Source organism: Marinomonas rhizomae (assembly GCF_024397855.1).
GTDB classification, from domain to species: domain Bacteria; phylum Pseudomonadota; class Gammaproteobacteria; order Pseudomonadales; family Marinomonadaceae; genus Marinomonas; species Marinomonas rhizomae_A.
This window is the reverse complement of the sequence record NZ_CP073343.1, coordinates 3,343,672-3,401,342: the sequence shown is the minus strand read 5'-3', so window position 1 is coordinate 3,401,342 and position 57,671 is coordinate 3,343,672. Positions and strand designations below refer to the sequence as shown.

Annotated in this window: 55 protein-coding genes and 1 CRISPR repeat array (1 of these 56 running past the window's edge); of the genes, 35 read left to right on the top strand and 20 right to left on the bottom strand. The window is 42.5% G+C overall.

Annotated features, from left to right (window positions below; genetic code table 11):
* Positions 1-62 precede the first annotated feature (62 nt).
* A CRISPR array of direct repeats spans positions 63-691; the repeat unit is 28 nt.
* 34 nt (positions 692-725) lie between these two features.
* The 5 genes from KDW99_RS16055 (at position 726) to KDW99_RS16035 (ending at position 3,426) form a co-directional block, all read left to right on the top strand.
* Complete coding sequence (locus KDW99_RS16055) at positions 726-1,343, top strand: HEPN domain-containing protein (protein ID WP_255826113.1); 618 nt, start codon at positions 726-728, stop codon at positions 1,341-1,343.
* A 130-nt stretch (positions 1,344-1,473) separates the two neighbouring features.
* Positions 1,474-1,938 (top strand): DUF2778 domain-containing protein, encoded by a 465-nt coding sequence (locus KDW99_RS16050; protein ID WP_255826112.1) that lies wholly within the window; start codon positions 1,474-1,476, stop codon positions 1,936-1,938.
* Positions 1,935-2,216: a hypothetical protein gene (locus tag KDW99_RS16045; protein ID WP_255826111.1), complete on the top strand. Its 282-nt coding sequence runs from the start codon at positions 1,935-1,937 to the stop codon at positions 2,214-2,216. Before KDW99_RS16050 ends, KDW99_RS16045 begins: the two co-directional genes overlap by 4 nt.
* Before the next feature lie 638 nt (positions 2,217-2,854).
* Entirely contained in the window at positions 2,855-3,115 is a 261-nt protein-coding gene (locus KDW99_RS16040; protein ID WP_255826110.1) for a type II toxin-antitoxin system Phd/YefM family antitoxin, read from the top strand.
* Positions 3,115-3,426 (top strand): type II toxin-antitoxin system RelE/ParE family toxin, encoded by a 312-nt coding sequence (locus KDW99_RS16035; protein ID WP_255826109.1) that lies wholly within the window; start codon positions 3,115-3,117, stop codon positions 3,424-3,426. Before KDW99_RS16040 ends, KDW99_RS16035 begins: the two co-directional genes overlap by 1 nt.
* A 139-nt stretch (positions 3,427-3,565) precedes the next feature.
* Here KDW99_RS16035 and KDW99_RS16030 read toward each other — a convergent pair whose 3' ends face one another.
* Positions 3,566-4,264, bottom strand: coding sequence for a pirin family protein (locus KDW99_RS16030; RefSeq protein WP_255826108.1), 699 nt, complete (start codon positions 4,262-4,264; stop codon positions 3,566-3,568).
* 126 nt (positions 4,265-4,390) lie between these two features.
* On the opposite strand from KDW99_RS16030, the gene KDW99_RS16025 reads away from it, so the two are divergent.
* The 6 genes from KDW99_RS16025 (at position 4,391) to yjfF (ending at position 11,173) form a co-directional block, all read left to right on the top strand.
* On the top strand, positions 4,391-5,293 hold the full coding sequence (locus tag KDW99_RS16025; protein WP_255826107.1) for a LysR substrate-binding domain-containing protein: 903 nt from the start codon (positions 4,391-4,393) through the stop codon (positions 5,291-5,293).
* 55 nt (positions 5,294-5,348) lie between these two features.
* Positions 5,349-6,296, top strand: coding sequence for an AEC family transporter (locus KDW99_RS16020; protein WP_255826106.1), 948 nt, complete (start codon positions 5,349-5,351; stop codon positions 6,294-6,296).
* Between the two features lie 219 nt (positions 6,297-6,515).
* Positions 6,516-7,502 (top strand): ABC transporter substrate-binding protein, encoded by a 987-nt coding sequence (locus KDW99_RS16015; protein ID WP_304941365.1) that lies wholly within the window; start codon positions 6,516-6,518, stop codon positions 7,500-7,502.
* Positions 7,503-7,578: 76 nt separating this feature from the next.
* The gene (locus KDW99_RS16010) at positions 7,579-9,132 is read left to right on the top strand and encodes a sugar ABC transporter ATP-binding protein (protein WP_255826105.1); all 1,554 of its coding nucleotides are present in this window, start codon (positions 7,579-7,581) and stop codon (positions 9,130-9,132) included.
* 32 nt (positions 9,133-9,164) lie between these two features.
* Positions 9,165-10,208, top strand: a complete 1,044-nt coding sequence (locus KDW99_RS16005; RefSeq protein ID WP_255826104.1) for an ABC transporter permease — start codon at positions 9,165-9,167, stop codon at positions 10,206-10,208.
* Entirely contained in the window at positions 10,205-11,173 is a 969-nt protein-coding gene (yjfF, locus tag KDW99_RS16000) for a galactofuranose ABC transporter, permease protein YjfF (protein ID WP_255826103.1), read from the top strand. Before KDW99_RS16005 ends, yjfF begins: the two co-directional genes overlap by 4 nt.
* 109 nt (positions 11,174-11,282) lie before the next feature.
* On the opposite strand, the gene galU is transcribed toward yjfF, so the two are convergent.
* Positions 11,283-12,119 (bottom strand): UTP--glucose-1-phosphate uridylyltransferase GalU, encoded by an 837-nt coding sequence (galU, locus tag KDW99_RS15995; protein WP_110575377.1) that lies wholly within the window; start codon positions 12,117-12,119, stop codon positions 11,283-11,285.
* Between the two features lie 90 nt (positions 12,120-12,209).
* Positions 12,210-13,091 carry an ArgP/LysG family DNA-binding transcriptional regulator gene (locus KDW99_RS15990; RefSeq protein WP_255826100.1) on the bottom strand — a complete coding sequence of 294 codons (882 nt, stop codon included), beginning with the start codon at positions 13,089-13,091 and terminating at the stop codon, positions 12,210-12,212.
* 101 nt (positions 13,092-13,192) lie between these two features.
* Between KDW99_RS15990 and KDW99_RS15985 the strand changes: the two genes are divergently transcribed.
* Entirely contained in the window at positions 13,193-13,801 is a 609-nt protein-coding gene (locus tag KDW99_RS15985) for a LysE/ArgO family amino acid transporter (protein WP_255826099.1), read from the top strand.
* A 32-nt stretch (positions 13,802-13,833) separates the two neighbouring features.
* Here KDW99_RS15985 and KDW99_RS15980 read toward each other — a convergent pair whose 3' ends face one another.
* Positions 13,834-15,117, bottom strand: coding sequence for an MFS transporter (locus KDW99_RS15980; RefSeq protein WP_255826098.1), 1,284 nt, complete (start codon positions 15,115-15,117; stop codon positions 13,834-13,836).
* A gap of 491 nt (positions 15,118-15,608) precedes the next feature.
* Here KDW99_RS15980 and KDW99_RS15975 point away from each other — a divergent pair, with 491 nt between their 5' ends.
* Positions 15,609-16,946: a glutamine synthetase family protein gene (locus tag KDW99_RS15975; RefSeq protein WP_255826097.1), complete on the top strand. Its 1,338-nt coding sequence runs from the start codon at positions 15,609-15,611 to the stop codon at positions 16,944-16,946.
* Between the two features lie 102 nt (positions 16,947-17,048).
* Here the strand turns inward: KDW99_RS15975 and choV are convergent, their stop codons facing one another.
* From choV to betI, 4 genes are all read right to left on the bottom strand, one after another.
* Complete coding sequence (gene choV, locus KDW99_RS15970) at positions 17,049-18,239, bottom strand: choline ABC transporter ATP-binding protein (RefSeq protein WP_255826096.1); 1,191 nt, start codon at positions 18,237-18,239, stop codon at positions 17,049-17,051.
* 3 nt (positions 18,240-18,242) lie between these two features.
* Positions 18,243-19,088, bottom strand: a complete 846-nt coding sequence (gene choW, locus KDW99_RS15965; protein ID WP_255826095.1) for a choline ABC transporter permease subunit — start codon at positions 19,086-19,088, stop codon at positions 18,243-18,245.
* A 77-nt stretch (positions 19,089-19,165) separates the two neighbouring features.
* Positions 19,166-20,101: a choline ABC transporter substrate-binding protein gene (locus tag KDW99_RS15960; RefSeq protein ID WP_255826093.1), complete on the bottom strand. Its 936-nt coding sequence runs from the start codon at positions 20,099-20,101 to the stop codon at positions 19,166-19,168.
* Positions 20,102-20,252: 151 nt separating this feature from the next.
* A complete protein-coding gene (gene betI / locus KDW99_RS15955) occupies positions 20,253-20,840 on the bottom strand; it encodes a transcriptional regulator BetI (RefSeq protein WP_255826092.1) in 588 nt (195 codons plus the stop codon).
* Positions 20,841-21,176: 336 nt separating this feature from the next.
* Here betI and KDW99_RS15950 point away from each other — a divergent pair, with 336 nt between their 5' ends.
* The 5 genes from KDW99_RS15950 to KDW99_RS15930 all read left to right on the top strand — a co-directional run bounded on the left by KDW99_RS15950 (position 21,177) and on the right by KDW99_RS15930 (position 25,516).
* Positions 21,177-22,331, top strand: coding sequence for a MalY/PatB family protein (locus tag KDW99_RS15950; RefSeq protein WP_255826090.1), 1,155 nt, complete (start codon positions 21,177-21,179; stop codon positions 22,329-22,331).
* Between the two features lie 72 nt (positions 22,332-22,403).
* On the top strand, positions 22,404-22,793 hold the full coding sequence (locus KDW99_RS15945; RefSeq protein WP_255826089.1) for a DUF1801 domain-containing protein: 390 nt from the start codon (positions 22,404-22,406) through the stop codon (positions 22,791-22,793).
* Between the two features lie 59 nt (positions 22,794-22,852).
* Positions 22,853-23,665 carry a sterol desaturase family protein gene (locus KDW99_RS15940; protein WP_255826088.1) on the top strand — a complete coding sequence of 271 codons (813 nt, stop codon included), beginning with the start codon at positions 22,853-22,855 and terminating at the stop codon, positions 23,663-23,665.
* 8 nt (positions 23,666-23,673) lie between these two features.
* Positions 23,674-24,345 carry a YceH family protein gene (locus KDW99_RS15935; RefSeq protein ID WP_255826087.1) on the top strand — a complete coding sequence of 224 codons (672 nt, stop codon included), beginning with the start codon at positions 23,674-23,676 and terminating at the stop codon, positions 24,343-24,345.
* 115 nt (positions 24,346-24,460) lie between these two features.
* Positions 24,461-25,516: a Gfo/Idh/MocA family protein gene (locus tag KDW99_RS15930; protein ID WP_255826086.1), complete on the top strand. Its 1,056-nt coding sequence runs from the start codon at positions 24,461-24,463 to the stop codon at positions 25,514-25,516.
* A gap of 95 nt (positions 25,517-25,611) precedes the next feature.
* Here KDW99_RS15930 and KDW99_RS15925 read toward each other — a convergent pair whose 3' ends face one another.
* Positions 25,612-26,400 (bottom strand): inositol monophosphatase family protein, encoded by a 789-nt coding sequence (locus KDW99_RS15925; RefSeq protein WP_255826085.1) that lies wholly within the window; start codon positions 26,398-26,400, stop codon positions 25,612-25,614.
* A 258-nt stretch (positions 26,401-26,658) separates the two neighbouring features.
* On the opposite strand from KDW99_RS15925, the gene KDW99_RS15920 reads away from it, so the two are divergent.
* On the top strand, positions 26,659-27,381 hold the full coding sequence (locus KDW99_RS15920; RefSeq protein WP_255826084.1) for an RNA methyltransferase: 723 nt from the start codon (positions 26,659-26,661) through the stop codon (positions 27,379-27,381).
* A 139-nt stretch (positions 27,382-27,520) separates the two neighbouring features.
* Here the strand turns inward: KDW99_RS15920 and gndA are convergent, their stop codons facing one another.
* Entirely contained in the window at positions 27,521-29,044 is a 1,524-nt protein-coding gene (gndA, locus tag KDW99_RS15915) for an NADP-dependent phosphogluconate dehydrogenase (RefSeq protein WP_255826083.1), read from the bottom strand.
* Between the two features lie 546 nt (positions 29,045-29,590).
* Here gndA and KDW99_RS15910 point away from each other — a divergent pair.
* From KDW99_RS15910 to KDW99_RS15895, 4 genes are all read left to right on the top strand, one after another.
* Positions 29,591-31,147, top strand: coding sequence for a phosphoenolpyruvate carboxykinase (locus tag KDW99_RS15910; RefSeq protein ID WP_255826081.1), 1,557 nt, complete (start codon positions 29,591-29,593; stop codon positions 31,145-31,147).
* A 108-nt stretch (positions 31,148-31,255) separates the two neighbouring features.
* Positions 31,256-32,035 carry a TatD family hydrolase gene (locus KDW99_RS15905; RefSeq protein ID WP_255826080.1) on the top strand — a complete coding sequence of 260 codons (780 nt, stop codon included), beginning with the start codon at positions 31,256-31,258 and terminating at the stop codon, positions 32,033-32,035.
* Positions 32,032-32,910 carry an SDR family oxidoreductase gene (locus KDW99_RS15900; RefSeq protein ID WP_255826078.1) on the top strand — a complete coding sequence of 293 codons (879 nt, stop codon included), beginning with the start codon at positions 32,032-32,034 and terminating at the stop codon, positions 32,908-32,910. Before KDW99_RS15905 ends, KDW99_RS15900 begins: the two co-directional genes overlap by 4 nt.
* A gap of 36 nt (positions 32,911-32,946) precedes the next feature.
* Positions 32,947-33,363: a hypothetical protein gene (locus tag KDW99_RS15895; RefSeq protein ID WP_255826077.1), complete on the top strand. Its 417-nt coding sequence runs from the start codon at positions 32,947-32,949 to the stop codon at positions 33,361-33,363.
* Positions 33,364-33,374: 11 nt separating this feature from the next.
* On the opposite strand, the gene KDW99_RS15890 is transcribed toward KDW99_RS15895, so the two are convergent.
* Both KDW99_RS15890 and KDW99_RS15885 read right to left on the bottom strand, forming a co-directional pair.
* A complete protein-coding gene (locus KDW99_RS15890) occupies positions 33,375-34,253 on the bottom strand; it encodes a hypothetical protein (protein ID WP_255826076.1) in 879 nt (292 codons plus the stop codon).
* Between the two features lie 33 nt (positions 34,254-34,286).
* A complete protein-coding gene (locus KDW99_RS15885) occupies positions 34,287-34,826 on the bottom strand; it encodes a YceI family protein (RefSeq protein WP_255826075.1) in 540 nt (179 codons plus the stop codon).
* A 137-nt stretch (positions 34,827-34,963) separates the two neighbouring features.
* Here KDW99_RS15885 and KDW99_RS15880 point away from each other — a divergent pair, with 137 nt between their 5' ends.
* Positions 34,964-35,860 (top strand): LysR family transcriptional regulator, encoded by an 897-nt coding sequence (locus KDW99_RS15880; RefSeq protein ID WP_255826074.1) that lies wholly within the window; start codon positions 34,964-34,966, stop codon positions 35,858-35,860.
* 38 nt (positions 35,861-35,898) lie between these two features.
* Here KDW99_RS15880 and KDW99_RS15875 read toward each other — a convergent pair whose 3' ends face one another.
* The 3 genes from KDW99_RS15875 to KDW99_RS15865 all read right to left on the bottom strand — a co-directional run bounded on the left by KDW99_RS15875 (position 35,899) and on the right by KDW99_RS15865 (position 39,985).
* A complete protein-coding gene (locus KDW99_RS15875) occupies positions 35,899-37,815 on the bottom strand; it encodes a beta-ketoacyl synthase (RefSeq protein WP_255826072.1) in 1,917 nt (638 codons plus the stop codon).
* 150 nt (positions 37,816-37,965) lie between these two features.
* A complete protein-coding gene (locus tag KDW99_RS15870) occupies positions 37,966-38,835 on the bottom strand; it encodes a glucosaminidase domain-containing protein (RefSeq protein ID WP_255826071.1) in 870 nt (289 codons plus the stop codon).
* Between the two features lie 178 nt (positions 38,836-39,013).
* On the bottom strand, positions 39,014-39,985 hold the full coding sequence (locus KDW99_RS15865) for a glutathione S-transferase family protein (protein WP_255826070.1): 972 nt from the start codon (positions 39,983-39,985) through the stop codon (positions 39,014-39,016).
* A gap of 110 nt (positions 39,986-40,095) precedes the next feature.
* Here KDW99_RS15865 and KDW99_RS15860 point away from each other — a divergent pair, with 110 nt between their 5' ends.
* From KDW99_RS15860 to KDW99_RS15850, 3 genes are all read left to right on the top strand, one after another.
* On the top strand, positions 40,096-41,250 hold the full coding sequence (locus KDW99_RS15860; RefSeq protein ID WP_255826069.1) for a GGDEF domain-containing protein: 1,155 nt from the start codon (positions 40,096-40,098) through the stop codon (positions 41,248-41,250).
* A 458-nt stretch (positions 41,251-41,708) separates the two neighbouring features.
* Positions 41,709-42,350, top strand: a complete 642-nt coding sequence (locus KDW99_RS15855; protein WP_255826068.1) for a TetR/AcrR family transcriptional regulator — start codon at positions 41,709-41,711, stop codon at positions 42,348-42,350.
* Between the two features lie 27 nt (positions 42,351-42,377).
* On the top strand, positions 42,378-42,998 hold the full coding sequence (locus KDW99_RS15850; protein WP_255826067.1) for a LysE family translocator: 621 nt from the start codon (positions 42,378-42,380) through the stop codon (positions 42,996-42,998).
* Positions 42,999-43,087: 89 nt separating this feature from the next.
* Here the strand turns inward: KDW99_RS15850 and upp are convergent, their stop codons facing one another.
* Complete coding sequence (gene upp, locus KDW99_RS15845) at positions 43,088-43,744, bottom strand: uracil phosphoribosyltransferase (protein WP_255826066.1); 657 nt, start codon at positions 43,742-43,744, stop codon at positions 43,088-43,090.
* A gap of 291 nt (positions 43,745-44,035) precedes the next feature.
* Between upp and lon the strand changes: the two genes are divergently transcribed.
* Together lon and KDW99_RS15835 are read left to right on the top strand one after the other, a co-directional pair.
* Positions 44,036-46,471 (top strand): endopeptidase La, encoded by a 2,436-nt coding sequence (gene lon, locus KDW99_RS15840; protein WP_255826065.1) that lies wholly within the window; start codon positions 44,036-44,038, stop codon positions 46,469-46,471.
* Positions 46,472-46,620: 149 nt separating this feature from the next.
* Positions 46,621-48,000, top strand: coding sequence for an MATE family efflux transporter (locus tag KDW99_RS15835; protein ID WP_255826064.1), 1,380 nt, complete (start codon positions 46,621-46,623; stop codon positions 47,998-48,000).
* Positions 48,001-48,013: 13 nt separating this feature from the next.
* Here the strand turns inward: KDW99_RS15835 and KDW99_RS15830 are convergent, their stop codons facing one another.
* Positions 48,014-48,778: a TlyA family RNA methyltransferase gene (locus tag KDW99_RS15830; protein ID WP_255826063.1), complete on the bottom strand. Its 765-nt coding sequence runs from the start codon at positions 48,776-48,778 to the stop codon at positions 48,014-48,016.
* A 120-nt stretch (positions 48,779-48,898) separates the two neighbouring features.
* Here KDW99_RS15830 and KDW99_RS15825 point away from each other — a divergent pair, with 120 nt between their 5' ends.
* On the top strand, positions 48,899-49,735 hold the full coding sequence (locus KDW99_RS15825) for a sulfurtransferase (protein WP_255826062.1): 837 nt from the start codon (positions 48,899-48,901) through the stop codon (positions 49,733-49,735).
* Between the two features lie 73 nt (positions 49,736-49,808).
* Here the strand turns inward: KDW99_RS15825 and KDW99_RS15820 are convergent, their stop codons facing one another.
* The gene (locus tag KDW99_RS15820) at positions 49,809-50,126 is read right to left on the bottom strand and encodes a hypothetical protein (RefSeq protein WP_114410435.1); all 318 of its coding nucleotides are present in this window, start codon (positions 50,124-50,126) and stop codon (positions 49,809-49,811) included.
* 168 nt (positions 50,127-50,294) lie between these two features.
* Here KDW99_RS15820 and KDW99_RS15815 point away from each other — a divergent pair, with 168 nt between their 5' ends.
* From KDW99_RS15815 to KDW99_RS15800, 4 genes are read left to right on the top strand one after another with little or no spacing between them, the layout of a single operon-like run.
* Entirely contained in the window at positions 50,295-51,464 is a 1,170-nt protein-coding gene (locus tag KDW99_RS15815) for a nucleotide sugar dehydrogenase (RefSeq protein ID WP_255826061.1), read from the top strand.
* 24 nt (positions 51,465-51,488) lie between these two features.
* Entirely contained in the window at positions 51,489-53,330 is a 1,842-nt protein-coding gene (locus tag KDW99_RS15810; RefSeq protein ID WP_255826060.1) for a DUF3413 domain-containing protein, read from the top strand.
* A gap of 24 nt (positions 53,331-53,354) precedes the next feature.
* Positions 53,355-54,422, top strand: a complete 1,068-nt coding sequence (locus KDW99_RS15805) for a CDP-glycerol glycerophosphotransferase family protein (RefSeq protein WP_255826059.1) — start codon at positions 53,355-53,357, stop codon at positions 54,420-54,422.
* Positions 54,423-54,440: 18 nt separating this feature from the next.
* Complete coding sequence (locus tag KDW99_RS15800; protein WP_255826058.1) at positions 54,441-54,854, top strand: adenylyltransferase/cytidyltransferase family protein; 414 nt, start codon at positions 54,441-54,443, stop codon at positions 54,852-54,854.
* A 107-nt stretch (positions 54,855-54,961) separates the two neighbouring features.
* Here KDW99_RS15800 and KDW99_RS15795 read toward each other — a convergent pair whose 3' ends face one another.
* Positions 54,962-55,777 (bottom strand): glycosyltransferase family 2 protein, encoded by an 816-nt coding sequence (locus tag KDW99_RS15795; protein WP_255826057.1) that lies wholly within the window; start codon positions 55,775-55,777, stop codon positions 54,962-54,964.
* A 67-nt stretch (positions 55,778-55,844) separates the two neighbouring features.
* A complete protein-coding gene (locus KDW99_RS15790; RefSeq protein WP_255826056.1) occupies positions 55,845-56,996 on the bottom strand; it encodes an AGE family epimerase/isomerase in 1,152 nt (383 codons plus the stop codon).
* A gap of 98 nt (positions 56,997-57,094) precedes the next feature.
* On the opposite strand from KDW99_RS15790, the gene hldE reads away from it, so the two are divergent.
* Positions 57,095-57,671, top strand: the beginning of a protein-coding gene (hldE, locus tag KDW99_RS15785) for a bifunctional D-glycero-beta-D-manno-heptose-7-phosphate kinase/D-glycero-beta-D-manno-heptose 1-phosphate adenylyltransferase HldE (RefSeq protein ID WP_255829304.1). Its footprint extends 851 nt past the window's final position; 577 of the gene's 1,428 nt are visible here — the first part of the coding sequence; its start codon is at positions 57,095-57,097; the stop codon falls past the right edge of the window.

Genomic DNA, 57,671 nt, shown 5'->3' with positions numbered 1-57,671 from the left:
GGGCGTTCGCCGCGAGCACGCGGCTTAGAAAATCCAAGCATCCGACTTCAAGTTCTTTCTGCCGTTCGCCGCAGAGCACGCGGCTTAGAAAAGCTAAGGCAGGCACGCAGATAGAGCTTATCTCTTCACCGCCGAACAGGCGGCTTAGAAAACAATCAATGCGGACGTTGCGCTGAAAGCAGGCTTCACCGCCGAACAGGCGGCTTAGAAACTGTGTCGCGTTCGTACCAAACTGAAGCGCGTCTTCACCGCCGAACAGGCGGCTTAGAAAAATAATGGTTCTTCACAAAATGGGCATTCACCCTTCACCGCCGAATAGGCGGCTTAGAAAGATAATTCTTATCATCTTTTGGGAGAATCCAGCTTCACCGCCGAATAGGCGGCTTAGAAATTGTCGAATACTTGTACTAATCGGGCAGCATACTTCACCGCCGAATAGGCGGCTTAGAAAGCAACATGGCGCATCGCGACAGATGCTGCGATCTTCACCGCCGAACAGTCGGCTTAGAAAAAAGTGAAAATTAAAAAAACACGAAAAGTCAACTTCACCGCCGAACAGGCGGCTTAGAAAATTAGCGCCCAGTCTCCAAGCACGGGGAAATTCTTCACCGCCGAACAGGTGGCTTAGAAAGACTGCAAGACTGTTTCGTTTACGACAAATGGCTTCACCGCCGAACACGCGGCTTAGAAAAAACGCAGTATGGAATGCGGTGGATGATCGAGTGATGCGCAAGGTAGCCTCTCCGTTAGGCTTGATCTTGCATACATGGGATGAAGTGTGTGGCTCTTTGAGTCAGAGTGCGTATTTCTTTAAAGACCTTCGCGAGCAAGGCATCGAGCTGTACTCCTATGATCTAAGGGGATTACCCGCGCCGGGGCGATTATTGGCTGAAGAGCAGCTAAAAGTAGCGAGTGATTACTTTTTGCGTGGATTTGAAAATGCATTTGGATTTTTTAGGCAAATGAAATATGCCATGAATGACAAAATGCTACGTCATGCGGCATTCGAACTGCATCAAGCCACGGAACACTTCTTTTCCTGTGTGCTGCTGGTGCATACCAATTACTTACCCCGAACTCATAATATTCTGCAATTGCGTTCTCTCTGCGTGCAGATTGATCCTGCCTTTGCCACCATCTTCCCGAAAAATTGCAAACGCCCACGTCGTGAGACTCAGCGCCTTAAACGTGCCTACGTCGAAGCCCGCTACTCCATGCACTACGAAATCACCGAAGAAGAATTGGACTGGCTGAGCTCCGAAGTGGAAAAACTCCAAGCCCTCACCAAACAATCTTGCGAGGCCGAACTAGAGCAACTAAAACAAGCGTCAGGCGCTGAGTAAGGGCGGTGCACGTTAGGCTAAGTCTGCTTGATCTACACTTTTTTGCTTATTATTTGCGATATGTTATCAATGCAAATTTATCTCACAGCGTATACTGAATGATCACAGTTAAACGGACTTAAGACGAAAGGTGCTAAATTTCTCTTTTAAACTCAATAATGAGCCAATGAGTTCTCTGGTTGTAACAGAGTCTCGAAAAGCCTTCCCTGCCTTTTCTGGTTTAGAAACAAATGTTAATAAGCTTGTCGCGGCGTGTGTGCCCAGTTTAGGCCCAATTCCACCGGGAACGTATTACATAGTAGATCGAGAATCAGGAGGCCGCCTCGGGTGGCTTTATGACTTGATTGCTCAAAAGGATGATTGGTTTGCTCTTTATGCCGAGGATGACAACATTGATGACGAGACCTTTTGTGAAGCGGTTAAGCGTGGGCAGTTTCGTTTACATCCCAAAGTAGGGAGGGGGATTAGTAAGGGGTGTATCACCATTGATAAACAGAGTGATTTTAACCTTATTCGCTCCATGCTTTTGGATACAACCTTAGAACAAATTCCTGAAACAGATATGAAAACCTACGGCACAGTGATTGTTTCATGAGAAAAGTCAGCTTGTTTTTGGTTTGGATTGTCTGCGCAACGTTGCTATACGCGTTCTTTTGGTCGAGAAACCTCGACTACTTCCCTGAATTCCCCGAATGGGTAGGGAGATTGATCAGAGAAATGCTACCTGTCGATACGGTGGTTGAAGACATAACAGTTTATTATCTGCTGATCCTGTCTTTTCTTATCGTGTTGGTGATTTCTTTATTAGTTGTGGCGTGGTTTAAACTGGTGAAATCGAATTCCAGCATGAAGAAATCATCGAAGAATAACTAACTGCCTTGAAAAGTCAGTAGGGTATTTCCCTTTTGTTGGAAGTTGAACCAACTTTATGATTTATAAAGGCTTTCGGTAGAATGGCAAAGTTCTCATTCTCTAAAATTAAAGTTTTTATAAATCAATAAGTTAGCATCATTTTAAAAACCAAAAACCAAAAACCAAAAACCAAAAACCAAAAACCAAAAACCAAAAACCAAAAACCAAAAACCAAAAACCAAAAACCAGCAAAAATGTTGGTGGTTTTTTTGCAAGGAAATTTCCTTTATAAAACATTCGTCTACACTAAGACGTTCCCCACACACGTGGGGATTAACCGTCTTACCCGCTTTCTACGTTTCTTGTTCCATTGCGTTCCCCGAGCACGCGGCTTAGAAATTTTTAAACTTATCGAATTCGATGGGTTTAAAGTTTTCTATCGAACAGGTGTCTTAGAAATAATAGGCTTTCGCTTGGATAAACCCGTGGAATTCGACGGGTTTGAGTTGAGTTATATTAGACCGCTGTGGCAGATTACGGTCGTTCCTCCCTCATGCTGCTCTACGGTTTTGTTTGTGTTGATAAGGGATGGTTTTTGCAGTTGTTGGATGATTTGATTATATTGTACGAATCGAACGATTTATTTTTTGGAGTGAGTGATGAATACAATTTCTGCTAATGAGGCCAAAACGCATTTTGGTGATTTATTGCTAAATGCTCAAAAGTCTCCTGTTCAAATCAGTAAGAATGGTAAGCCTGTTGCTGTTGTTATTTCCGTTGATGAGTATGAAAGTATAGAAGCGATGAAATTGTATTTATTACAAAATAAAGCCGCTCAAGCCATGAAAGATATATCAAAGAGGGATCTGGTTGCTGGTGAGGCGTTTTTCAATGAGCTTGAAGAAGGGCTTTATGATTAATGTCTGCCATTTATTATTTAACACCTGACGCAAAGTCAGACTTAGTTGGAGTTCATCGTTTTACGTTAGCAAACTGGGGAGAGACTCAGTCGAAACAGTATTTGTCTGGGATTAGGCAAACGATTAGATTACTTGCCGAAGCGCCTTCTCTTGGTAAGAGTCGGTCGGAAGTTCGAGAAAATGTTTTCAGTTTTCCCTACGGTAGCCACGTTATTTATTATATTGAAGATAAAAATTACATTGTTGTCTTTGCCGTCTTGCATAAAAGTATGGTGCCGTTTATACATCTTAGTGATAGAAAACTCCTCTAAAATCCCCTCCGTTTTATTGGTGGTTGGCAGATTACGGTTGTGCCTTCCTCATGCTGCCCTACGGTTTTTTATTATCAAACAAAAAAAGCGAACATATTGCTATGTTCGCTTTAAGGATTTTATGGTTTGAGTTTGGTGGTTACACCAAGTCAAAAAGCAGTGCTTTAACGCGTTGCTCGCTTAGTCTTTCAAAGTTAATTGCTGACACGTCTTCAATTTTCGCGCCGTCGCCGGGATGTACTGTGATGCCATCGCCTAGGGACAGTTCGCCTTCGATGACATGCACATAGTAATGGCGCTTGCTGTCGGCTTGCCATATGGCTTTTTGTTGATCCTCAAGGATCAATTGGATCAGTTGCATGTCTTGTTTCACTTGCAAGGTGCCATTTGCGCCATCTGGTGTGATGACGGTGGTGAAGCCTTGTGCTTGGCTAAATTCTTTTTGTTGGTAGCCCGGTTGTCCGCCTAGTTGATTTGGTTGAATCCAAATTTGTAGGAATTTCAGCATGTCTGTTTTAGAGGCGTTGAATTCACTGTGGTAAACGCCTTTGCCTGCGGACATGAGTTGGTATTCACCTGCCGGTAATTCTTTTACGTTGCCTGCGCTGTCTTTGTGGGCGATGGTTCCTTCTAATACTAGGCTTAGTATTTCCATGTCTTTGTGACCATGAGTTTCAAAGCCCGCGCCTGGGGTGACGGAGTCATCATTGATGACGCGTAGGTCTGAAAAGCCCATATGTTGAGGGTCGTAGTAGCTACCAAAAGAAAACGTATGATGGCTGTCTAGCCAACCAAAGTTAGCGTGTCCACGGTCTTGTGCGTTGCGAATAGTAATCATGGCTTGTCTCCTTAATGGGCTGTTGCCCTGTTTGACTGTATGGGGTGAGTGTAGGCGTCGAAGAAAAGAAAGAAAATCGGAAGGTTTTGAGCTAGTATTTCAAAAAATTTGAATAAAGGTTGAGCTATGGCCTATGCGGTGACTTTGGAAGCATTACGGGTGTTGGAAGCAATTCATCAGTTGGGCAGTTTTGCCGCCGCGGCGGATGCTCTGTTTAAAGTGCCGTCCGCTTTGACTTACACAGTTAAAAAGTTGGAAGACGATTTGGGTGTGTCCTTGTTTGATCGCTCACGACAAAAAGCCGTATTAACCCCAGCGGGTCACCTAGTGCTGGAGCAAGGTCGAACAATTTTAGAAGCGGCCATGCGTTTAGAAGATTCAATTAAGCAGTTCGAGTCAGGGTGGGAGCCGAAGCTGAGAATCGCAAGGGATACGGCGTTGTTAGAGTCGCCTTTGATGTCGGTGGTGGGAGATTTCTTATCGCAGAATCGCCCAGTGGAATTGACCTTGTCGGAAGAGGCGGTTGGTGGCGGTTGGGATGCTCTGCAAGATGATAGGGCGGATTTAGTCATTGGCGCGACGGGTGAGTTGCCCAAGGGGCATGTTCATATTAGAGCCATTGGTGAGATAGAGTTTGTCTTTGCTGTATCGCCAACGCATCCGTTGGCGATGACCGATGGGATGATTACTGCGGCGCAATTACGCCAATATCCTTCTATTGTTGTGGCGGATAGTTCAAAAATTTTGCCCGCGCGTAGCAGTGGGGTTTTTGAAAGTCGTCAGGTGCTTAGGGTCGATACCATGCGCAGTAAAATTCAAGCGCAATGTTTGGGCTTGGGCGTGGGGTATTTGCCGAAACATCGTATTGCTGATGAGTTAAGTTCTGGGCGATTGGTGCTACGCCAATGTGAGTTGCCAAGACCAAATCAGATGGCGTATTTGGCATGGCGCAAAGATGATCCTGGGCGAGGATTGTCTTGGTTTGTTGAGCAGTTGGCATTACAAGACTGGCAACTGCTTTCTGTCTGAGTTATCGCCATCTAAAAAGTTTCTACTTTAGACTTTAGGTTTATTAGGGGTATTTGTGTTTTCTCTCTCTCTTTCGGTGTTGCCTGTATTTTTGTTATTGATGGCGGGGGCGGTGTGCCAGCGTTGGCGTTTTCCGATGGAAGGCTTTTGGTCTGGCGTTGATAAGTTTACTTATTGGGTGCTGTTTCCTGCTTTGTTGTTTAGTAAAACGTCACAGATCGATTTCAGTAATCCCATGCTGCCAAAATATGCGTTTATTTTGTTGTTTGCTTTGTTTGTGACGGCGGTTTTTGTGTTTGTCAGTACCTGGTTAATGAAGGTGGTTGCTCCGACGGCTTCGTCTATGTTGCAAGCGGGCGTGAGGTTTAACACTTTTGTTATGTTGGCTTTAGCGGGCAGTTTGTACGGCAATGAGGGTTTGGTGTTGGCGGCGTTGGGCGCTTCTGTGCTGATTCCTTCTATTAATGTATTTTTGGTGGTGTCTATGACCTTGATGCATGGGCCGTCTTCGGCTAATAGTTCGTCAGCCAATTCCTTGCCCCGTTTGTTAAGTGGCGCTTTGATTCGCAACCCTTTGATCGTGTCAATTGTGCTAGGTAGCAGTTTTAATTTGTTAGGTTTAACACCGATTGTTCTGGTTTCCGATGTACTGAGTATGTTATCGCAGGCGGCGTTACCCTTGGTGTTGTTGGCCGTCGGTGCGAGTGTGCGTTTAGAGGCTATACGCTCTGTCGGGATGACTTTTGCGATGTCTTCGGTTGCACGTTTTGTGGTGTTTCCTTTGGTGATTGGTTTGATGTGCTGGTGGCTGGACGTTCGAGGTTTGCCAGCGTTAGTCGCTGTGTTGTTTGGTGTGGTACCCACGGCAACATCGGCGTACGCCTTGGCCCGTCAGTTGGGCGGAGATGCTGATAGGATGTCAGCTTATATTACGATGCAGACTTTATTGTCTGTGGTGACTTTGCCTGTGAGCATTTGGTTAAGTCAGTTATATTTGATGTGATGTAAAGATCTATTTAATGGCTGAAAAATACCATATGGTGAATAAAAAAGTCATGTTAGGGTGTTTTTGCATATCAATATTGATATGGTTTTCGCTGTAACTTGCATTTGAAAGGTTAGAAGGGGGGATATATTGTGAATTGTAGGGTGTTGGTTTATCTGTAAATACAGGTAGATGATGCTCAGTACTGATCACAACAAAAACAAAAAGGAATCTAGTATGAAATCTCTCTCTATTCGCCCATCGTTGCCATGGCTGGGTGCATTTAAACGCAAAGCTGTGTTAACTACTTTCTCTGTATTACTTCCTGTGTTGTCCGCTTCGGCGATGGCAGCAGACCTCACAATAGGCTTTTCGCAAATTGGTTCGGAAAGTGGCTGGCGAACGTCTGAAACCGAATCCATTAAAGCCGAGGCAGAACGCCGTGGTTATGACCTAAAATTCTCTGATGCTCAACAAAAGCAAGAAAACCAAATCAAAGCTGTGCGTTCGTTTATCGCGCAAGGCGTTGATGGCATTTTGCTGGCTCCTGTGGTGGAAACCGGTTGGGATCAAGTATTGAAAGAAGCGCAGCGCGCTAAAATCCCGGTTGTTCTAATTGACCGTGGTGTGGCGGCAGATCCCAGCATGTATCTAACGAAAGTCGCTTCTGATTTCAAAGAGGAAGGCGCGTTGGCGGCATCTTGGTTGGCGGCGAAAACCAATGGCCGTTGTAATATCGTCGAGTTGCAAGGTTCCGTTGGTTCTTCTGCAGCGATCGACCGTAAGACTGGTTTTGATGCGGTGATTGGCAATTTCCCTAATATGACGATTACTCGCTCTCAGTCGGGTTCTTTTACTCGCGCAGGCGGTAAAGAAGTCATGGAAAGTTTCTTAAAAGCAGAAGGCGGCGCGAAGAATATCTGTGCTTTGTTTGCTCATAATGATGACATGGCATTGGGCGCTATCCTCGCGATGAAAGAAGCGGGCGTTAAACCAACCAAAGACATTTTGGTTGTGTCTATCGATGCGGTGCCAGATATCTTTAAAGCCATGGCTGACGGTGAAGCGAATGCAACTATCGAGTTGAATCCTCATCTTGGTGGCCCAGCATTTGATGCCATTCTAGCGTCTCAGGATGGTAAAAAAGTCGACAAGTGGATCAAAGCAAACGGTCCTTTGTACCTACCTGATACAGCGGCTGCGGAATACGCGAAGCGTAAATAATAGAGCGACACGCCTAGGAGCAAGGCGCTTCTAGGTGTGGATTATTGTTTTATGCTAGCGAAACGGAGACAGCGGTATGTCGCAATTAGCTAATGAAACCTTGATAGCCAAAGAAACGGTCGAAGCGGCGCAGAGCGCAGTTCGTCCCTTGCTCGAAATCAAACACCTATCTAAATCTTTTACCGGCGTTCAAGCCCTGAATGATGTGTCTTTACAGATCCAACAGGGGGAGATTCGCGCCTTGCTGGGTGAAAATGGTGCCGGTAAATCCACTCTGATAAAAGTACTGACGGGCGTTTATCCGCGTGACAGCGGTGAGATTCTATTAGATGGCAGCTTGATCAGTGCCTCTGATAGCGGTCATGCACAGCGCTTAGGGATAAGCACGGTTTATCAAGAAGTGAACCTTATTCCTACCATGTCTGTAATGGAAAACCTGACGTTACAGCATCAAGAAAAAACCTTTGGCCTGATTAGCTGGAAGAAAGCGGAAATTCGCGCTAGAGAATTATTGGCGCAAGTGGGTTTAGACATAGATCCATTGCGTCAGCTAGATACCTATTCGATTGCGATTCAGCAACTCGTCGCGATTGCTCGTGCGTTAAGTACTCAAGCCAAAATGCTGATCTTAGATGAGCCGACGGCCAGTTTAGACAGTGACGAGATCAAACAGTTGTTTGACCTAATGGCACGGCTGAAATCTGAAGGCTTGGGTATTATTTTCGTAACGCACTTCTTGGATCAGGTTTACAGCATTACCGATAGTATTACCGTATTGCGTAATGGTGAGTGCATTGGCACCTTCAAAACTGCGGAGCTGTCTCGTTCCGATTTGGTCAGTCACATGGTAGGGAAATCTTTGGAGGACCTTGCGCCAACCGCTCACGATCATTCTATTAAACGCGAACGTACGGAGCTGCTACAGCTGAACAATGTCGGCAAACAGCGTTATCTTCAGCCGTTGGATTTGAATATCGCCGCAGGGGAAATTGTTGGTGTGGCGGGCTTGTTGGGCTCAGGTCGAACGGAATTGTGTGAGTTGGCCTATGGTTCGGTGAAACCGGATCAAGGGGAAGTGACGTTAAGTAATCATTCACTGACGAAATCGTCTCTGCGTCGAGCTATTCAGGTTGGTATGGGGTATTGCCCAGAAGATCGTAAGCAAGATGGCATTGTGGCGGAGTTGAGTGTCAGAGAAAACATGATCCTTGCGTTGCAGGCGAGCAAAGGTTGGTGGTCGCCAATTTCTATGGCTGAGCAACAAAAGCTAGTAGAAGAAATGATTCAGCGCTTGGCAATAAAAACACCTGATATGGACAAACCCATTGGCGAGTTAAGCGGTGGTAATCAGCAAAAGGTTATCCTTGCTCGTTGGTTGATTACGCATCCTGCCTTGCTGATATTAGACGAGCCAACACGGGGTATTGATATCGGCGCTCACCACGAAATTATCCAGATCATTAAAGAGCTATGTGAGCAGGGCATGGGCTTGTTAGTCGCGTCTTCTGAGCTAGAAGAGTTGGTCATGTTTGCCCATCGCGTGGTGGTAATGAAAGACCATCATAAAGTCTCGGAGCTTCATGGGGATGAGGTTTCAGAGCAAGCGATATTGCGCACCATTGCTAGCTAGTCATTTTTTAAGTATTCAAAGTAGCTGTTCCTATGAAAAAGAATAACTTTCTGCATAAACATCAAAAAACGCTTGCGCCTTTGTTGTCCCTTGTATTGATCATTTTGATTACAGCATCGGTGACACCTGGGTTTTTGAGCATTCGAATGGTTGATGGGCACCTGTTTGGTAGCTTATTGGATATCCTTCATCGTGCAACGCCAACGGCCTTGGTGGCTCTGGGTATGGCAGTCGTCATTGGTACTCGCGGTATTGATTTGTCAGTCGGTGCGGTTATTGCCATTTCAGGTGCGGTGACGGCTGTATTGACGGTCAACACTGATTGGCCGGTAGGATTGGTGATTTTATGCGCTTTAGGCACTGGCATGCTGTGCGGTTTGTGGAATGGCATTTTGGTGTCGGGGTTTAATATTCAGCCGATTGTTGCCACCTTGATTTTGATGGTGGCAGGGCGTGGTATCGCGCAGATGATCACCGAAGGGCAAATCGTCACCTTCCATTCTGATGTATTGGATGCCATTGGCAATGGATATTTCTTGGCATTTCCTATTCGCGTGTGGATTGCGATAGGCATGATTGTCTTAACCGTTTTGGTGATGCGTAAAACCGCGCTAGGTTTGTTTATTGAAGCGGTTGGAGCCAACGTGCGAGCCAGTCGTTTGGTTGGTATTGAAGCGCGCTTGTTGGTGTTGTCTGCTTATGTTTTCTCAGGTCTTTGTGCTGCCATGAGCGGCATTATCCTTGCGGCCGATATTCGCGGAGCCGATGCCAATAATGCAGGTTTATGGCTAGAACTGGATGCAATTTTAGCCGTGGTGTTAGCCGGTGCTTCGTTAGCGGGTGGGCGTATTTATTTGCTGCTGACGATTGTTGGCGTGTTAATTATTCAAACTTTAACCACAGCGATTCTGACCAGTGGATTGCCTGTTCAATATAATTTGGTAGTAAAAGCGACCATTATTCTTGCCGTGTTGCTGGTTCAATCACCAAAGACTCGTCAATGGATATCTGATTTTTTCACGAAAAAGAAGCGTGCAGCCAATAGTCGTACTGGTAAAGGGAGCATAAAACCATGATTAATGAACGTAATTTGCCGATATTGGCAACGCTATTGGTTTTTATCCTTTTGTATGGTTTTGGCATGTATGAGTACAAGGGTTTTCGTGACACCTTAGTATTCTCAAACTTATTGACGGATAACGCGTTTTTGATCATCACTGCGATAGGCATGACCTTTGTCATTCTGTCTGGTGGTATTGATTTATCGGTCGGGTCGATGATCGCGTTTATCGGTGTTTTGATGGCTTATCTGATTACCAATACTGGCATACATCCTTTGTTTGCTATTGGTATCGCTTTGATTGTGGGTGTGGCTTTTGGCGCGATAATGGGGGTTATTATTGCGTTCTTCGAGATTCAGGCGTTTATCGTCACTTTAGCTGGGATGTTTTTGTTTCGAGGCTTGGCGTATTTGATCAACCTAGACGCGGTGCCGATTGATCACCCGTTTATTACTGGCTTGTACGATATTTATGTACCTTTGCCAGGACGTGGTGGTTTGACCTTTATTGCCATGGCTATGTTGGTGTTGCTGGCGCTGGGAATTTTGATTGCCCGTAGAACACGTTTCGGTATGAGCGTGTATGCGCTGGGTGGAGACAGTCATTCGGCAGCCTTGCTGGGCGTGCCAGTGAAAAAGACCATTATTAAAATCTATGCCTTGAGCGGATTTTATAGCGCTATGTCTGGGGTAATCTTTGCGATATATACAGGCTCGGCTTATCCACTTGCAGCGGTTGGGGTCGAGTTAGATGCTATCGCTGCGGTGGTGATTGGCGGTACCTTGTTAACGGGCGGGGTGGGTTATGTGTTTGGTACTTTCTTGGGTGGAATGATTCAAGGCATTATTCAAACTTTGATTACTTTTGATGGTTCGTTAAATAGCTGGTGGACCAAATTGGCTGTGGGTGGCTTGTTGTTGTTCTTTATCTTGCTACAAAAAGGCATCGTGTATTGGGTGAAAAAACGCTCGGCGACCTAGGGTTTTACTCTCAGTTTGCTCGTGTCATCAGACGCAAAAAAAAGCCAGTACATTTTATGTACAGGCTTTTTTTTGATCTATTTTGGTGCATTTTAATGCTTTGGCAAGGCTACGCTTCTGTAGGGTCTTGGTAAATGTTTTTGTAGCAGTAGTTGGTTGCTTCTACAAATCCGTCAACGCTACCACAGTCAAAACGTTTGCCTTTGAATTTATACGCCAATACACAGCCTTCTTGCGCTTGTTGCAAGATAGCATCAGTGATTTGTACTTCACCGTTACGACCCGCTGGCGTACTACGGATTTTGTCAAAAATATCGGGTGTTAGGATGTAACGGCCGATAATAGCAAGGTTTGATGGCGCGTCTTCTTTTGCCGGTTTTTCCACCATGTCGGTAACACGGTATAGGCCGTCCATCATGGATTCGCCTTTGATAACGCCGTATTTGTGCACTTCGTCTTCTGGTACTTCTTCAATCGCAACGATAGTGCAACGGAATTGGTTATACAGTTTAACCATTTGTGCCATTACACCATCATCTTCACCGAAGCAAAGGTCATCTGCTAGTACCACACCAAAGGCTTCATCGCCAATAAGTGGTTCACCCGTTAGGATGGCATGGCCTAGACCTAACATGTTGTTTTGACGAGTAAAAGAGAAGTTCACGTTGTCGATCAGGTGGCGTATGCCATCTAGGTATTTTTCTTTGTTGGTACCAGCAATTTGATGCTCTAGCTCATAACTGATGTCGAAATGGTCGGCAATGGCACGTTTACCACGACCCGTTACGAAGGTGACATTGTCCAAGCCCGCTTTGACCGCTTCTTCTACGCCGTACTGAACCAAAGGCTTGTTTACAATAGGTAGCATTTCTTTGGGCATGGATTTAGTGGCAGGCAAAAAACGGGTGCCATAACCAGCAACAGGGAATAGACATTTGCGAATCATAAATTTTCCTTAAAAAATGGCGTTAATCTTTGTTTAATGGCTGGCTAAAATTATACCGCATAGCCAGCTTGTTTCGTTTCTGTGGTGACTCTATGTTAAAGCATCTTGTGTGACACTTTTTATCACCTTAGTTAATCGATCTAATACAGGTGAGTTGAGTTTGTACCAATGCCAATAAAGAGGCAAGGCTAGGCGCTTGTTTGGCAGTAAGGATACCAGTTTCTTGCTTTTTATTTTCTGTTTGATTTGAATACTAGGAATTAAAGCACAGACTGTGCCACCCATTACAAGTTCAACAAAGCCATGGGAAGAGGGGTACCAATGACTGTGACTAATATCGGTTTCAACTTGTAGGCATTCCTTCTGATATCGCGCCCAAAGTTCATCATGTTCGTCGTAAATCAAAGACGGCGATTTTAAAACGGCTTCGGCGCTGAGGTCTCCTTTCAGGTGTTCTTCTATAAAACTGGGTGTGGCGACCAGTTCGTAATGCATGTTGCCGAGAAAGATAGAATCCCCACCCGCTACAGGCGTACCTATTTGGCTGACACAAGCTACCACTTCGCCCGTTTGTAATAGAGCGCGAGTGTTGGCTTGGTCGGCGGCTTTAATATGTAACTTGGTGAAGTCTGTTGCAGAGAATTGTCTGACCACGTCGGTAAACCAAGTCGCGAGTACATCGTTGTTGACCGCAATGCTTATCGGTTGTGTAGCTTGATTGCCTTGGATTGCTTCTTGTAGTCCCTCTTCGAGCATGGCGACTTTGTTGAAATGCGCTAGTAGTTGCTCGCCAAGTGGTGTGGCAACCACAGGTCTGGCACGAATCAGTAGAGGGCGGCCGCAGACTTGTTCTAAGCGTTTGATATTTTGTGACACCGCAGATTGTGTCAGGTGAAGATATTCTGCTGCTTTGTCAAAACTTTGGAACTTCAAAACAGCGTGAAGTGAGGATAGTGCTTTATAATCCATCATAAATTTATCTAATATAACTTTAGTTTAATTAATTTTAATTTAATGGTTGCCTTACGTAAGATCAAGCTTCTTTAAAGAACACTGAGATATTGGAGAAGGTTGTGTTGGCATTTGTGAGTGGCGCGATTACTGGTGGCGGTTTGATTGTCGCCGTTGGGGCACAGAATAGTTTTTTATTGGAGCAGGCATTAAAGCGACATTACGCCTTTCCGATTGCCTTGCTGTTTATATTAAGTGATGCTATCTCCATTGCGCTTGGGGCATTTGGTTTAGGCTTGATCTTGCAAAGTCATGACTGGCTGTTGTCGGTATCTCGTTGGGCTGGCGTGGCTTTCTTGGTGTGGTTTGCCTTGGGTAAATGGCGGGCGTCGTTTCAAGAAGAACATTTAATTTTAGAGCAATACAGTAAGCGTTTAGCCTTGTGGCCGCTGGTGATGATGGGGTTTGCGGTGACGTGGCTTAATCCGCATTTTTACTTAGATACCATGATTTTGATGGGCAGTCTGGCGAACCAGTGGCAGGGCGCAAAGTGGGAGTTTGTTTTCGGTGGTGTGTGCGCGTCTGTGTTGTGGTTTTTGTCTTTGGCTCTGGTGGGAAAGCTTTGTGCAAAATGCTTAGAAAAAGCGGCTTTTTGGCGTTGGTTTAATCGTGTTAATGCTATCTTGATTTGGAGTATTGCGCTTAAAATCGCCACACAACCCTTGTCTTAATAGAGCAAGGGCTGTGTGGTAATTTTGAAATGCTAAAGTTTGATTTCCACCTCGTGGCTTTTTTCTTCCACTGGAGTAGAGGAGTCAGCTTCGACAAGCATTTCTGCGGTTGCTACAGAAGATACTGTAAGCGCCACTGGAATTTGATCCCCTTGCTCTTCGATAATCATGGCTGGCTGATGCTTGATTCGGTACACAGCAAACAGTGCTACGGTTATATTGAGTCCAGCAACAAACCAAAATAACGCTTCAATACGAAGTGTATCCATCAATGCTGCCGCGGCTAGAGGCCCTAACATACCCCCAATACCATTTAGCAATATCATACCGCTACTGGCAGAAAGAATTTGTTCTGGGCGAAGTTGGTCATTCATGTGAGAGGAAGCGAGCGAGTACATTGGGAAGGTAAATGCACCGACTGCAAACATGCCAATCATCATCAATATTTGGTTATTCATTGTGCCTCCTAGTGGCACAATGAATGCGGCCAGCGCCCCAACAACGCCAACCCAGAGTATGGTAACACGACGATCTTGACGGTCAGATAGTTTACCAATTGGCCATTGCAGCAACATCCCACCAACGTAACTGGCACCGATAAAGAATGAAATCTCGGCAATGTTCATACCGATACTTTTTGCATAGAGAGCGCCCAGACCTAATAAAGCCCCAGAGGTTGCCCCAGCAATGGTGACACCGGTTACACCAAGTGGTGCCGTTTTAATTAACCCTAGAATATTGAGTTTTTCCGGCACGTTAATAGTGGGTGATGGTGTACGCACTAATAATAGAGGAACGACTGCCAAGGAAATTAGTACGGACGTTAAAATAAACAGGCCATAACCACTAGGCGAGGACAAGTTCAATAAGAACTGACTGATGGTTTGGCTTGCCCATATTTCTATTATATAAATCGAGAATAAACGGCCACGAGTTTTGTTTGTCGCAATGTCGTTTAACCAGCTTTCGGTAACAATAAAGAGACCTGCGTAACACAAGCCCGTCCCCATTCGCATCAGCATCCAGAACCAAGGATTAACCACAACGGATTGCATCAAAATGGTGATAGAAGCCAAAGATGCTACTGCGGCAAACACTCGAATATGGCCCACGTTCTTGACCCAGCTTGGCACTAAAAGAGAACCAAGAATAAAGCCAAGATAGTAGGCTGACATGATCAAACCTGTCGCCGTCGTATTGAACTCCTCTATAGAGGCTCGAATACCGATCAGTGAGCTTTGCAAGGCGCTTGCCATGGTGAGAACGGCAATACCTATGAGCAGACTCCAGATGGGAAACAGGGTTTGCTTTAACATTTAGTGTCCTTTTGGGTTCTCTAATGATTAAACATAAAAATCATCATGATCTGGTTGATCATTATTTCGGCTGACTATACGGATTGAGCCCCTGATTGCAATGATCAGCAAGTGGTGAATTCGTATTTTTAACATCAGAACATATCATAGACCATAAATTATGACGTTACGGGTGATTAGAAGTAATCCCCTCAGGAAATAAGGTGTTTTTTTAGGGGATACAGTGTTTCATTATTCGACTCAGTTAGTTTTAAAACATGCACAAAAAGTGCCTGATTTATAACTTCGCTCAAGAGGTGTATTCGTATTTTTGATGCTTAATTAGAGGTCGGTTTTATTTTGTTGCATATGGTAAAAGCAGTTGCTTTAGTGGATTAACTAAAATATGTTCAAAGCCAAACTAAGATTAAGTTTAGTAAACAACGAAACAGTGTCCACAATAGGCATTTTTAGCTGTTTTCATTAAGGAATCTGTTAGTACAAGGTGGGTTATGACAGAGTTTGAAGCTTTTTTGAAAGAACATTCAATTACGGAAGTTGAGTCAACGTTGGCTGATATGACGGGCAATGCTCGAGGCAAGTTTTATCCAACGTATAAATTCTTGGCAGAGTTGTTCGGACGTATCCCAGAAACCATTCTTGTGCAAAGTGTCACTGGTGATTGGGCTGACAATCATTACGAGCTGGTGGACGCAAGCGATCGAGATATGGAGCTTCATCCTGACCCGAATACTTTCCGTTTAGTGCCTTGGGCAGATGAGCCGACGGCGCAAATCATTAATGATTGTTACGATAAAAGCGGCCAACTGCATCCGTTGTCGAGCCGAACAATCTTACGAAATATTCTTGCTCTGTATGCAAAAGAAGGCATCACGCCGGTGATTGCTCCAGAAGTGGAATTCTATCTGATCGACCCAAATACCGATCCAGATTATGAGTTAAAGCCAGCTGTAGGGCGTTCGGGTAAACGGGAAACCTCACGTCGTTCCTATAGTATTGACGCGGTAAATGAGTTTAATCCAGTGATTGATACGCTTTACAGCTATTGTGAAGCGCAAGGCTTGGACGTGGATACCTTGATTCATGAATCTGGCGCGGCACAGATGGAGATCAACTTTATTCATGGCGATCCATTAGACTTAGCCGATCAGGTGTTTGTTTTTAAGCGTACTTTACGCGAAGCTGCCATGAAACACGGTATGTATGCGACCTTTATGGCTAAACCAATGCAGCATGAGCCGGGCAGTGCCATGCATATTCACCAAAGTTTGGTGGACAGTAAAACGGGCAAAAATTTGTTTGATGATAACGGCAGCCCAAGTGAACTGTTTTATAACTATTTGGGCGGACTACAAAAATACACGCCTAATGCGATTAGCTTTTTTGCGCCAAACGTTAACTCTTATCGTCGTTTCTCACCAGACATGGCGGCACCAATAAATATGCAGTGGGGCTTTGATAATCGTACTGCTGGTTTGCGTATTCCGTTCTCCGTACCAGAAGCTACGCGGATTGAAAACCGTTTCCCAGGAGCTGATTGTAATCCCTACTTGGGTATCGCTGCGACACTGGCCTGTGGCTATCTCGGTATTAAAGAGAAGCTGCACCCTACAGCCCCTGTGGAAGGGAAAAAGCCACCTTCGGAAGAGGTTGAAATAGCTCGGACTCTTGAAGAAGGTTTGCGTCTCTTGGAAGAATGCCAACCGCTTTGTGACATCATGGGCGAACATTTTGTGAAAGCTTATATGGGCGTAAAACGCAGCGAATTTGAAACCTTTAACCGTGTAATCAGTTCGTGGGAGCGAGAGCACTTACTGTTGAATGTTTGATGGATCTAGTGGAATAACAGAGTCAAAATAAAAATGGCCAGATGTTCTTATCTGGCCATTTTTTTATCTGCGTTTTAACCTGATTTTATCTAGTTTAAAGGGCTATGCTGCCACTTCTTCGCGTCCAAAGTGTTTACCAAGTAGGGCGTGGTAAAAATTATGATCGTTGAGTATACCGATGCATTGACCTGCTTCTTCCAAAACCATAAATTGGTTTGAGTGGTAGCGGATCTCGACCGCATCGCGCATGGCAATGTTGGCAGGCACGATGAAAACCGTGTTATCTGGTACGTTGGCAAGGATGGTTTCTGGTGTCCAACGAGCGGTTGGGATATCACCGTTTGCTCCTTGGATAGAAGCTACTTTGCCATTCTCTAGAGCCATTTTAATGTCATCATTGATAACAACGTGATCGTCTTGCACGGCTAAATCTGCTAATGGTGTCATTAAAGAGTTGCCGCATAACACGTTCAGAGGATTGGTATGAGCAACGAACTTCTCCACGTATTCAGTAGCTGGGTTAAGAACAATTTGTTCAGGCGCGTCTTCCTGAATGATTCGAGCGGATTCCATGATGGCAATCTTAGTGCCGATTTTTAGTGCTTCATCCAAATCGTGACTAACGAAAATAATGGTTTTATTTAAGCGTCTTTGCAGTTCGATTAGCTCGTCTTGAAGTTGAGAGCGAATTAGTGGATCAAGGGCAGAAAATGGTTCATCCATTAACAACACATCTGTGTCCATTACAAACGCTCTAGCCAAACCAACGCGCTGGCGCATACCACCTGACAATTCATCGGGTTTTTTATCGGCCCATTTTTCTAAGCTCACCATTTTTAACTGTTCGCGTGCTTTTTTTAGTCGTTCCGCTTTTGGCATGCCTTGCATTTCTAATCCAAAAGCCACATTTTCCAGTACGGTTAGCCATGGCATTAAGGCAAAACTTTGAAATACCATAGATACGCGGCGAGTACGCATGTGACGCAGGGTCGCTTCATCGCATTTCGCCATATCAACCATATCGTCACCGTCTCTTACAAGGCAGCGACCACGGGCGATTTTATTTAAACCATTGACGGCGCGTAGTAGGGTCGATTTACCTGATCCCGACAGTCCCATCAATACACAGATTTCGCCTTCGTTGACTTCGATGTTGGCGTTTTGTACACCAACAACGTCACCAGTCATGCCTAGAATCTGGTCGCGAGTGTGACCTTTGTCCATTAGAGGGAGTGTTTTTGCTTTATTGTTGCCGAAAACAATGTCGACGTTTTCAATTGATACAACAGCCATAAGTTACCCCTCGTTCTTAGATGATGGTGATTTACAAATACGATCTAGCATGATGGCAACCAAGACAATGGCGACACCCGCTTCAAACCCTTGGGAAATGTTCACCGTGTTTAGAGCTCTGATTACCGGTTTTCCTAAGCCATCTGCCCCGACTAAAGCCGCGACAACCACCATGGATAAAGACAACATAATACATTGTGTTACGCCGGCCATGATATTTGGCATGGCCGCTGGCAGCTCAACTTTGTACAGCAGTTTTGATTTTGTACAACCGAAGGCTAAGCCCGCTTCGATCAGTTCACTGGGCACCTTGCTAACCCCTAGATAAGTTAGGCGAATTGGTGCGGCAATGGCGAAAATAATGGTCGATATCAAACCTGGAACATAGCCCAAGCCGAATAAAATAAGGGTTGGAATAAGATAAACAAAGGTTGGAATGGTCTGCATTAAATCCAAAATCGGACGTAATGTTGTGTATAGCCAAGGTCTATGAGCGGCTGCAATGCCAATAGGTACACCAATTAATACGCTAATTGCGGTTGCAGAGACGACAAGGACCAGAGTTTGAATAGTTTCGACCCAATAGCCCATGTTGATGATTAGCAATAGAGACAAGGTAATAAAAATCAGTAAGCCAATACTGCGATGAAGAAACCAAACTCCCACTAAAATGATGGCAATAACCGCGAATGGGTGAAGTGAGTCAATCGCGTCGACCATGGTGACAATCATGGTTTCTAAGGTTATGGAGACCAGATCAAAAAACACGGAAGCTGCAGTAACCAGCCAGTCGACAAAGTGTTCCATCCAAGCGCCAAGAGGGATCTTATTATCCGTCAGCCAATTCATATATGTGTTCTCCCGATAGTTTAATGACACCCCCTTAACGGTGTGTCGTTAAGGGGGTCGTGGTGTGCAGTGAGGTATTACAGACCTAGGTGAGATTTCACGGCGTTCAAGCCATTATCACCAGATTTTGTTGTTACACCTTTAAGCCAAGCGTCTAAAACTTCAGGGTTTGCTTTTAACCATTCTTTTGCGGCGATGTTCGGTTTTTTACCATCATCAAGAATAGCGCCCATGATTTGGTTTTCCATCGGCAAAGAGAATTTTAGATTTGTGATGAGCTTGCCAACGTTAGGGCATTGTTGGATGTAGCCTTTACGAACGTTGGTGTGAACGTCAGCACCACCATAGTTCGGGCCGAAGTAATCGTCTCCGCCAGAAAGGTATTCCATTTTAAAGTTGGCGTTCATTGGGTGCGGAGCCCAGCCTAGGAAAGCGATCCATTTGTTACGACGGGTGTTGCGGCTAACTTGAGATAGCATGCCAGCTTCGCTGGATTCAACTAACTGGAAATTGCCAAGATCAAAGGCATTAGTGTCGATCATATCTTGGATGATGCGGTTGCCGTCATTGCCAGGTTCGATACCGTAAATGCGGCCTGAGAATTCTTTACGGTGTTTGGCAATATCGGAGAAGTCTGTCACGCCAGCGTCAAAAGCGTCTTTGCTAACCGCTAGAGTGTATTTGGCACCAACAAGGTTTGCCCCAAGGTCTTCAACTGTGCCTGCTTTTAGGTAAGGTTCGATGTCAGCCTGCATCGTTGGCATCCAGTTGCCAAGAAAGACATCTATGTCGCCATTTGCTAGCGAAGTGTAAGTAACAGGAACAGATAGCAATTGTGTTTTGGTTTTGTAGCCTAGGCCTTCGACGATTTCACTGGTTACTGCTGTGGTGGCCGTAATGTCAGTCCAACCCACATCGGAAAAGCGAACGGTAGAGCAATCTGCCGCCATGGTTAGTCCCGATACACTTGCCATACTTATAGCTATTGCGGTCTTTTTTGTCTTATTTAACATACCCTTACCCTCTTTCTATTGAACTCAAAATCAATGAGCGAATACAGTGCCGAACACAGGCACTGAAAGTGAACTCCTAAAACATGGACAGCGTGTTTTGTAGGCTGCCTAAAACAATATGTATGATGAAAAAAGCTGTGCACTGGTGTGTTTAGATGTGGTCCTGAAACACGAGATCCAGATAATCTTGTATTTGCCCAGCTGATTCTTGTTTGTTGATGCCGCCAGCTAATGAACCGCGTAGCCACATACCGTCTATAAGCGCAGCTACAGTAAGTGCGATGCGACGAGCTTTTGTAATTTCAAATTCTTCTTTTAGCACACACACCAGCGATGTTTGTAAACGATTAGAATAGATATTCTGTAGTCGATACAAAGAGGGCGTGTGCATGGCTGATGCCCAAAATCCCATCCAAGCTTTGACGACTTGGGGGTGTGTTTGAGATTGGCTAAAGCTGGCTTTCACTATAGCCATGACTTTATGTTTAGCCGATTTATTTTTCGCTTTTGTGACTTCTTGAGATAAACCTTCAAAAAATTCACTAATCAGGCTTCTCATTGTTGCTTCGTACAAGCCATCTTTGCCACCAAAGTAGTGGTTGATGATGGCTGGAGAAACGCCTGCTTTTTTACCAATAACACTGACTGTTGCCCCTGCAAAACCATATTTATCTATGGCTTTTATTGCGGCCTCGATGAGCTGAGGTTTACGTATTTCGGGCATTCCAACTTTTGGCATTTTGGATCCTTTTTTATTAAACAGCCGTTTAATGAAAACTATACTAGGCTGATTGTGTAATTTAGGTCAACCCTTGACAATTAGGAAACTTAGTTCTCTAATTAATTTAACCATATGATTTTAAAGGGTTAATTGGCTTTTAAATTTTTTTTATCTTTTTTTTTAGAGATATTCTGTCGGTATAAGATAAAAAATGCGTATTTTTGTGCTCATATCTTACTTAATGTACTATTTTGACTTGCTCTTTTTCGTTTCCCTTATTGGCTATTATGGCTGGAATTTTCAGGCGCGATAGTGTTAATTATAAAGCTAAATTAAAGGTTGGAGTGTTATTTAATGGATGTCGGCTTTTCGGTATTTGATACCCTGATAGATAGATCGGATATGAGCAGTGATAAGTGGTCAAAATACCCTGAAAATGTCATCCCTATGTGGGTGGCGGACATGGATTTTGATTCACCGAATTGTATAAAAGAAGCTATAAATCAAAGGGTTAATAAGGGTGTGTTTGGCTATACATATACACCAAAAGCGTTGGTGAAAGCTATCCAGTCCCACCTTTCCAGTCGCTATGGTTGGAATGTTTCTTCAGCCCATTTAGTTCATCTTCCGGGTCTTGTTTGTGCACTACATTTAAGTGTTCGCGTTTATTCAAACGAGGGAGATGGCATCATTGTGCCGGGACCTGTTTATTACCATTTAACCAAAGCACCGGCGCTGTCTGGACGCGATTTACTAAATGTGGATATGGTCATTCAAAATGGTCGCTGGCTCCCTGATATGGTGCAATTTGAAGCGGCTTGCGCCAACCCTAAAAGTAAGATGATTCTGTTATGTAATCCCCATAATCCAGGTGGAACCGTCTATACCAAAGAAGAGCTGTTAAGCATTCATGCATTGGCAGAAAAGTACGATCTGGTGGTGGTGAGTGATGAAATACACTGCGATTTGATTTTGGATGATTTACCTCACGTGCCGTTTGCTGGCTTAAACAGCGACGCTGCGAATCGCACCATTACTTTAATGGCTCCAAGTAAAACGTTTAATATTGCGGGCTTAGGTTATGCTTTTGCTGTGATTGAAAATGCCCAATTGCGTCAAACGTTTAATCAAGAAAGAGCTGGCTTAATACCGTCACCCAATATGCTAGGTTTGACGGCTGCCACTGCAGCGTATGATGAAGGTCAGGAATGGCACGATGAGCTATTAATGTACTTGAAAAGTAATCGAGATCTATTAGCAAGAAGGATTGCAGCAACGCCGCTTAACATGGTGCATTTAGAAGCAACTTATCTTGCTTGGATTGATGTGTCTGCTTTGTCTCTTGATAATCCTTACCAATTTTTTGTGGATGCCGGTGTCGGTGTTTCTGATGGTAAAGATTTTGGTAATCCTAACTATGTTCGCCTAAACTTTGGATGTCCCCAATCTATTCTCGATCAAGCTATGACTCGCATTGAAGAGGCATTAAAAGAGCACAACTTCATGTGAATCATTCGGTTATCATTGATTAAGACAGTAAGGTCGGGCTCTTTCTATTATTTATCAAGAGGAGGCGATCTTATGCTGACGTCCGTGTCGAATGAGTTTGTAAATCAATATGTGCAACAGGCTTCCCCAGCAAGGCGCGAGGATTTGTTGAAAATTATCGAGATGATGAGATCGATGGCACCTGAAGCTGAGTTGGTAAATGATTTAGGGATTCCATATTTTAAGATGAACGCAGGCTGGTTATACGGTGTTGCTGCGCGTGTTGATCATTTATGTATCTATTTCTCTGATCTGAGTGTCTTACACTCTTTTCGGAGTCGTTTGCCAAAGGCTCAATTTGGTGATGATTGTCTTGTTATTTATCGTTTAGATGACATCAATCTCAATGTTTTTATGGAACTTCTTGGGCAAATTAAAGTCCATTTTTTAATGAATCATCGAGAGCCTTTCGAACTGATTTAATTATAAAAGAAACCTTTATACTTTGATTTTAAAAGATTTTAATTCAGGTTATTTGCTAAATGATAGATTTCACTGTTCGTATAGGTGTTTTTGTTCTGATCTTTAGCTTGCTGGTTTTTTGGCAATGGAATTGGCCAAGAGGGGCGCTTTTGCAATGGCGTCAACGTTGGCTTCACAACCTTTCTTTATTGGTCGTTGGCGCGATGAGCGTTCGAATCGTTCAGCCTTTGTTACTGTCGGTTGTCGCTTTATTTAGCCAAAATTTTGGGCTTTTTGGGTTATTAAATTTACCTTATTGGATCGTTTTATTGCTGAGTGTTTTCTTACTAGACTGCCTTATTTATTGGCAACATAGATTATTTCATCGAGTTTCTTTCTTTTGGCGTTTTCATCGCGTTCATCATTCTGATCCTGAATTAGATGTGAGCTCAGCGGTACGCTTCCATCCCATCGAAATTATATTGTCTCTATTTATTAAGGCCTTAGCGGTTTGGTTGCTGGGGATCCCTGTAGCGGCTGTGTTGGTATTTGATATCTTATTGAATGCATCTGCCATGTTTAACCACACTAATGCAAGATTGCCTGCTAGTATCGAAACATGGGTTAAGAAGGTGTTTGTCACTCCAGATATGCATCGCATACATCACTCAAGAGTGAACGTCGAAGCAAACAGTAACTATGGTTTTTTCCTAAGTATTTGGGATACGGTTTTTAAGACTAAAAGAAATGATGCACTACAGGGAGATGAAAATTTAAAAATTGGAATGCCCGATACGGTCACGTATCAACCCACATCGTTAAAGGAAGTATTGGTGATGCCTTTTAAGTTATATAAGAAGGCTTCGTTAAAGACGAATAGAAGAAGCAGTTAGGAAAAACTATGAGTTATCACGAAGTAAATTTTATCGAAATGCGTGTCATTGGTTGTCTTATGGAAAAAGAGATTACCACACCCGATCAATATCCTCTTAGTTTGAATGCCCTTGTGAATGCCTGTAACCAAAAGTCCAATCGTGAGCCTGTGACTCAACTATCTGAAATGGAAGTGCAAGACGCATTGGATGCGTTGCTGGCTCGTGGTTTGGTGACTGAACTTAATGCTTCTCATAGTCGAGTTAGCAAATATCAGCACCGATTTTGTAATACGGAGTTTTCCGATTTGCAGTTGTCGCCAGCAGAAACGGCTATTATTTGTCTGATGTTTGTGCGTGGCGCTCAAACGCCGGGAGAGCTTCGTTCACGCAGTGGGCGTTTACATAGCTTCCAGTCTCGTGATGAAGTTGAATTGGCCTTACAGTCCTTGCAGGCTAAAACAGGTGGGCCTTATGTCTGTCAATTACCAAGAGAGCCTGGTAAGCGTGAGCAGCGTTATCAAGAGTGTTTCTGTTCGGAAACGGAACAACCGCTAAATACAGATTCTAACAGTGCGGTGATCTCTAATAAAAATGATGCATATACACAGCAACTAGAAGCAAGAGTGCTTGAGTTAGAGACACAGGTTCAAGAATTAAATGAATATATTCAACAGCTTGAAAATGCCAGTGGACTATAATCTTTTTTAGCGTCAAACTTACTGCGTTTTTTAATGTCGCGGTGTTCGATGCCTAAGTATGCGTAAGAGGTGTTGTGGGCGTTAATGCTTTGATTAAGTCTATGGGGAGAATCCTATGAAGAAGGTACGCTGGGGTATTATTGGTACAGGTCAAATCGCGCATTTATTTGCCAGTGATTTTTGTCATGTCAAAGCGGGCGAACTTCGTGCGGTTGCTTCTCGTGATAAGGCATCTGCGGATGCTTTTGCGGCCGAGTTTGATATCGAATTGGCTTTCATTGATTATTTTTCGCTGATTAACAGTCATGAAGTGGATGCTATCTATATAGCAACGCCTCATGTCTATCACTATGATTTGACCAAAGCCTGTATTTTGGCGGGTAAAGCTGTATTGTGTGAAAAGCCTTTCACTATCAATGAGGCGCAATCTAAGGAGCTTTACGATTTAGCCTTAGAACATAACGTGTTTGTTATGGAAGCTATGTGGACGCGCTTTAACCCTGTTATAGAGCAAGTGGTAGAGTGGGTTGAAGAGGGCGAAATTGGCGATCTAAACAGCATTCAAGCAAGCTTTAATTTTGTTGGGCCGACAGATCCGAATCATCGCCTTATGAATCTTGAGCTTGGCGGCGGCGCTTTGTTGGATATTGGTATTTATCCAGTGTTCTTGGCCCAGCTGTTTTTTGGTAAGCCTGATTTTATACAGAACCAAGCAGTGATTGGTGATACTGAAGTAGATCTGTTCGAGCAGATATTATTAGGTTGGGAAAGTGGACAGCTCGCTTCTTTGGATGCGTCTTTGATTTCGTGCAACCCGAACCGCGCCATGTTATCTGGCTCTAAAGGCTATATTGAAATCGATTCTGAATGGTTCAAAGCAAAATCCTGTCGCGTTGTTAGTGCAGATAATAAAGAACGAGCGGTAGAGTTTGACTTTCCTGGGAATGGTTACCAATTTGAAGTGGATGAAGTGAACCGCTGTCTTGAAGAGGGATTAATTCAAAGTCCTAATCACAGCTGGCAGAACAGTTTAGAATTGATTGCAACGCTAGATGAGATTCGTCAAGACATAGGTTTGTACTATCCGGGAGAGGAGAGTGAAGGCCATCACCATGATGAAGAAGATTTACATGAACATCATCATGAGCATAGCCATCATCATAAGCATTGATAAGGTTGGTTATTTGACCCATAAAAAAAGGACTCTCTCCATAATGGAAAAGAGTCCTTTTTTGTATTTAATGTATGCTTTGTGCTTATACGCTCTTAGCTAAGGTGCTTGTTAAGCGTCGGTAGCAATACTTTGAACAAACGAGGCGCCGCACATAATACATCGCCTTTTTCTAGGCTTGGTGAGCCATCAAAGCCAGCGAATAGGCAGCCAGCTTCTTTCGCGATAAACAGAGGGGCCTGCATTTCCCACTCTTGAAGTTTGATACCCCAAGCAGCATCAAGACGACCAGCTGCTACGTTAGCTAGCATTAGCGCAGGAGAGTCTTGCATAACAGCGCGCGCGCCTTGCTCTGCAATTTCCGTGAGCACAGCGAATTGACCTGATAGAGAAGGCATAAGACGATCTGTTGCTGGGAATTGCGCCGCTACCGTTACGTTTTCTAACGTGCGAGCAGTACTGCTACGAATGCGTGAATTATTCAAGTATGCACCACGGCCTTTACTTGCGTAAAACTCGTCTTTGGTGTGAGGATTTAGCACAAGAGCGTGCTCCACTTTACCAGCAACTAAATAGCTCATAGTAATGACGTTGCCAGTTAGGCCGCGTGAAAATAAATGCTGACCTTGAATGGCATCAATGATCCATTCGCCTTCTTCACCATTTTGTACTGAGCCTTGAAGGCGAGTCGTAATAGTGTCTGCTGGGTAAGCTTTTTCTAGGTGGTAAACAATGCTACGTTCTGCGCCAGAGCAAACAGTTTGATAAACCTGTTCAGCAGATTGGCCTTGTTCTTTGTCAAAAAGCAGTTTCTCTTGCGAGTGAACTATGTATTCTGCAGCGGCACGAGCTGCTTTAAGTGCGACATTGATTCTAGGTTGCATAATTTACCGTCAATTATTCCGTCATTAAAATGCACATACCGTCCATAAGACGATAAGTTGCTAAATAAAGTGTTAAAGAGCGGGCTTCTCCGTTTTATCTATTAAAACCGAGTGCCTAAATAAGAGCGCGAATTCTAGCGTAATGGCGCTCTTTTTACTAGTGAAGTTTTGGTTAAAAACTGATCGTTTGCGGCTTTGTTCTAAATTTCTGTTAAGATACGCTGCATTGTCTGACCGTTATTATTGGTACCTCATAAAATGCAAAATAAAGTAAGAATTGTCCTTGTTAATACATCGCACCCTGGCAACATTGGTGGCGCTGCTCGCGCCATGAAGAATATGGGGTTAGCAGAGCTTTATCTTGTTGCCCCTAAGCAGTATCCCAGTGACGAAGCCGTGAGTCGAGCTTCTGGTGCGACGGATATTTTAGATAACGCGGTTGTCGTGGATACTTTAGAAGAGGCGTTAGCGGATTGTCAGTTAGTGATTGGTACGAGTGCGCGTGAGCGAAATATTCCTTGGCCTTTGGTTGATCCAAGACAAGCAGCAGATTTGGTGTTTGATGAAGGCTTGGTTACGGCGTTTGTGTTTGGTCGCGAAGACCGAGGGCTAACCAACGAAGAACTGCAGCGCTGTAATTATCATGTGCATATTCCTTCCGTTGAAACCTTTAGTTCCTTGAATCTAGGTGCTGCCGTTCAAGTTATCGCGTACGAGCTAAGAATGAAATCTTTGCTGATGAAAGATGCGCCTGTGGTAGCAAGTAAATGGGATGTGCCTGCGGCCAATGTGGAGCAGATCGATTATTTGCTTGAACATCTAGAAAAAGTCTTAGTGCAGACGGAGTTTCTTGATCCTGAAACGCCGATGCAAGTCATGACGCGTTTTCGTCGTATGTTTCAGCGTTCGCGATTGGATCAGCAGGAAGTGGGCATGTTGAGAGGTATGTTGTCTTCTATGGAAAAGAAAATGAAGCCATGACAGCAGCGCACGATTCGTCATGCGGACGACTGTGCTCGACAGGGCTTTGTTAAAAACATGAGTCAGCATATTAAGCTGAAACAAAAAAACGCTGACTTATTGCTAAGTCAGCGTTTTTTGTTTGGACTAGATATTGGTCTTAAGCTTTACGCTCAGGACGACCTTCTTCTTGCCAGTAAGTGTGGAATTTTTGGCCAGGCTCTGCATCTACGCGTTCGTAGGTGTGAGCACCAAAGTAATCACGTTGCGCTTGTAGCAAGTTAGCAGGTAATACTTCAGAACGGTAACCGTCAAAGTAAGCCAATGCTGAGAAGAAAGATGGTGTTGGTATACCTGATTGCGCAGCAAGGACAACGGCTTTACGAAGGCCGGCTTGCTTGCTCGCCATTGCGTCAGCGAAATAATCGCTTAGCAATAGGTTTTCAAGTTCTGGATTGTCGACAAAAGCATCGGCGATTTTCTGTAGGAAAGATGCGCGAATGATACAGCCGCCGCGCCAGATTTTCGCGATATCACTGAAGTTGAATTTCCAGTCATATTCTTTTTCAGCCGCACGCATGAGTTGGAAGCCTTGAGCATAAGCACAGATTTTTGCGCAGTAAAGTGCCTCTTCGATTGCTTTCTCGACGTCTTCAGCTTCAATCTCGCCGCTTTCTACATCTGCAACAAGCTTGCTTGCTGCAAGTTCACGTTCGCCAGTTAATGTACTCAGGGCACGAGCATAAACAGATTCGCTGATGATGCCAGCAGGAACGCCCATTTGTGTCGCACTAATCGATGTCCAACGACCAGTGCCTTTTTGGCCAGCGCTGTCTAAGATCATATCAACGAGCGGAGCGCCTGTTTTATGGTCGTATTGTTGAAGAATGTCGGCTGAAATTTCAACAAGGTAGCTGTTTAAAACGCCTTGGTTCCATTTTTCAAACAACTTACCAATCTCTTCAGGTTCGTAACCAAGCAAAGAACGTAGTAGGTGATAAGCTTCACAAATAAGCTGCATGTCGGCATATTCAATGCCGTTATGAACCATTTTTACATAATGGCCCGCGCCATTTGGCCCAAGGTAAGCAGTACAAGGCTCGCCTTCTGTAACCGGCTTGCCAGGAATATTACTAACGATAGGTTTACCGTTTTCGTCAACTTTTGCTGCAACGGCTTCCCACATAGGCTGCAGGTATTGCCAGGAATCGGCATCGCCACCAGGCATTAGTGATGGACCAAAACGCGCACCCACTTCACCACCAGATACAGCAGTACCAAAGAATTTGAATTTTTCTTTGTATTCCGCTTCACGGCGAATGGTATCTGTCCATTGGCTGTTTCCGCAGTCTACTACGATATCGTCTGATTCTAAGCCAGCTTCAATCAAGCTGTTGCAAACAGCATCAACAGGGCTTCCAGCAGGAACTAAAACTACGATCACGCGAGGCTTTACTAAGTTTTTTAGCATGTCTCCCATGTTGGAGCAGCCAATGATTCGTGCGGCTGCTGATGGATCTGGACGTTCTGCTTTTTCAGTGTCTAAAACGTCTTGTACTTTATGTGCGTCAAGATCAAAACCTGCAACTCGGTAGCCATGGTCAGCTAAATTTAAGGCCAAGTTTTTACCCATGACACCCAGGCCGACAAATCCAATATTGCAGTTCTGATTCGTTTTTAACATAAATATCGATCAACCTTTTGAACAATTGGGGGAAATTGAAGAAAGAATCTTACCATGAAGCGCTATGATTCAGGACATACTAGAGGTAAGAAAAATTCAAATAATTGTGTTTTTTTGAGCTTTCTTGATAGAAACCTTATAGCTTAGGTGGTTTTGTCGTAAATAGTCATGTGATGAGTTTAATGGTTTTTGGATCAGTAAGTAGCTTTCCATTTAGAGGAAAGGTGACAAAAAAGAAAGAAAACTACAGAAATATAGCGTTGATTAATTGTAGTTTAATCAAAAAATGCTCAATTCTATTGATATTTTTTATTAAACGTCTTATAAAACAAATACTTAATGTATATTGGAAAGTTTCAGAAAAGTAATAAAATAACATATTGTTATAACAATATTTTTTTTTAGATTGTTTTGTTACTATGTTTTCACCGAAAAAAAACTTCGTATAGCAGAATGCTTTATGCGACATTGCAAGTAATATTGTCGTATAAAGGCATTTTTATAAGAATGATCAGACAATCTTTATCGCTCAGAGGATTTAGTAACATGAACTCCGCATCAGACGTAACGACTATTCATACAAATTTAACGACGCCGCAGTTGGTTGAAAAAGCTCTGCAGAATGGCGAAGGGGTCCTTGCCGATAATGGCGCGCTTGTCGTTGAAACAGGGGCTCGTACTGGTCGTTCTCCTATGGATCGTTTCATTGTAGAAGAAGCGTCCAGTAAAGATAGTATCCATTGGGGACCTGTTAACCGTGCGTTTCCTGAGGCGAAATTTGCTCCGCTTTGGGATCGAGTGGCATCGTATCTTGATGGTAAAGAGTCGTTTGTATCTAACATTCATGTCGGTGCGGGCGATGAATATTATTTACCAGTGATTATGCGTACTGAGACGGCGTGGCATCAGTTATTTGGTCGTAACCTGTTTATTCGTCCTGATATTTATAACCCATCAAGCAAAGGTGAATGGCAGGTTCTTAATGCGCCAAATTTTGTTTGTGAGCCTGAGCGTGATGGTACTAACTCTGACGGTTGTGTCATTCTAAACTTTGCCGAGCGTAAAGTGTTGATCGCGGGTATGCGTTACGCTGGTGAAATGAAAAAAGCGATGTTTTCTGTACAAAACTATTTATTGCCAGCGCATGATGTGCTGCCAATGCACTGTGCTGCTAACGTCGGTACAGAAGAAGATGTAACCTTGTTTTTTGGTTTATCTGGCACAGGCAAAACAACACTGTCTGCAGATCCTGAGCGCTTTTTGATCGGTGATGATGAGCATGGCTGGGGGAAAGATACGGTTTTCAACATCGAAGGTGGTTGCTACGCAAAAACGATTGACCTTTCTCAAAAGAATGAACCGATTATCTGGGATGCGATCAAATTTGGAACTATCGTTGAAAACGTGGTGCTAGATCCTGAAACGCGTGTTGCAGATTACGCTGATACGTCTTTAACTCAGAATGGTCGTGCTGGTTACCCTCGTGAGCACATTGAAAAGCGTGCCGCTGGTAATCGTGCAGGTGAGCCAAATGCTATTATCTTTTTAACGTGTGATTTGACTGGTGTTCTTCCTCCTGTTTCTATCCTGACGAAAGAGGCAGCGGCATACCACTTTTTGAGTGGTTATACGGCTTTGGTTGGTTCAACAGAAATGGGAGCAGGCACAGGAATTAAGTCAACTTTCTCTACTTGTTTTGGTGCACCTTTTTTCCCTCGTTCTGCTGATGTGTATGCAGATCTTTTGATCAAGCGTATTGAAGAGTTTGGTAGTAAGGTTTATCTAGTGAATACGGGGTGGACTGGTGGTGCTCATGGTCAAGGCGGTAAACGTTTTAGTATTCCAACAACCCGTGCGGTTATTTCGGCGATTCAATCTGGTGTGCTGACGGATGCAGAAACTGAGCATCTGGATGATGTTAATCTAGATGTGCCTACACAGGTACCGGGTGTTGATAGTGTATTGTTGAACCCTCGTAAAACTTGGTCTGATCAGGATGCTTATGCAGCTCAAGCAAAAAACTTAATCTCTCAATTTGTTGAGAATTTTAAGAAATTCGATACCGTATCCGACGCTATTGTTAAGGCTGGTCCATCTCTGTAAGCTATTTTAAATAGTGCCTTTTAAAAAGCCGTGCATTTAGCGCGGCTTTTTTGTTTTTAGTGATTTATACGCTAACACTTAGTGTATAAATAATGTAATCTTTTGTGTATGTTTATTGATAGCCATTGCCATTTAGATTTCGATGTGTTTGACGAGCAGCGTGACTCGTTAATGCAGCGCTGTCGAGAAAATAAAGTGGGCGGCTTTTTGGTGCCTGCGACGACCTTTTCTAGTTGGTCAAAGCTAGAAAGATTGAGTAAGCGTTATCCTGAATGGCGTGCTGCCTATGGTTTACATCCTTATTTTTTAAAAGAGTCTTTGCTAGAGCAGATCGATTTTCTCGCTGAACAGTGTGATTCGCGTAGAGTAGTTGCGGTGGGGGAAATAGGGTTAGATTGTTGGCCTAGTTCTGTCGATATGAAAATTCAGTTAGAGTTCTTCTCTCGCCAGCTAAAAATTGCTAAATCATTGAAAATACCAGTTATTTTGCATGCTAGAAAAAGTTATGATTTGGTGTTTAAGTGCCTTCGAGAGGTGGGGTTTAGTGATGGCGGCATTGTTCATGCCTTTAATGGCAGTCTTGAACAAGCTAAGCGATTTATAGATCAGGGTTTTGTATTAGGAATTGGCGGTACAGTGACGTATCCGAGGGCTAAAAAAGCTCATAGGGTATTGGCGGCACTTAGTGATAGTGCGTTTGTCCTTGAAACAGATTCACCTGATATGCCACTACATGGTTATCAGGGGCAAAATAATACGCCACTTTCTATTCCTCTTATTGCCCATTCTGTTGCCGCGATAAGGAGGGAGAGCGTGGAGCAGATAGCAGTGCAGACATATGATAACCTATTAAGGGTTTTTCCTAAGTGGAACGAGGACTTGCTTTGAATAACACACAAGATATTAATGCCCCGATTCGTATTCTTCTTTTGGGAAGTGGGACAGAAGTCGGTTCGTCATTGTTGCTGCTTTCTGAAGCAAAAACTGAATTTGAATGGCTGTGTCCAGAAGAGTCGCTTTTGCTAGATGTTGAAAGAAGAGCAGAGTTAGATGATATGCAGTTTGACGTGATTGTTGATGCGTTAAGTTTGCGCTATGCACTACAAAGTGATTATGGGAAATTTCAATCTACTTTACGCTATTTGAGCGAACAAGCTGGTGCGCCATTAATTATGATTAGTAGTGCTAGAGTATTTTCAGGCAATAAAGACGCCGCTTATGCCGAGACGGATGTGCCAGATAGTTTAGAGCCTTATGCAAAGGCTTTAATTGAAGCTGAGTCTGTTGTATTGAGTAGCCCTAATAATATTGTGTTAAGAACAGGGTGGCTATTTAGTGGCAAAGGAGATGATTTTGTCTGTAGGACACTTGGTTTGATTCAGGATGGCGTTAATCTTGCTTACAAAGATGACCTAATTGGCAGTCCGACACCTGTATCTGATTTGGTCAGGGTGATTTTATCCATGGTTAACCAAGGGCATTATGGTGCTCAAAATAAAGGTGTTTACCATTATTGTTGTGCAGAAGAAATTAGCTGGATTCGACTGGTTGAGGCAATTCTAGCCACTTCTAGCCAGTTTGATCCGAAAGCACAAGTAGAGGTGGAGGCAATTGGCGATTCGTTTCCAGAAGTACAAGAAGCCTCTACTATGAAGCGACAGTCTTTATCTTGCCGAAAGATCTTTAATCATTTTGGGATAAAGCAGCGTCCATGGCGTTCAAAATTAAGAAGCTTAGTGAAAGAATTATACCAAGCTAGTTAATGACCAACCTTTGGTCGATATTGAATAGGAGATGATGTGTACAAAATAAATCATAAAGCTGTTGTGTTGGCTTTTGTCTTTCAAATTGTTGCTGGAGTAGCTTGGTATGCTTCGACACCTTTGTCATTCTTAGAGCGTTCTGCTCTGGAGGATATGGCTAAGCAACCTACTGTTGGCGTGGTTTTATTGTTCGCATTAGCATCTTTTGTATATTTGTATTGTACAGCTTGGCTTTTGGTTAGAATTAAGGGCTTGTCTGGTTTTGGACGATTTTTTATAGTCATTGGGATATGGCTATTCATTGTTGTACCTAACCAGATTTTTGTCTTTATTAACCTTCATTTGAATAATTTGGACATATTGTATCTGCTGTCATATGGTGCTGCTAGCAGCGCCATAGCGGCAATTGTGTTGCCATTATGGCGCTCATCAAGGTCTATCTTTAAAGATTAGACATCTTTCAATCAATATAAACTGCTTTCTGGCCAAACTAGCCATAGGCTTAAGCCGCTAATGATGGTGCTGATTACAATTTGAGCCAAAATGATGTAGATGCTTTGTTTACTGCTTAATTTGTTTCCTAATGCCGTTGCTAGCGGTGTTACAAAGCAGCCTGCAGTGAGCATTAGCATGACGCTTAACGGAATGTCGGCGAGAATGTGGCTTTGCGTAATTAGTCCGCCGATTATTAAAAGGGCAGGGATACTTGAATTACTTTTATTAGTGTTTAGGAAGTAATTAACAATTATGTAACCGAATAGGGCCGCTCCCAGTGCACCTAATAATTGCCCTATCAGTAAGCTTCCACCAATTGATATAACAGGGGCTGACGCTCCTGCAGAAATCATCAATCCTATTGGTAAAAGTAACGGAGAGATTCTGCTTTCGTTGCTTGTTTCTAATTCAACTGAACCTTGTGCTTTTCCTTGTATCACAAGTAGGTATATCAGTGTGATAAATGCGCAACCAGCTGCCCAGCTTAGGCTAATAACAGTCCCTGAGTGCTTTAATACAGGGTTTAGTAAAAAGTAAAATGACAAGCCGCATAGAACAAAAAAAGTGCTTAAACGCAGTGCTGTTGACTTAATTAGGGCTAAGCAAAATATTGCTGCTATGCCGATTAGTGCTGTGACGCTGTAATAGTCTATTGCCTGTTTGGGTGGGAAACTCAAGCCTGAATGAATCAGGCTGAGTCCGACAATAAAGCCACCAAGGTAACCAAGGTAAGAGGATGCACGTAACAATTTGCCAGCAACAATGCTGACTATTAGTGCGGCGAGAAAGGGGTAAACTGCCGTATGTAATAGCATTAAAAGAGTAGAGTTGCTGGCTTCTTCGTACATGATCGCTTTCCTTGGTGCTTTTTTCTAAATTGATTACTGGCGAATGCCTTCCACGTAGACTTCAATTTCTGTTTTATCTGTTACGCCAGGGATAAAGTAAGTTACGCCAAAATCACTGCGTTGAATAACGGTTGTTGCTTCAAAACCTGCGCGGTAACCTCCCCATGGATCTTTGCCTTCCCCGATCTTTTTAACATCGAAGCTAACTGGCTTTGTTATGCCGTGTATTGTCAGGTCTCCAGTTAACGTATCGCCCTCAAACTTAGTGCTGTTGAATGTCAACGTAGGAAATTGTTTAACATCTAAAAAATCTGGACTACGAAGATGTTTGTCGCGGGCATCATGGTTAGTGTCGATGCTGTCCGCTTTGATTGTTAGTGAAGCGCTGCCTGATTTTCCGTCTTCAGCGTATTCAAAGTTGCCTTCGAATTCATTAAAGCGACCAACTGTTGTGCTCACACCCAAATGACCGACTTTAAATACAACTCCAGAGTGAGCTGGATCAATTTTGTAATCTGCTGCCATCGTTAGGCTTGATGCAAGCATTAATGCACTGATAGTAATTGCTTTCATTTTAGATTCCTTTATTAGATTTAAAGATGTAGCTAGTTTAAATTGTTTCTTTTGATAAATAATCAGCCCAAAAAACAATTCAATATTCACTAAAAAGAAATGATAATAGGGGAACTTTTTATTTTTCAGGTGAGTGAATGGATAAGCTGCAAGCAATGAAGGTATTTTGCCGTGTTTATGAGGCGGAGAGCTTTAAATTAGCCAGTGACTCTTTAGGCATTTCTCGGCCAATGGTAACTCGTTATATAAATTCCATAGAGGAAGAATTAGGGACTAAACTCTTGCAGCGAAATACACGCAATATCAGTATTACTCATGCTGGGCGTAAGTATTATCAACACTGTGTTGCGATTCTTGATGCGATTGAGGAAGCAGAAAGTGAAATAGGTGACTTAACACAAAAGCCAAAAGGGCTTTTGAAAATAAGTGTGCCTATGGATTTCGGTCTATCGTATGTTGTGCCATTATTAGATGATTTTAGCCGTATATACCCTGAAATTGAGTTGGATGTGGATTTCAGTGATAAGCGTGTTGATATGACTGAATCTGGTGTGGATATAGCCATCCGAGGTGGTGATTTAGGTGGAGATCAGTTCGTCGCACGTCCTTTGTGTTATTCCAAAGGGTACGTGTGTGCGTCGCCTGAATACATTGCAAAGCATGGCGGCCTTGATTGCATCGATAATTTAGCTGACCACTCCTGTCTTTTATACAGCAACGCGCTGTCGCCAAATCGCTGGACCTTGACGAATGACAAAGGTATCTCTCAGACAATGTCTGTTTCTGGATCTTTTGTTGTCAATAATGGTGGGGCTTTGACACGCTTTGCTTTAGCTGGTTTAGGAATAATTTATCAGCCTGACTTTTTGCTAGCTAAATACATTGCCTCAGGTGAATTGGTGAACTTATTGCCTCACTATCAAGGCTACGAAATATGCTTTTATGCTATCTACCCGCAGCGCAAACTGATGTCTAGGAAGACTCGATTATTATTGGATTTTTTACAAGAAAGGCTGGCCAATACAAAATTTTAATCATGTATTAGTCAGCCTTTTTGGTCTGGTTATAGCAATTATTTTAAATCGCTAAACTCATTTTCTATATTAAGATTTACCGGCATATCGTAACCAGGCAAGCGGATTTCTTGATCACTGATATCGAGTTCTTCACCGCCTAACACGTTAAACCCAAACTTATAGATAGGAAGGGTTTCACCGCGAATGGCGGATTGGTTGTATTCTTCTGCTGTCGCAATAATATCAACGTTTTTCGCTTGGTAAGTACTCATTTGCTCTGCGCTATAACGTTTTTTCAGCATTTTCATAGTTTGCAGTGGAGATAGCAAAACGGCTGTAGCATTGTTGCCACCGAAACCTTTTGAGTTTAGTAGTGCTGCATCAAAATAGTCTTTTCCGTAGGCTTCGTGTTTAAGTTGGAACTTTAAGCCTTCTTGATAAACATCATCGGCAACAGCGTGTGATGTTGTGATCCCAGGCAGGATGCCATCTTTCCATACCCCTAAGGATAGGTGAAGTTGATCACCACCTGCCGTACCTTGGGAGTGTCCAAGGAAAGCTTTCATTGCTACAACGGGCATTTCAGTTGCGCCAAAACTTGTTGCTGCTTTGCTTAGTACATGAGATTCGGTAATGCGGTTTTGTGGCGTGCTTGTACCATGTGCTTGAATGAAAGTACGTTGTGTTAAGCCGTCATTGCCTATTATGTTTTGCAGGTAGGCCATGGCTTTACTCATGGTCAAATAGTTGCCGATTCCTGGAGCTGATATGGATTTTTTATGGCCATCTGCGTGAGAGAAAACGGCAGGAATAGCACCAAATATTTCTGCACCTAGTTCAATGGCAAGCTCATCATCCATAAGAAGAGTCCATTGACTAGACTCACCAATGGTAAAACCGCAGTTTTGAGCAAATGGTCGACAACTACGAGTGTGATCTGGTTCTTCTTGGTTTGTTATTTGGTCGAGAGCGAGTAAGGCGGTATCTTCAGCTAATGCCCCCATCGTTCTAAAACCTTCGATAATTTCAGGGGTGATCGGAGCATCGCTGCCACCAACCATGGCGACACGAAATTTCCCTGTTTTGATGCCATCTATGGCTTTTTCTAGGTTAAAAAAATACGTTGCACAGGCGCCAATTGCGGTTCCGACATTGCCGACACTGCCTAAAAGATAAGCGTTTACAAAGTCTGCGGGCATTTGAGCATAGCCAAGAGGCAAGTGTTTTGATGTTGTACGCTTTCCCATTAGAGCGGACTTGAGCATACCGCCAAAGCCTAAGTCGTCCATTTGACCAATTGAGTTGGCTGCGTATACCGCCATTTGATCTGGAGCAACTTTACTGCGAATCGTTTCCCAATCAATACCACTACTTTTTAAAGCGTCTGACGCACCATAAACTGTCATTTGTAAACCGCGAGGGTGGTTTCTGCTTTGGTATAGTTTAGATGGATCGAAACCGGTAGGTAGTTGCCCTGCTGCCTTTACAGAGAGCGCACGAGTGTCTTTTATGAAGGCTTCTAAATTACCATCAACCACGACTTCGCTTAGGTTGTCTGAAAGCTCGGTTACCTGCCAGTTCGTTGGTCGATCATTTGGAAGAGAGCGTGTTTTTATTGTAAAGCTAAGTTTTTCTTCGCTTTTGTTGGATTGCAAAGTGGTGGATTTGTGCAAAATGACACGGTCAACGTCAAATAAACTAGGGTGGATGCGACGAATCAAAGTGCGAGCAAGAAGAGATTCTCCAATGCTGTCGACAAGTGCGGCAGCGTCTAGGGTTTCTCCACCATTGGTGTACCAGAGGCCGTTTTTGTGTTCAGCCATATTCGTAATAGTGGCAAGATCGAGTAAAACATCCTGCTGGATTGTGCTTGGAAGAAGATCAAAGACAATGCGGCGATATGCTTGATGTGACGAAGTACGACCAGCCGAATTGATTCCGCCAAAGCCAACAATAACAGGTAAACGGGCCAATTGAATTTCCTCGTTTGATGAGTGGGTGAAATATTACGGTATTGTAATGAAGGGGGTGGCGCTTAGCCACCCCACATAAAGTAATTTCGTAACAATAAATTGCATTTTATTACATTTATCTTGGTTTTCGTTTGGATAAAGCGCCAGTGACTATTGTGCCTCTGGTTTAGGTTGAGTTCTATTGAAACGCCATAGCTTGTTGTAATTGATCAAGCCTTCAATTTCTTCTATATAGGCTTGGCCGCGTTCAGAGTAGTGCTCCAAGCCATGCACAAGAGCCAGGCCGGTGACGATTTCTTTATTTTGACGCAATTGCGCGCGGGTAGCTCTGAGCTTTTTATAGGCTCCATTGGTATTTAGGTTGTCAATATAGGCAAAAACAGATTCGCGAGCGTCATTGAATTTTTGAACTTCATGATCGGCGTCCTCGTTTCTGGATTCTGGTACTAAACCGCAGCCTTTCCTAAAGCACCATTGACCAAAATAATTACTGCCTTGAGTTGCGAATCGAGAGGTTCCCCAGGCTGATTCGTTTGCAGCTTGTGCTAAAACGAGTGATACTGGGATGATATCTAGGCGATTAAGTAAGGCTTTAATATCGTCTTTTGTATAGCTTTCAAGTTTTTTCAGTTTATGGTTTTGACGAAGGGTCGAAATCCATTTTTTGTTTTTTGCTGAAAGTTTTTTATTGCTGTTAAGTAGGATACTTAAGCGGTCGCGATCTTTTAAAATGAGACTGTTTTTTTCATTTACAAAAGGCATTAGATAATTAAAAAAAGCCTTTTTACGTTCTTGGATATCTGTTATTGCCAAAAAGTCTGGCGTTTCGGTTTGAATTGGATGGGATTTGAAATAGTTTTTTTCATCTGATGTGGCTTCGCCTAACTCTTCTTGAGAAGAGCTAGGATCAGATAGATAGCCCTGATATATATCATTTAGTTCACTTTTAAATGGTCCTGTCTTGACCCACAAAATAAAAATCAGTGCAAAAGAGATTATCCAAAGAATTTTCTTTTCCATAAAAACCACAAGTCTCAAGTATTTATATTTTTAGTTGGCGTTGGGTTATAAGTAATAGCTAACTAAGGAGGCGTAAATAAAAAAAGTGAACCAATTATCCTTAAAAACGGTTCACTTTAATAGACTTTAGCTCAGGCTTCTTGAATTTGCCTTAATTCCTTTTTAAGTTAATTGATGTTTAAGGAAATAATTTGGCTGGGCCTACGGGAACAACTTGAGTTGGGTTGATTGTTTTGTGGCTGTAGTAATAATGTCGCTTGATGTGCTGTAAGTTTACGGTGCCAGAAATGTTGGGTACGTCGTAAAGTTTTTTCAAATAAGCATTAAGGTGAGGGTAGTCTAAGATTCGCTTAAGGTTACACTTAAAATGACCAAAGTAGACCGCATCAAAACGAATCAGCGTGGTAAAAAGACGCCAGTCTGCTTCTGTTTGTGCCTCTCCTAATAAATAAGTACGAGTCGTTAATCTTTCTTCTAAAAAATCCAGGGTATCAAAAAGTGGCATTAGTGCTTCTTCGTAGGCGTCTTGGGTCGTCGCAAAGCCACATTTATAGACGCCGTTGTTGACTGTGTTATAGATGCGCTCATTTAATTGGTCAATATCGTTGGCTTTGTTTTCTGGATAGAAATCTAACGTATTTCCTGTCATTTCATTAAATGCACGATTGAAAATGCGGATAATTTCTGAAGATTCGTTAGATACAATGGTTTGGCGCTCTTTGTCCCATAAAATGGGGACGGTTACTCTACCGCTGTAATTTGGCTTGGATTTTGTGTACAGCTGATAAGCAAAATTGAACTGGTGTAATGGATCTCCAATATCAATATTAGGGTCTTTAAATTTATCATCTTGCTTAAATTCCCAGCCATTTTCTAGCATGTCTGGATGCACGCAGCTAATACTTATGATGTCTTCTAATTGTTTTAATTTAATAAAAACCAACGCTCTGTGTGCCCATGGGCAGGCAAGTGAAACATACAGGTGGTAGCGTCCTGCTTGTGCGGGGAAATGACTTGGGTCACTGGATTGGTATTCGCTATCTGGGTAGATCCAGTTTCTGAACTCTGACTCGCTGCGAACAAACTTTCCTTTGCTTGCTTTGGTGTCATACCACTGATCGACCCATTGACCATCTACAAGTAATCCCATTGTTTTTTCCTCTAATTTAGGTTCAGAGTTATTATTAATGAAATTGAATCGTTTTCGGGGCAATATATTGGTCGTATTTAATCGAATGATTCGATGGGTTTGTTATCTTTATGTCTGAACGTCTGAGTTCATTGTTGGTTCCATGTTTTATTTTGCTAGTTAGCATCTATGCTAGTTTGTATGTCGGTTTGCTGCCACCTTTGTGGTTCAGCTTGCTACCATTGCTTCCCCTTATTTTTGCTGGTATCGCAATTTTATTGGCTTGGCACTTTAATAAAGGTCGAGTGCTGATTCTTGTTTTGCTCTTGTTGATTCCAAAGCTATATGGAGACTCAGATCAAGCTGCATCATTGACGGCTTACTTGGTTGTGACTTGCTTCTGCATTGCTTTGTTGGGGTTTGTACCTGAGCGTGGTTTTTTCAATCGCTTTGCTGTAAATCGTATTTTATTTGTCTTGATGCTTGTCTGCTGGTGCTATGCCATTGAGCGCAACTGGGTGTCTTTTGCATTTCTAGATCATGCAGTTTTAAGTAGCAGGGTAAGCTGGTCGACTGTTTTATTGTGGTGTGTTTTGTTTATTAGCACTTCGGCCATTGGTTTTGCATGGTGGTTAAGTGGCGACACATTTCGAGCAAGCGGCCTGGTTAGTATTGTTAGTTTGCTGATTGCTAGTCAGTTTGTTTCTTCTGATATTCAGTTTGATGCTCTGCTATCCGCACAATTTTTATTATGGATTTGGTTCTTACTGATGGAAAGCCATCGTATGGCTTATTTAGATGACATGACCAAGTTGCCAGGTAGGCGTGCTTTGAATGAACAACTTGTTGGGCTGTCTAAGCACTATGCCATTGCTATGATTGATGTCGATCATTTCAAAAAATTTAATGACACTTATGGTCATGATATGGGCGATAAAGTGTTGCAAAGTGTTGCCTCTCAGTTAAAGCAATTTTCCAGTCCAGGTAAGGCCTTTCGTTTTGGTGGTGAAGAATTCACTATTGTATTTCGAGGGAAGCGTGTTGGTGATGCTGAAGAGGTTTTAGAGTTGATTCGTGAAAGTATTGAATCTGCTTTGGTCGACGTGTTTGATCCTAAAAAGAAGCAAGAGATAGCTGTTAACGTGACCGCTAGCGTCGGTGTGGCTTTTGCTGCTATTGGTGAGTCCCCAGATTCTGTCTTAAAACGGGCGGATGAAGCTTTATATCAGTCGAAGAAAAAAGGAAGAAATCGCGTTTCTAAGTCACCATCCCCTAAAAATACTTAAAGTCTCAAAATAACTGACCGATCGATCAGTTTTTTTGCTCTCATCTATTGCACTGCTGATTCACCTGTCTATAATCTATTACTAGATTACATCAAAGGTCGTATTCGCTTGTTTGAAAGTGGTAGGGTCTTTTCGGTTTACTGATTTAGTAACCGGGCGGTAGATATTAGGTTATCGCCGCTGTACAAAAACATTGAGGGTCGTGATTGATATGATTGCGCCTTGATCACAGAGCCAACGTGGTGTAGCAGTTAGCCTAATGACGAATGCCTATAGTCATTAACGTCTCTGCTGCGAGGGGAAATGGGGAGCTTCGGCTCCCTTTTTTTATGGAAATTTTTCTTAAGGCTTCGTGCCTATTGTAAAGAATGATATTCTTCGGGCATATCGCACAGGATGGTAAGCCGATATAAAAATACTTCCCCCTTTAGTTATGTTGTGATCAGCGAGGCCAATCCTTGAGCGAAGTTAAACGACCAAAAGACCAATTGAAAGCGCATATTCGTGCTCAAAACCAAACCCTTATTTTAGAGACCTCAGAGCGTGTTTTTGCTCGACAAGGCTTGGCTAAGACAACGACTCAAATGATTGCTGATGAGGCGGGTTTGCCGAAAGCAAATGTTCATTATTATTACCGCTCAAAAAAAGATTTATTAGAAGCCGTCTTAGAGCGTATTCTTCGTCTTTGGTTAGACTCTGTCAGCGAATTTAACGCTGAAGAAGGGCCGAAGCTTAATCTGTCCCGTTATATTAGTGAAAAAATAGACCAATCGCGCACGAATAAGAATGCGTCAAAGATTTTTGCAATGGCTTTAATTGGCGAAGAAACCTTCGTCTTAGATTACCTTAGAAGTCTTTTTGTTACTGAGCTAAGTCGTGAAAAAGCAACGATTCAGGTATGGGTTGATAAAGGCCTAATGCAGCCAGTTTCAACAGAGCATCTCTTTATTAGTATTTGGGCAATGACCCAGACTTATGCTGATTTTGATGCTCAAGTAAAGATTATGCTGCAGAAAGATGAGCTTGAAGAAAATGACTATGAAGAGGCAAAGCAATTTATTACTCGCATGGTATTAGCGGGTTGTGGTGTTGTTGAGTGATTGTTGGTAATTAGCGGAGAGCTAAGTATGACGTTAGAAAGTGGAATCACGTTTTTTATCGCTATTTTTATTTTTGGCATTACCCCAGGTCCTGGGATTTTTGCCATTTTGGCGAGAAGTATTGCTAAAGGCGCGCGCGCCAGTTTCTCTCTATGCCTTGGTATGGTAATGAGTGACATCGCTTATTTGGTCATGGCGTGTTATGGATTAGCGGCAATAGCGTCGGCTTGGGAAGAGGTGTTTTTAGTTATACGTTACGCTGGTGCTGCATACCTTATTTATCTGGGTTGGAAAATGTGGAAGGCTCCTGTCTCTTCTGTTCCCACAGACGGTCATTTGCAAGAGAGAAATAACGAGATGGCGAGCTTTGTCCAAGGCTTTATGATTTCTTCTTCTAACCCAAAAGTGATACTTTTCTATATCGCTTTTTTACCGACATTTATGGATCTAACCGTTTTAAGTGCGTCGGATATTGTGTTAGCTGCGTTTCTTACTTTTGTTGCCTTGTTACTGGGGTTAACGATTATTTCAGTGGGCGCTTCTCAGGCTAGGCGTTTCATGAAGTCAGAGCGTTCTATGAAAACATTGAATAAGACAGCTGGTGGAATAATGGCAAGCGCAGGGGCTTTTCTTGCATTAAAGGGTTAGTCTTTAATCTATAAATCTTGCTGTCTTTTAATAAAAAAACCGTCTCTTGATGTCATCAAGAGACGGTTTTTTATAGATTTATAATAGTATTAGCGTGTGCCGTAAATGCGGTCGCCAGCATCACCAACGCCTGGGCGTATGTAAGCATGCTCATCAAGACCGCGGTCAATTGAGCCAATATACATAGCAACGTCTGGATGCGCTTCTTTAAATGCTTGAATCCCTTCAGGTGCAGCAAATAGACAGATGAAACGAATGTCTGTTGCGCCCATCTCTTTCATCTTTTCGATGGCCATAATCGCTGAGTTACCAGTAGCCAGCATTGGATCAACCACAATAATGGTTCGCTCATTTACTGAATGTGGCATTTTCAAGTAGTACTCAACAGGCTGCTTTGTTTCTGGATCACGATACAAACCAACGTGACCAACTCGAGCACTAGGCGATAGTTTCAGTACACCCTCAGCAAGCCCATTGCCCGCTCTCATTATCGTAACGATACAAAGCTTCTTACCCTTTAGTACAGGGCACATGGCTTTTTCTAAGGGGGTTTCGATTTCAATATCCATGGTTTCTAGGTCACGTGTTGCTTCGTAGCCAATAAGCGTACCTAGTTCTTCTACTAGCATACGAAATTCACGAGTGCTGGTGTTTTTATCGCGAAGACTGGTTAACTTGTGTTTAACAAAAGGGTGTTTGATCACAAATATATCGTTGTAAGCCTTAAGGAGTTCATCGCGGGTCATTAGCCTTTCCTTTTTTTGTAACTCTGAGTCGAGAGTGTGAAATCGTGCAAATTATATCTTTTTCATGGGCCTATAATAACACTAAGTCCGAATAGGCCAAATAACTAATCTTGTCCAATGAGTTAGTTTGTTTCATCAAGTGAGCAAGCATTTGGGAAAATGGCTTAGAGCATTGTTTTCGGCAATATCGTCATTACATAAGATATATCAAAAGCAAAAGCTTATAAGAAATAGCACAGATATTTTAAGTGCCATTTATTACAAACACATAGATATATTGAGAAGTTGATTATGAGTGATGGCGAACAATACTTAGATGCGCAAGAAGACCAAGTTGAAGTAGCGGAAGAGGAAGTTGTTATAAGTGATCCGAAAGGCTTGGCTCTTCCTGACGATGTGTTGCCTGAAACACTGTTTGTTCTACCGATATCAAGCCGCCCATTTTTCCCTGCGCAGGTTCAACCGGTTATGGTGGATGCTGAGCAGTGGGAAGATACGTTAGAGCGAATTGCAGAACATCCTCAAGCCGTTGTAGGTTTGGTTTATGCCGATAAAAAAACGAAAAATACGCCCTCTGTGGATGAGTTTCGTTCAATTGGCTGTGTCGCAAGAGTTCATAAAGCTGAGAAGCAAAACGATAAATTGACCTTTCTAGCCCAAGGTGTGAAACGCTTTGAGGTAATAGAATGGCTTAGTGAAGAGGCGCCTTACTTAGCTCGTGTTCGTTATATTAATGATGTGAAATCGAATGATGACGAGTCGAAGGCTTATTCCATTGCCATTTTAGATGCGATTAAAGAGTTGATTCGTTTGAACCCTTTGTTTAGCGAAGATTTAAGGCAATATCTAGGGCGATTCTCTTTTAATGAATCGGGCTTATTAGCCGACTTTGCGGCTTCTATTACCTCCGCTGATGTAGAAGATTTATACAATGTGTTGGCAACGGTCCCAGTCAATGCGCGTATGCATTTGGCGCTAACCTTGCTAAGAAAAGAACTGGAAATTGCGCGATTGCAGAACGAAATTAGTGCTGAAGTAAACGATAAAATTGGCAAGCACCAGCGTGATTTCTTTCTTAAAGAGCAGTTGAAAATCATCCAGAAAGAGCTTGGGATTTCGAAAGACGATCGCACTTCTGATGTTGAAACATTTGAGGCTCGATTAGAGGGTAAAACCTTACCTAAATCGGTGGATGATAAAATTCAAGAAGAGCTACATAAGCTCAGCATTCTTGAAACTGGTTCTCCTGAGTATGGCGTGACGCGTAATTATTTGGATTGGGCGACGTCTTTACCTTGGGGAGTGCATTCGAAAGATAACTTAGATATTAAATTAGCCCGTGAGGTGCTTGAATCTCATCATGCGGGTCTTGGTGACATAAAAGACCGCATTGTTGAGTTCTTAGCGTTGGGAGCGCACCGTGGCGAAATGGGCGGTAGTATTCTGTTGCTGGTTGGCCCGCCAGGTGTTGGTAAAACATCCATTGGTAAATCGATTGCTGAGTCTTTGAATCGTAAGTTCTATCGCTTTAGTCTTGGCGGTATGCGAGATGAAGCGGAAATCAAAGGCCATCGACGTACCTATATCGGTGCTTTGCCGGGTAAATTTGTGCAAGCATTGAAAGACGTTGAGGTTGAAAACCCTGTCATCATGTTGGATGAGATCGATAAAATTGGTTCTTCTTTTCAAGGTGACCCTGCGTCTTCCTTATTGGAGGCCCTTGATCCAGAGCAAAACGTTGAGTTCCTTGATCACTATTTAGATATGCGCATTGATTTGTCGAAGGCGCTGTTTATTTGTACGGCAAACCAGCTAGATACAATTCCAGCGCCTTTGTTAGATCGAATGGATGTCATTCGTTTGTCTGGTTATATTGGCGATGAAAAACTGGCAATTGCTAAGCAGCATTTATGGCCGAAATTGCTGAAGAAAAACAAACTGCTGAAGAAACAATTGAACATTACCGATGCTGCGTTGCGTCATATTATCGAGCATTATGCCCGCGAGGCTGGGGTTCGTGGCCTAGATAAATTGCTGCAAAAGATTTTGCGTAAGAGTGTAGTTGAGCTAATGACGGGAGAAAAAGAGCACATTAATGTTGGCGTGAAAGACGTTGAAACATTACTGGGTATGCCTTATTTCCGACCTGAAAAAACATTGCAAGGTGTCGGTGTGGTGACAGGCTTAGCTTGGACTTCTATGGGTGGTGCGACCTTGCCGATTGAAGCGAATAAAGTCCATGAACTGACGCGCGGATTGAAGCTCACTGGTAAACTTGGTGACGTAATGAAGGAATCGGCAGAAATTGCGTATTCTTATGTTTTCTCCCACACGAAAAGCTATCAAAAGACCCCAGAGTTTTTTGATAAGAGTCTAGTGCATTTGCATGTACCTGAAGGGGCAACACCGAAAGATGGGCCTAGCGCTGGTATTTCTATGGCAACAGCACTGTTGTCCTTGGCGAAAGGGGAACCCGTTCGTCGAGGTTTGGCAATGACAGGGGAGTTAACACTGACCGGGCAAGTGCTGGCTGTAGGTGGGATTCGAGAGAAAATTATCGCTGCTAAGCGTAGTAAAATTAGTGAAGTGATTCTGCCTGAACCAAACCGTCGTGATTTCGAGGAATTACCTGAATCAGTGAAAGAGGGGATGACCGCTCATTTTGCCGAGCGTTTTGCCGATGTTGAAAAAGTTGTCTTTAATCGATCAAATACTCATCTTCATTAGGTTATCCACAATGTAAGCATTTTCTCGAATCGTCATACATGAGAAAATACCGAACCGGACAAGTGTAAGCTTGCCCGGTTTTTTATTTTATGGCGCGTTTTTTTACGTTTTTTGTTAGATGCTTAATGCGTCATTTGTAGGGGAAGTAAATGCCTGGTCCGGCCAAGCTTACAGAAGGTTCGACTTTTAAACATGTTGTTAGCATGTCTGCCACCGGAGCGTTTGGGCTGATGTGTATGTTTTTGGTTGATTTAGTCGATATGCTTTTCCTCTCTATGTTAGGGGAAAAAGAAGCTGTTGCCGCTGTAGGGTTTGCCAGCACCATCATGTTTTTCACTATATCATTGAGTATCGCTGTTTCTATTGCTGCAACTGCCTTGGTATCAAGAGCGGTGGGAGAGGGACAAATCGAGCTGGCCAAGCGCCGTGCAGTGAATGTATTGGCATTTGGCATTTTCTTTTCAACCGGTGTTGTCTGGTTTTTATGGCCTAATATTCCGCACATTCTTTTGTATATTGGTGCTACAGGTCGAACGCTTGATTTGGCAACAGGTTATTTGCAGATTTTAGTGATAGGCATGCCCGCTGTGATGATTGGCATGATTGGCTCTGGCATTATGCGAGCGTTAGGTGATGCCCGACGTGCTATGTACGCGACCATGGTTGGCGGTTTAGTGAATGCATTATTGGATCCTATTTTCATTTTTGCTTTCGGTTTAGGTGTTCAAGGTGCGGCTATTGCTTCTTTGATTGCACGCTTTTCTATGGTTGCTGTGTCCTATTATGGCGTAGTTCATATCCATAGAATGTTGGGTGAATTCGATTTGATGGATTTCTTTAAAGACGTAAAATCGATTTCCATGATCGCCATTCCTGCTATGCTAACCAATATGTCTTCTCCGTTGGCGAACGCCATTGTGATGGCGCATACTGCGTCGTTTGGCGATGACGCCGTTGCCGCTGTGGCTGTTATTGGTCGCATTATCCCTGTGGTATTTGGTGGAATATTTGCTTTGTCTGGTGCTGTTGGGCCTATTTTAGGACAAAATTATGGCGCAGGGCGTTTTGATAGAATGCACAGTGCGATGAGTAGTGCTGTGGTTTATGCTTTCGGGTATTGCTTGGTGTTGTGCTTTTGCCTTTATCAAATGCAGGATTGGCTGGTGTCTGTGTTTCATGCTTCCCAAGGTACTGCAGATATGATTCGTTTTTTTGCTACTTTTGCATCGTTTAGCTTTTTCTTTCAAAGTTTATTGTTTATTGCGATTGCTGTTTTTAACAATCTTGGCAAGCCTTTGAATAGCACGTTATTAAACTTTGGTCGCGCGACGTTAGGAACGTGGCCGCTTATTACTATTTTTTCTCTCTTTATGGGAGCTGAGGGAATACTTTTCGGGCAAGCCATTGGGTCGGTTATCTTCGGTTGTTTAGGTTTTTATCTGGCCAGAAACTATATTACTGAGCTTGAAGAGAAAGAAGCCCGTGATATATTGCCTGCTAATAATCACAGTTATGAAGAGATAATGTAAAAGACGTTCTGTCTTAAGCGTCTTTTTTTGTTGCCCAAAGTAAAAACTCTTGGTTGCCATCTCCGCCTTTTATTGGGCTTTCAATATAGCATTTCACTTCAAAACCGAGCTCTTTGACAAAGACTTGTATGTCCTGTTCTAGCTGTTTCACTCGTTGCTTGTCTTTTACTATTCCTCCTTTTCCGATGAACTCCTTGCCGACTTCAAACTGAGGTTTTACTAACGTAATCAGGTGTCCTGCTTTATTTAGTAAACTGGGCAGTTGTGACAAAATCTTGGTCTGAGAGATAAAAGAAACATCCATAACGACTAGATCAAAGCCGTTTTCTGGAAAGTGCTCATTTAGATCGTCAGCACTTAGGTTTCTAGCATTGATACCTTCCAAGCAAGTTATATTATGATGGCCTCGTAAGCGAGGATCCAGCTGGTCATGTCCTACTTCAACGCCCACAACATGGGCAGCGCCGTATTGAATGGCACAGTCGCTAAAGCCTCCGGTAGATTGGCCGATATCTAATACAAGGAAACCATCGATATTTAGTTTTGTATGAAGTAGAGCGCCTTCAAGTTTCAAAGCACCACGGGAAACGTATTTGTCGGCTTCGTCTGAGGTGATCTTTAGCTCAATATCTGATGGTAGTTTTAAGCTAGGTTTGGCTGCGGTTATCCATTGCTGGTTTTGTTTGTATGAGACTCGTCCTTCACTGATAAAGGTTTGTGCTTGAGAGCGAGATTTAACAAGGCCTTGCTCGGTAAGGATTAGGTCAATACGTAACATAGAAAACTCAGCAGTAAGATAATTGTCGCGAATATTAGCAAAAAATGAATAATCAAAGTAGATTTAAAAGTTACAGAATAGGTCTTGTTGCAACCATTGGTGATTGTCTGAGGAAAGCCTGTGCTATTAAAAACACTAATTAATACAAATGAACTAGCCCTTCTGCTTGGGCAGCCAAACGTGGTTGTTTTAGACAGTCGGTTCTATTTGACCGATCATGCTAAAGGTAAGTCAGAATATGATAAAGGCCACATTCCTGGCGCTATCTTTGTGGATGTTCATCAAGAGCTTGCAGGGCCTGAGACGGAACTGACTGGCCGACACCCTTTGCCCGATGACGTTGTTTTTTCAGAGCAATTGAAGGCTTGGGGGATAGATTCTAATACGCACGTTATTGTGTATGACGATATGGGGGGGGCAATTGCTGCGCGAGCTTGGTGGATGCTAAGTCAACAAGATATTCATGTTCGTGTTTTAAATGGTGGTTTTCCTGAATGGTTAAAGCAAAGGCAAGATGTATCATTGGCGTTCGTTACGCCGACAGCCACACCTAATAATATTGAGGTTTCGTTTCCTTGGGCGATTAGTGAACAAGCGATAGTTGAGAACTTTGAGACCAATCAATTTCAGCTAGTGGATGCTAGAGCCTCAGATCGCTTTAATGGCGAAAATGAAACTATGGATCCCGTTGCTGGGCATATTCCTGGTGCCATTAATCGTCCTTTTTCAGATAATCTAGATGAAAATGGCTGCTTTAAGCCTGCCGAGCAATTGCATGTGGAGTGGCAAGATTGGTTGTCTAATAACAGTGATGCTTATGTATATTATTGCGGATCTGGAGTAACCGCTTGTCACAATGTTTTGGCCTTAAACCATGCCGGAATAGAAGCTAGGCAAGTTTATGTTGGATCGTGGAGTCAATGGTCAAAAAGGATGCTGCGAGCGACGGCTTTGTAGAATAGCGACTTTTTATTTGTATATAAAACCGCTCCCTCTTAGATATAGGGGGAACGGTTTAGATACAATTTAGTTATTTTGGTATGGCTCCAGCCATGAAAATTTGTACTTGTTGGTGTGTTTCCCCCCAGATATGCGATTTAACGGCATGTAAGAAATGTTCTGCCTCTTTTAGGGTTACGATTCCATCCATTAATTTGATGCCAATCCCCTCTTGAGTAAAGAAAAAATGCCAAGTGTGCTTATCAATGACAGCTTCACCTTCACCATTGTTGTAGCTCACTTGTTGGAAGGAATAGTCACTCGGGATAAAGCAGGAAAGCTCCTGTCCTGAGGCGCCATAGTTAAGATCAGGGATATAGCCTTGACGGTCGACCAGTTCAAACTTCATATAGAACTCCTTGTTTTTTATTAATATTAGCTGTGGTGTTCTTTATTTGCTGTGTTTCTTAATGTAATTCATAAAAAAGACATGTTTTGGCATTTTTAATTACGGTACAAACTGTAAAATAGCCTCTTTTCAACACAAACTCTATCTTTAAAGTAAAGGATCAAGCGAATGAAAATAGCAGTGGCAGGAACAGGGTATGTTGGCATTTCTAATGCTTTGCTATTGGCGAAGTGCAATCATGTTGTTGCATTGGATATTTTGGCTGCCAAAGTTGATATGCTCAATAAAAAGCAATCACCTATTGAAGACCATGATATAGAGCGCTATCTAGTTGAAGAAAAACTGAACTTTGTTGCAACGTTAGATAAAGAAGAGGCTTATCTAGGTGCAGATTATGTCATCATTGCAACGCCTACAGATTATGATCCAGAAACGAATTATTTCAATACGAGCCATGTCGAATCCGTCATTCAGGATGTGATTCGTATTAATCCAAATGCTGTCATGGTGGTGAAATCTACTGTCCCTGTTGGTTTTACTAAATCTGCGAGCGAGCGTTTTTCTACTAATAATCTTTTGTTTTCACCTGAGTTCTTACGTGAAGGTAAAGCTCTACATGACAACTTATACCCTTCACGTATTATCGTTGGTGAAGTTTCTGATCGAGCACGAGTGTTTGCCGACTTGCTTGTTCAAGGAGCTGAAAAGTCAAATATAGAGGTATTGCTAACAGGGTCTACTGAAGCTGAGGCAATTAAGCTGTTTGCTAACACTTACTTGGCGATGCGTGTTGCATTTTTCAATGAGTTAGACAGTTATGCTGAATCTCATCATTTAGATAGTCGTCAAATTATTCAAGGCGTGGGGCTTGATCCACGCATTGGTAATCACTATAACAATCCGTCATTTGGCTATGGTGGGTACTGCTTACCAAAAGATACCAAGCAGTTGCTTGCTAACTATGACAAGGTACCGAACAACTTGGTACGGGCAATTGTTGACGCCAATTCAACGCGTAAAGATTTTGTCGCTGAATCTATCTTAAAAGATAACCCTAAAGTTGTGGGAATTTATCGTCTAGTGATGAAAGTAGATTCAGATAATTTCCGAGCATCGGCCATTCAAGGAGTCATGAAGCGTATAAAGGCCAAAGGAGTGGAAGTGGTTGTGTATGAGCCAGCACTTCATGAAGATGACTTTTTCAACTCGAAAGTCATTAAAAACTTAGAAGATTTTAAAGCAATATCTGATGTGATTGTAGCGAATAGAATAACGGATGATATGTTAGATGTGAAAGACAAAGTGTATACACGTGACTTATTTGGCGTAGATTCTTAATTGTTGTTTGTTTAAGGTTATTGCATGAAGTATAAAAATAAACTGTCTATTTATGCAGACTTTTTAGTAATAAATATTCTGTTCTCTATCGCTATTGCGGTCCGGTATTTTTTCTTTATGCCTGAGCTTCCAAGTGGAGTATTGGGTCCTGTATTTGTTGTATCTAGTCTTATTGGCCAAATGTCTCTTTTAGGAGGTTTGATTGGTGTTATTGGTTGGGTGACAACACTGCTTCCGCAACGAGCTTTCTTTTTCTTATCGAGTTTTTTAGCTTCACTTATGTTATCGATTTTAGTTATCGATACCTTTGTTTTTTCACAGTATCGATTCCACATTAATGAAGTGGTTTTAAAGCTTGTATTGTCTGGCGATGTTGTCGATTTTTCGTTTTTAACTTGGTTAATCGCTGTTCTGTCTTTTTTAGTGATGTTACTAATCGAGTTTATGATCCTGCTTCGCTTGAAAAAGCGTATTACACAAAATAAACCGATAAGAAAAAAAGCATTCGTGGCTATTTTTATAGTGTCTTTTTTAACGTTCAATTTTGTTCATATTTGGGCTGCAGCAAACGCTTATCAACCTGTACAGATCGTGAAAAACTACTTGCCACTTTTTCAGCCTGCTACAGCTAATGGCTTAATGCAGAGGTATGGCTGGATCGATGAGGAGGCTCTAGCAAAGCAAAGGGCGATGTCAATTAAAGTAAGTAGCGATTTGCATTACCCTTTATCAGAACTGAATTATTCCAAGGTTGATAAACCGGTCAATATTGTCTTTTTAGTAATAGATTCATGGCGCTATGACACGTTTAATATCGAGAACACACCTCATTTGTGGTCGTTTGCACAGAATGGAGTTGTCTTTGAACAGCATTTTTCTACAGGTAATTCTACTAGAACTGGTATCTTTGGCTTGTTTTATGGCATGCCAGGTACGTATTGGCACAATATGCTGACGAATGGACGTTCACCTATTTTGATGGATAGATTGCAAGAGTTAGATTATCAAATTGGTGTCTTTGCGTCGGCATCTTTAATGGATCCTGAATTTAACCGCACCGTCTTTTCCAACGTTCAGGATGTGAGATTAAGATCGACCGGTGACTCTCCTTCAAAAAGAGATGAGAACCTGACAGCGGACTGGTTAGAATGGTATCAGAGCAGAGATACAACTAGGCCAAATTTTTCGTTTCTTTTTTATGATGCGCCTCATGGTTATGATTTCCCAAGTGACTATCCGAAACGCTACGAACCAATGCTTAACGATATCAATTATTTAGCATTAGATAACGATATGGATCCGGAACCTTTCTTTAACCGTTATAAAACGAGTGTCCACTTTGTTGATGACCTTTCTAAGACAGTTTTAGATGCTATAGAAAGATCTGGAGAATTAGATAATACACTTGTTGTTATTACAGGAGATCATGGTCAGGAGTTTAACGATAATAGATTAAATTACTGGGGGCATAATGGTAATTTTACGCCTGCTCAGACTCATGTACCTTTCGCTATAATTGGGCCTAAGTTCTCTGCCGATGATTCGATGTCGATTGATAAACTGTCGACACATGAGGACGTCGTTCCTACATTGATGAAGCATTATCTAGGTGGTAGGGATATTAAGTCCGCTGATTATTCAACAGGCATGGACTTACTGGATGAAGAAGCAGAAGGGCGAGACTGGCTAATAAGTTCTAGTTATTCTAGTTATGCCATGATTACAAAGGATAGTATTCTTGAGGTTGGGGCCAGTGGTCAGTATCAGTATTTAGATTTATCTAACCGTATGAAAAAAAATGAAGAGCCAAATTTTCTTTATTTAAAAGATGTTTTAGAGCATCTGAGCCGGTTTAAAAAGAAATAAGCTTTGATTGAGAGATTAAAAAATATGAAAGTAATATTTGATACTAAAAGCTTATATTATTTGCCACAATATCTACCTGTTAATAAAGAGTTGAATGCGATTGGTATTACTACGATATTTGTTTTTTATGAAGGTATCCATGACTCTATTATTAAACAGTTGGCTTTAGACAGTGACCTCTATTCTATATGGGTTAAGAATGAAGAAGAAGCTGTTGATTTTTATGAAAAAGAGCAGGCTGATTGGGTGTTTTTTGCCAATTCTTTCCCTTACCTTGATAGAGTGCATCAGGTTTCTAAATCCGCACAATTAGGCCATGGAATTGGCCCCAAGGCTAGCTACTACAGTAAGTCTAGGCATTCAATGAGTGTCAGGTTTGTTGAGGGGGACTACCGCAAGAAGCGCTTAGAAAGTATGTTTCCTGATGATGAATTTGTGGACGTTGGTTTTTGTAAAATGGATCCCATTTTGAATGGTGAACTATCTAAAGACGACTTGCTCAAACGATATGGCCTTAACAAGCAACGGTTAACTATTTTGTATGCGCCAACCTTTTATCCTAGCAGTATTGAAAAATTCCCCAAGGACTGGCCAGCTGATTTTCAGGGCTATAATGTTATTATTAAGCCTCACTATTTTTCAATTAGTAAGAAGCAGTATAGTAAACAACTAGGTCTTTTAAACAGGTGGTCTAAATTTGAAAATGTCTACTTAGCTAAAACTGAAGATTATTCACTGTTACCATTTTTAGAGGTGGCTGATGTACTTGTTAGTGATGCTTCTTCAGCACTGTTTGAATTTGCGTTGCTTAATAAACCTGTGATTTGGTGCGATTTTTTGAAGTTGAGATGGAATTATCGCGGCATTTTTTCATACAAGTTTAAGCGACGTATGGACCAAGATTATGGGGATTATGCTGCAATTGCAGTTCATTCTAAAAAATACCAAGATCTTAAGCGTTTGGTAGAAGAGCAGTTAGAAAACCCTAAAGAGCTAGAGTCAATTAGATTGGAGCTATCTGAGAAATTAGCTGGAAAGCTGGACGGGTGCTCGAGTAAGAGAATTGTTGAGTACTTAACGAAAAAAATATAATGATTTTTTAGGTTTTATATGAAGAAAATAGGTTATACCACAGGTGTTTTTGATTTGTTTCATATCGGGCATTTGAACGTTCTGAAAAGAGCGAAATTAGAATGTGATTATTTAATCGTAGGTGTCTCAACTGACGAATTGTGTATGGAAGCAAAAAATAAGAAGCCTGTTATTCCATTTCAAGAGCGCATGGAAATTGTTGAGGCTATTAAGTTTGTCGATGAGGTAGTACCGCAAGTTAACTACGATAAGGAAGAGGCTTGGAACAATCTAAAATTTGACAAAATGTTTGTTGGTGATGATTGGAAGGGAAGTGATAAGTGGAATAAACTAGAAGAAGACTTTAAAAAGCTAAATGTCGAAATACATTATTTTTCATATACTTCTCATACCTCAAGCACCAAGCTGAGAGAGATTTTAGATAAAATCTGAGTGTATTGAGGCTTTTGTATGCTTAAAGTGAACGCTATTTTAGGATTTTAAATGAAAAAGGGCTCAAAATGTGAGCCCTTTGAAGTTCAAAGTGACAATGTGATTTTTTATTTGTGACTATCTAACCCAACTCTCGCTTTTATAACCTTGTTTTTCTTTGTGTCTTGTCTTATTGCTTTGCTATTTGCAAGCATTTCAGGGGTAATGTATCCGCGTTTGTGGTCTAAGTGTACACACACCGCAGAGTATCTAATCCGTTTGGCTTTTAGACCATTGTTAACAAGGCGGTCGCCAAATTCACAATCTTGTCCACCGTATTGCATAGTTTCTTCAAAGCCATTCACGGCCAAAATATGTTTTTTGTAACAAGAAGCGCTGTGTCCATTCCACGTTGGGCGGGCTGGGCTTATTTTATTTAGAAATGAAGCCCAAGCTCCAGACGCAGTTAGTTTCATTGTTTTATGTGTTTTCTTTAACCCCATGCTAACCAACCAGTCCACATCAAATGCTTTTTGAGAGACAACGTCTTCTTTCGTGATTGCTTGGCTTATATCCATTGGTAGCTTGAAGTAACCACCAGATAAGTATGTGTTAGGCTCAGAAAGTCTCAAGTGCTGCTCAACAAAATCTTTTCTTGGGATGCAATCGCCATCGGTAAAAATAAGGTATTCGCCTTCAGAGGCAATAATGGCTTTGTTTAAGATTCGGCATTTCTGAAAGCCATCATCTTCTTGCCACACATGCTTAATAGGGATAGCTGTTTCCCCTTTCATTCTTTCGATAAGATCGCGTGTATCTTCTCTTGACCCATCATCGGCAATGACTATTTCAAAGTCTTTGGCTGTTTGTTCGAAAAATCCCCAAAGGACTTTCTCTAACCAAGCTGGTGAGTTATAGGTTGTAAAGACTATGCTAGTTTTCATTAGTAGGCCTAATTCTGTATTTTGATTATATATAACTTTAATAATAATTTAGATTTTAAACGACATTTCAATAACGGCTAATGCTCGTGACAGGGAGCTTTTCAGACCATCTTAGCACCTCTGTAACCCCTAGAAAAATATGGTAACTACTTGTACCGGGTAGTGGGTATGTTTTGGGGCTATTGTCTGCATTAAGGTACTCATTCCAACGTCCATTTGGTAGGAAGTAGTGTTGTTGAACAAATTCTAATGCGGTTTCCAAACGATGGATTTTCTCTTCTTTGCCTAGAGGCATAACCGTAATGGCTTTTAAGTATTCTGTTATCGGCCAAATACGTTTTTCTTTATCGATTGGTAGGTATGTCTCGCTGTCTATCTGATTATAAACCCCACCATTATTTGCAAGTCCATGTCTGGTTGCTGTTAACCATAGCTGTTGTGCTAAGTCAGTATAGTCAGTGTTGGGGGTGATTTTATTTGCTTGATAGAGTAACCATACCCACTCGAGGTGGTGGCCGGGCTCGACTTGATGGCCTGTTTGAGGATCAAGACTCCAGTCAGCACTAAAAAATTCACGCAGAGTCTTGGTTTCTTTGTGATAAAAATGCGCTAGCGCAATGGAAAGTAGGTCCTTGATAGCCTTTTTGTAGTCTTCATCTTGAGTGGCTTCGAAAGCTGCAACATAACCTTCTAATAGATGCATATGTGGATTTTGACGACGAATTTGTTTGTCATCAACTGGATAAGATTCATAAAAACCACCAGACTCGGCTTGCATATTGTCTAGTAAAAATTGATGCGTTTTTTTCATGTACTGGAGCGCGCGCTCATCATTTGTTGCTTTGTAATAATGGCTGAAAGCCAACAATACGAAGGCGATAGCATACGCGTCTGATTGTTTATCCTTGACGGTTAAATCATCATTTAATGAAAATATCCACCGCTCTTCAAGAAAATAATGAGAGATGATGAAGTCAAAAAGTGGTGTTAACAGAACTTGCCACTCAGGAGTAGCTTTTATTTGGCAAGCATGGCTGAAAGTATAGAGTTGTCGGCATTGTGTTAATAGCCGAATTCGACCCACTGGGTTATTTTCCCATTTATGGGTCATACTTTCATAACTGAAACCAAGCTCTTTGTGTATGCCATAGATTGACCAGTTTTGTAATAACTGTTCAAAGACAAATGACCGGCAGATAGCAAGAGCTGTGTTCAACATGAGGTAAATAGCCTTATTTCATGTGATATTGGGTATGTCCAACTTGATAGGGGAGTATGATAAGATGGCAGCCTTCAAAAATCGATTATTATGTGACTATGAATTCATCCTATTTGAACTTTAACGATAAGCATGTCCTTGTGGTTGGCGATGTAATGTTAGACCGCTATTGGCATGGTGGAACTTCCCGTATTTCTCCTGAAGCACCGGTTCAAGTCGTAAAAGTATCTAACATTGAAGATAGGCCGGGTGGCGCCGCAAACGTTGCACTTGGGCTAGCTAAACTCGGTGTGCCAGTGACCCTTATTGGCGTGGTTGGTAATGATGAGAATGCCGATATATTAGCTCGTTGTTTAGAGATGGCTGGTGTCAATTGTCGTTTTGTTAAGTCAGAAACATTGCCGACTATTACTAAACTGCGGGTAATGAGCCGTCATCAACAGCTCATACGTTTAGATTTCGAAGAGCGTGAAGATAGCCTCTCGCAAAATAAAGCATTGGCGCAAGTGGTTGCAGAGTGTTTACCTCAATCTGATGCTGTTATTTTTTCTGATTATGCAAAAGGTTGTCTTGCGGACGTTCAATCTTTGATCCAACTTTCAAATGATGCCAATGTCCCCAGTTTTGTTGACCCTAAAGGGGATGACTTTTCTATTTACCAAGGGGCGACATTGG

Coding starts and splice junctions, on each gene's coding strand:
- KDW99_RS16055 (WP_255826113.1), top strand. CDS start 726: ATGCGCAAGGTAGCCTCTCCGTTAGGCTTGATCTTGCATACATGGGAT.
- KDW99_RS16045 (WP_255826111.1), top strand. CDS start 1,935: ATGAGAAAAGTCAGCTTGTTTTTGGTTTGGATTGTCTGCGCAACGTTG.
- KDW99_RS16040 (WP_255826110.1), top strand. CDS start 2,855: ATGAATACAATTTCTGCTAATGAGGCCAAAACGCATTTTGGTGATTTA.
- KDW99_RS16035 (WP_255826109.1), top strand. CDS start 3,115: ATGTCTGCCATTTATTATTTAACACCTGACGCAAAGTCAGACTTAGTT.
- KDW99_RS16030 (WP_255826108.1), bottom strand. CDS start 4,264: ATGATTACTATTCGCAACGCACAAGACCGTGGACACGCTAACTTTGGT.
- KDW99_RS16025 (WP_255826107.1), top strand. CDS start 4,391: ATGGCCTATGCGGTGACTTTGGAAGCATTACGGGTGTTGGAAGCAATT.
- KDW99_RS16015 (WP_304941365.1), top strand. CDS start 6,516: ATGAAATCTCTCTCTATTCGCCCATCGTTGCCATGGCTGGGTGCATTT.
- KDW99_RS16010 (WP_255826105.1), top strand. CDS start 7,579: ATGTCGCAATTAGCTAATGAAACCTTGATAGCCAAAGAAACGGTCGAA.
- KDW99_RS16005 (WP_255826104.1), top strand. CDS start 9,165: ATGAAAAAGAATAACTTTCTGCATAAACATCAAAAAACGCTTGCGCCT.
- yjfF (WP_255826103.1), top strand. CDS start 10,205: ATGATTAATGAACGTAATTTGCCGATATTGGCAACGCTATTGGTTTTT.
- galU (WP_110575377.1), bottom strand. CDS start 12,119: ATGATTCGCAAATGTCTATTCCCTGTTGCTGGTTATGGCACCCGTTTT.
- KDW99_RS15990 (WP_255826100.1), bottom strand. CDS start 13,091: ATGATGGATTATAAAGCACTATCCTCACTTCACGCTGTTTTGAAGTTC.
- KDW99_RS15980 (WP_255826098.1), bottom strand. CDS start 15,117: ATGTTAAAGCAAACCCTGTTTCCCATCTGGAGTCTGCTCATAGGTATT.
- KDW99_RS15975 (WP_255826097.1), top strand. CDS start 15,609: ATGACAGAGTTTGAAGCTTTTTTGAAAGAACATTCAATTACGGAAGTT.
- choV (WP_255826096.1), bottom strand. CDS start 18,239: ATGGCTGTTGTATCAATTGAAAACGTCGACATTGTTTTCGGCAACAAT.
- choW (WP_255826095.1), bottom strand. CDS start 19,088: ATGAATTGGCTGACGGATAATAAGATCCCTCTTGGCGCTTGGATGGAA.
- KDW99_RS15960 (WP_255826093.1), bottom strand. CDS start 20,101: ATGTTAAATAAGACAAAAAAGACCGCAATAGCTATAAGTATGGCAAGT.
- betI (WP_255826092.1), bottom strand. CDS start 20,840: ATGCCAAAAGTTGGAATGCCCGAAATACGTAAACCTCAGCTCATCGAG.
- KDW99_RS15950 (WP_255826090.1), top strand. CDS start 21,177: ATGGATGTCGGCTTTTCGGTATTTGATACCCTGATAGATAGATCGGAT.
- KDW99_RS15945 (WP_255826089.1), top strand. CDS start 22,404: ATGCTGACGTCCGTGTCGAATGAGTTTGTAAATCAATATGTGCAACAG.
- KDW99_RS15940 (WP_255826088.1), top strand. CDS start 22,853: ATGATAGATTTCACTGTTCGTATAGGTGTTTTTGTTCTGATCTTTAGC.
- KDW99_RS15935 (WP_255826087.1), top strand. CDS start 23,674: ATGAGTTATCACGAAGTAAATTTTATCGAAATGCGTGTCATTGGTTGT.
- KDW99_RS15930 (WP_255826086.1), top strand. CDS start 24,461: ATGAAGAAGGTACGCTGGGGTATTATTGGTACAGGTCAAATCGCGCAT.
- KDW99_RS15925 (WP_255826085.1), bottom strand. CDS start 26,400: ATGCAACCTAGAATCAATGTCGCACTTAAAGCAGCTCGTGCCGCTGCA.
- KDW99_RS15920 (WP_255826084.1), top strand. CDS start 26,659: ATGCAAAATAAAGTAAGAATTGTCCTTGTTAATACATCGCACCCTGGC.
- gndA (WP_255826083.1), bottom strand. CDS start 29,044: ATGTTAAAAACGAATCAGAACTGCAATATTGGATTTGTCGGCCTGGGT.
- KDW99_RS15910 (WP_255826081.1), top strand. CDS start 29,591: ATGAACTCCGCATCAGACGTAACGACTATTCATACAAATTTAACGACG.
- KDW99_RS15905 (WP_255826080.1), top strand. CDS start 31,256: ATGTTTATTGATAGCCATTGCCATTTAGATTTCGATGTGTTTGACGAG.
- KDW99_RS15890 (WP_255826076.1), bottom strand. CDS start 34,253: ATGTACGAAGAAGCCAGCAACTCTACTCTTTTAATGCTATTACATACG.
- KDW99_RS15885 (WP_255826075.1), bottom strand. CDS start 34,826: ATGAAAGCAATTACTATCAGTGCATTAATGCTTGCATCAAGCCTAACG.
- KDW99_RS15880 (WP_255826074.1), top strand. CDS start 34,964: ATGGATAAGCTGCAAGCAATGAAGGTATTTTGCCGTGTTTATGAGGCG.
- KDW99_RS15870 (WP_255826071.1), bottom strand. CDS start 38,835: ATGGAAAAGAAAATTCTTTGGATAATCTCTTTTGCACTGATTTTTATT.
- KDW99_RS15865 (WP_255826070.1), bottom strand. CDS start 39,985: ATGGGATTACTTGTAGATGGTCAATGGGTCGATCAGTGGTATGACACC.
- KDW99_RS15860 (WP_255826069.1), top strand. CDS start 40,096: ATGTCTGAACGTCTGAGTTCATTGTTGGTTCCATGTTTTATTTTGCTA.
- KDW99_RS15850 (WP_255826067.1), top strand. CDS start 42,378: ATGACGTTAGAAAGTGGAATCACGTTTTTTATCGCTATTTTTATTTTT.
- upp (WP_255826066.1), bottom strand. CDS start 43,744: ATGACCCGCGATGAACTCCTTAAGGCTTACAACGATATATTTGTGATC.
- lon (WP_255826065.1), top strand. CDS start 44,036: ATGAGTGATGGCGAACAATACTTAGATGCGCAAGAAGACCAAGTTGAA.
- KDW99_RS15835 (WP_255826064.1), top strand. CDS start 46,621: ATGCCTGGTCCGGCCAAGCTTACAGAAGGTTCGACTTTTAAACATGTT.
- KDW99_RS15830 (WP_255826063.1), bottom strand. CDS start 48,778: ATGTTACGTATTGACCTAATCCTTACCGAGCAAGGCCTTGTTAAATCT.
- KDW99_RS15820 (WP_114410435.1), bottom strand. CDS start 50,126: ATGAAGTTTGAACTGGTCGACCGTCAAGGCTATATCCCTGATCTTAAC.
- KDW99_RS15815 (WP_255826061.1), top strand. CDS start 50,295: ATGAAAATAGCAGTGGCAGGAACAGGGTATGTTGGCATTTCTAATGCT.
- KDW99_RS15810 (WP_255826060.1), top strand. CDS start 51,489: ATGAAGTATAAAAATAAACTGTCTATTTATGCAGACTTTTTAGTAATA.
- KDW99_RS15805 (WP_255826059.1), top strand. CDS start 53,355: ATGAAAGTAATATTTGATACTAAAAGCTTATATTATTTGCCACAATAT.
- KDW99_RS15800 (WP_255826058.1), top strand. CDS start 54,441: ATGAAGAAAATAGGTTATACCACAGGTGTTTTTGATTTGTTTCATATC.
- KDW99_RS15795 (WP_255826057.1), bottom strand. CDS start 55,777: ATGAAAACTAGCATAGTCTTTACAACCTATAACTCACCAGCTTGGTTA.
- KDW99_RS15790 (WP_255826056.1), bottom strand. CDS start 56,996: ATGTTGAACACAGCTCTTGCTATCTGCCGGTCATTTGTCTTTGAACAG.